General features: G+C 70.9%; 53 protein-coding genes (2 of these 53 cut by a window edge). 13 read left to right on the forward strand and 40 right to left on the reverse strand.

The window, feature by feature from the left end; all coding sequences use genetic code 11:
• The 3 genes in view from OG698_RS06925 to OG698_RS06935 are tightly spaced (each overlapping or abutting the next) and all read right to left on the reverse strand, a layout consistent with a single transcriptional unit that may run on beyond the window.
• A protein-coding gene (locus tag OG698_RS06925) for an ABC transporter permease (protein WP_399979266.1) crosses the window boundary here: on the reverse strand, nt 1–826 show its 5' portion. It extends 209 nt beyond the left edge of the window; 826 of the gene's 1,035 nt are visible here — the first part of the coding sequence; the start codon lies at nt 824–826; its stop codon lies beyond the left edge, outside the window.
• Nucleotides 819–2,348, reverse strand: coding sequence for a sugar ABC transporter ATP-binding protein (locus OG698_RS06930; protein ID WP_406102074.1), 1,530 nt, complete (start codon nt 2,346–2,348; stop codon nt 819–821). The genes OG698_RS06925 and OG698_RS06930 overlap by 8 nt, the downstream gene beginning before the upstream one ends.
• A complete protein-coding gene (locus OG698_RS06935) occupies nt 2,345–3,421 on the reverse strand; it encodes a sugar ABC transporter substrate-binding protein (protein ID WP_100592964.1) in 1,077 nt (358 codons plus the stop codon). The genes OG698_RS06930 and OG698_RS06935 overlap by 4 nt, the downstream gene beginning before the upstream one ends.
• 179 nt (nt 3,422–3,600) lie before the next feature.
• Between OG698_RS06935 and OG698_RS06940 the strand changes: the two genes are divergently transcribed.
• Nucleotides 3,601–4,311 carry a FadR/GntR family transcriptional regulator gene (locus OG698_RS06940; protein ID WP_399979260.1) on the forward strand — a complete coding sequence of 237 codons (711 nt, stop codon included), beginning with the start codon at nt 3,601–3,603 and terminating at the stop codon, nt 4,309–4,311.
• A 22-nt stretch (nt 4,312–4,333) separates the two neighbouring features.
• Here the strand turns inward: OG698_RS06940 and OG698_RS06945 are convergent, their stop codons facing one another.
• The gene (locus OG698_RS06945) at nt 4,334–5,026 is read right to left on the reverse strand and encodes a TetR/AcrR family transcriptional regulator (protein ID WP_406102075.1); all 693 of its coding nucleotides are present in this window, start codon (nt 5,024–5,026) and stop codon (nt 4,334–4,336) included.
• Nucleotides 5,027–5,144: 118 nt separating this feature from the next.
• On the opposite strand from OG698_RS06945, the gene OG698_RS06950 reads away from it, so the two are divergent.
• On the forward strand, nt 5,145–6,623 hold the full coding sequence (locus OG698_RS06950; RefSeq protein ID WP_406102076.1) for an APC family permease: 1,479 nt from the start codon (nt 5,145–5,147) through the stop codon (nt 6,621–6,623).
• 38 nt (nt 6,624–6,661) lie between these two features.
• Complete coding sequence (locus OG698_RS06955) at nt 6,662–8,314, forward strand: amidohydrolase (RefSeq protein ID WP_406102077.1); 1,653 nt, start codon at nt 6,662–6,664, stop codon at nt 8,312–8,314.
• Between the two features lie 7 nt (nt 8,315–8,321).
• On the opposite strand, the gene OG698_RS06960 is transcribed toward OG698_RS06955, so the two are convergent.
• The 10 genes from OG698_RS06960 to OG698_RS07005 form a co-directional block, all read right to left on the reverse strand.
• Nucleotides 8,322–9,275: a formylglycine-generating enzyme family protein gene (locus tag OG698_RS06960; protein WP_406102078.1), complete on the reverse strand. Its 954-nt coding sequence runs from the start codon at nt 9,273–9,275 to the stop codon at nt 8,322–8,324.
• Nucleotides 9,276–9,373: 98 nt separating this feature from the next.
• Nucleotides 9,374–10,939, reverse strand: coding sequence for an alpha-L-fucosidase (locus OG698_RS06965; RefSeq protein WP_406102079.1), 1,566 nt, complete (start codon nt 10,937–10,939; stop codon nt 9,374–9,376).
• Nucleotides 10,940–10,972: 33 nt separating this feature from the next.
• Nucleotides 10,973–12,859, reverse strand: a complete 1,887-nt coding sequence (locus tag OG698_RS06970) for a family 20 glycosylhydrolase (protein ID WP_406102080.1) — start codon at nt 12,857–12,859, stop codon at nt 10,973–10,975.
• 179 nt (nt 12,860–13,038) lie between these two features.
• Nucleotides 13,039–15,402, reverse strand: coding sequence for an alpha-L-fucosidase (locus OG698_RS06975; RefSeq protein WP_406102081.1), 2,364 nt, complete (start codon nt 15,400–15,402; stop codon nt 13,039–13,041).
• A gap of 247 nt (nt 15,403–15,649) precedes the next feature.
• Nucleotides 15,650–16,129: a GNAT family N-acetyltransferase gene (locus tag OG698_RS06980; protein WP_406102082.1), complete on the reverse strand. Its 480-nt coding sequence runs from the start codon at nt 16,127–16,129 to the stop codon at nt 15,650–15,652.
• Nucleotides 16,130–16,182: 53 nt separating this feature from the next.
• The gene (locus OG698_RS06985; RefSeq protein WP_406102083.1) at nt 16,183–16,356 is read right to left on the reverse strand and encodes a hypothetical protein; all 174 of its coding nucleotides are present in this window, start codon (nt 16,354–16,356) and stop codon (nt 16,183–16,185) included.
• A gap of 320 nt (nt 16,357–16,676) precedes the next feature.
• A complete protein-coding gene (locus tag OG698_RS06990) occupies nt 16,677–17,453 on the reverse strand; it encodes a DUF4142 domain-containing protein (RefSeq protein ID WP_406102085.1) in 777 nt (258 codons plus the stop codon).
• Nucleotides 17,454–17,562: 109 nt separating this feature from the next.
• Nucleotides 17,563–17,943, reverse strand: a complete 381-nt coding sequence (gene crcB, locus OG698_RS06995; protein ID WP_406102086.1) for a fluoride efflux transporter CrcB — start codon at nt 17,941–17,943, stop codon at nt 17,563–17,565.
• Entirely contained in the window at nt 17,940–18,296 is a 357-nt protein-coding gene (locus OG698_RS07000) for a DUF190 domain-containing protein (RefSeq protein ID WP_406102087.1), read from the reverse strand. Before OG698_RS07000 ends, crcB begins: the two co-directional genes overlap by 4 nt.
• Nucleotides 18,293–18,778, reverse strand: a complete 486-nt coding sequence (locus OG698_RS07005) for a fluoride efflux transporter FluC (protein ID WP_406102089.1) — start codon at nt 18,776–18,778, stop codon at nt 18,293–18,295. The genes OG698_RS07000 and OG698_RS07005 overlap by 4 nt, the downstream gene beginning before the upstream one ends.
• 170 nt (nt 18,779–18,948) lie before the next feature.
• On the opposite strand from OG698_RS07005, the gene OG698_RS07010 reads away from it, so the two are divergent.
• The gene (locus tag OG698_RS07010) at nt 18,949–19,530 is read left to right on the forward strand and encodes a metal-dependent phosphohydrolase (RefSeq protein ID WP_406102090.1); all 582 of its coding nucleotides are present in this window, start codon (nt 18,949–18,951) and stop codon (nt 19,528–19,530) included.
• Nucleotides 19,531–19,569: 39 nt separating this feature from the next.
• Nucleotides 19,570–20,391 (forward strand): SDR family oxidoreductase, encoded by an 822-nt coding sequence (locus tag OG698_RS07015; RefSeq protein WP_406102092.1) that lies wholly within the window; start codon nt 19,570–19,572, stop codon nt 20,389–20,391.
• 4 nt (nt 20,392–20,395) lie between these two features.
• Here OG698_RS07015 and OG698_RS07020 read toward each other — a convergent pair whose 3' ends face one another.
• The 6 genes from OG698_RS07020 to OG698_RS07045 form a co-directional block, all read right to left on the reverse strand.
• A complete protein-coding gene (locus OG698_RS07020) occupies nt 20,396–21,907 on the reverse strand; it encodes an SDR family NAD(P)-dependent oxidoreductase (RefSeq protein ID WP_399979224.1) in 1,512 nt (503 codons plus the stop codon).
• 218 nt (nt 21,908–22,125) lie between these two features.
• Nucleotides 22,126–23,532 (reverse strand): wax ester/triacylglycerol synthase family O-acyltransferase, encoded by a 1,407-nt coding sequence (locus tag OG698_RS07025; RefSeq protein WP_406102094.1) that lies wholly within the window; start codon nt 23,530–23,532, stop codon nt 22,126–22,128.
• 158 nt (nt 23,533–23,690) lie between these two features.
• Nucleotides 23,691–26,033, reverse strand: coding sequence for a GH92 family glycosyl hydrolase (locus OG698_RS07030; RefSeq protein WP_406102095.1), 2,343 nt, complete (start codon nt 26,031–26,033; stop codon nt 23,691–23,693).
• Between the two features lie 153 nt (nt 26,034–26,186).
• The gene (glgC, locus tag OG698_RS07035) at nt 26,187–27,407 is read right to left on the reverse strand and encodes a glucose-1-phosphate adenylyltransferase (protein ID WP_406102096.1); all 1,221 of its coding nucleotides are present in this window, start codon (nt 27,405–27,407) and stop codon (nt 26,187–26,189) included.
• Between the two features lie 66 nt (nt 27,408–27,473).
• The gene (gene glgA, locus OG698_RS07040; RefSeq protein ID WP_406102097.1) at nt 27,474–28,655 is read right to left on the reverse strand and encodes a glycogen synthase; all 1,182 of its coding nucleotides are present in this window, start codon (nt 28,653–28,655) and stop codon (nt 27,474–27,476) included.
• Between the two features lie 47 nt (nt 28,656–28,702).
• Complete coding sequence (locus OG698_RS07045; RefSeq protein WP_406102098.1) at nt 28,703–29,434, reverse strand: (2Fe-2S)-binding protein; 732 nt, start codon at nt 29,432–29,434, stop codon at nt 28,703–28,705.
• A gap of 221 nt (nt 29,435–29,655) precedes the next feature.
• On the opposite strand from OG698_RS07045, the gene OG698_RS07050 reads away from it, so the two are divergent.
• Nucleotides 29,656–30,690 carry a DMT family transporter gene (locus OG698_RS07050; protein WP_406102100.1) on the forward strand — a complete coding sequence of 345 codons (1,035 nt, stop codon included), beginning with the start codon at nt 29,656–29,658 and terminating at the stop codon, nt 30,688–30,690.
• Here OG698_RS07050 and OG698_RS07055 read toward each other — a convergent pair.
• The gene (locus tag OG698_RS07055) at nt 30,680–31,891 is read right to left on the reverse strand and encodes a transglycosylase family protein (RefSeq protein WP_406102101.1); all 1,212 of its coding nucleotides are present in this window, start codon (nt 31,889–31,891) and stop codon (nt 30,680–30,682) included. The genes OG698_RS07050 and OG698_RS07055 overlap by 11 nt on opposite strands.
• Before the next feature lie 131 nt (nt 31,892–32,022).
• Nucleotides 32,023–32,994 carry an acetylxylan esterase gene (locus tag OG698_RS07060; RefSeq protein ID WP_406102102.1) on the reverse strand — a complete coding sequence of 324 codons (972 nt, stop codon included), beginning with the start codon at nt 32,992–32,994 and terminating at the stop codon, nt 32,023–32,025.
• A 146-nt stretch (nt 32,995–33,140) separates the two neighbouring features.
• Here OG698_RS07060 and gndA point away from each other — a divergent pair, with 146 nt between their 5' ends.
• On the forward strand, nt 33,141–34,580 hold the full coding sequence (gndA, locus tag OG698_RS07065; RefSeq protein WP_406102103.1) for an NADP-dependent phosphogluconate dehydrogenase: 1,440 nt from the start codon (nt 33,141–33,143) through the stop codon (nt 34,578–34,580).
• A gap of 334 nt (nt 34,581–34,914) precedes the next feature.
• Here gndA and OG698_RS07070 read toward each other — a convergent pair whose 3' ends face one another.
• From OG698_RS07070 to OG698_RS07090, 5 genes are all read right to left on the reverse strand, one after another.
• Nucleotides 34,915–35,373, reverse strand: coding sequence for a nitroreductase family deazaflavin-dependent oxidoreductase (locus OG698_RS07070; RefSeq protein ID WP_406102104.1), 459 nt, complete (start codon nt 35,371–35,373; stop codon nt 34,915–34,917).
• A 48-nt stretch (nt 35,374–35,421) separates the two neighbouring features.
• Nucleotides 35,422–36,072, reverse strand: coding sequence for an aspartate/glutamate racemase family protein (locus OG698_RS07075; protein ID WP_406102106.1), 651 nt, complete (start codon nt 36,070–36,072; stop codon nt 35,422–35,424).
• Nucleotides 36,073–36,076: 4 nt separating this feature from the next.
• Nucleotides 36,077–36,433, reverse strand: a complete 357-nt coding sequence (locus OG698_RS07080) for a GNAT family N-acetyltransferase (RefSeq protein ID WP_406102108.1) — start codon at nt 36,431–36,433, stop codon at nt 36,077–36,079.
• Between the two features lie 30 nt (nt 36,434–36,463).
• Nucleotides 36,464–36,892, reverse strand: a complete 429-nt coding sequence (gene panD, locus OG698_RS07085) for an aspartate 1-decarboxylase (RefSeq protein WP_406102110.1) — start codon at nt 36,890–36,892, stop codon at nt 36,464–36,466.
• A 440-nt stretch (nt 36,893–37,332) separates the two neighbouring features.
• On the reverse strand, nt 37,333–39,105 hold the full coding sequence (locus OG698_RS07090) for an ABC transporter ATP-binding protein (RefSeq protein ID WP_406102111.1): 1,773 nt from the start codon (nt 39,103–39,105) through the stop codon (nt 37,333–37,335).
• A 520-nt stretch (nt 39,106–39,625) separates the two neighbouring features.
• Here OG698_RS07090 and OG698_RS07095 point away from each other — a divergent pair.
• The 3 genes from OG698_RS07095 (at nt 39,626) to OG698_RS07105 (ending at nt 40,968) form a co-directional block, all read left to right on the forward strand.
• Nucleotides 39,626–39,946, forward strand: coding sequence for a hypothetical protein (locus OG698_RS07095; RefSeq protein ID WP_399979192.1), 321 nt, complete (start codon nt 39,626–39,628; stop codon nt 39,944–39,946).
• A gap of 201 nt (nt 39,947–40,147) precedes the next feature.
• Nucleotides 40,148–40,618: a hypothetical protein gene (locus OG698_RS07100; RefSeq protein WP_406102112.1), complete on the forward strand. Its 471-nt coding sequence runs from the start codon at nt 40,148–40,150 to the stop codon at nt 40,616–40,618.
• Nucleotides 40,615–40,968 carry a transcriptional regulator gene (locus OG698_RS07105; RefSeq protein ID WP_406102113.1) on the forward strand — a complete coding sequence of 118 codons (354 nt, stop codon included), beginning with the start codon at nt 40,615–40,617 and terminating at the stop codon, nt 40,966–40,968. Before OG698_RS07100 ends, OG698_RS07105 begins: the two co-directional genes overlap by 4 nt.
• 71 nt (nt 40,969–41,039) lie before the next feature.
• On the opposite strand, the gene OG698_RS07110 is transcribed toward OG698_RS07105, so the two are convergent.
• The 5 genes from OG698_RS07110 to lxmK all read right to left on the reverse strand — a co-directional run bounded on the left by OG698_RS07110 (nt 41,040) and on the right by lxmK (nt 44,452).
• Complete coding sequence (locus OG698_RS07110) at nt 41,040–41,240, reverse strand: LxmA leader domain family RiPP (RefSeq protein ID WP_406102114.1); 201 nt, start codon at nt 41,238–41,240, stop codon at nt 41,040–41,042.
• 285 nt (nt 41,241–41,525) lie between these two features.
• The gene (locus OG698_RS07115; protein WP_406102115.1) at nt 41,526–41,714 is read right to left on the reverse strand and encodes an LxmA leader domain family RiPP; all 189 of its coding nucleotides are present in this window, start codon (nt 41,712–41,714) and stop codon (nt 41,526–41,528) included.
• Nucleotides 41,715–41,984: 270 nt separating this feature from the next.
• Nucleotides 41,985–42,320, reverse strand: coding sequence for a transposase (locus tag OG698_RS07120; RefSeq protein WP_406102116.1), 336 nt, complete (start codon nt 42,318–42,320; stop codon nt 41,985–41,987).
• 18 nt (nt 42,321–42,338) lie between these two features.
• Nucleotides 42,339–43,319: a T3SS effector HopA1 family protein gene (locus OG698_RS07125; protein ID WP_406102117.1), complete on the reverse strand. Its 981-nt coding sequence runs from the start codon at nt 43,317–43,319 to the stop codon at nt 42,339–42,341.
• Nucleotides 43,316–44,452: a class V lanthionine synthetase subunit LxmK gene (lxmK, locus tag OG698_RS07130; protein WP_406102118.1), complete on the reverse strand. Its 1,137-nt coding sequence runs from the start codon at nt 44,450–44,452 to the stop codon at nt 43,316–43,318. The genes OG698_RS07125 and lxmK overlap by 4 nt, the downstream gene beginning before the upstream one ends.
• Nucleotides 44,453–44,645: 193 nt before the next feature.
• On the opposite strand from lxmK, the gene OG698_RS07135 reads away from it, so the two are divergent.
• The 3 genes from OG698_RS07135 to OG698_RS07145 all read left to right on the forward strand — a co-directional run bounded on the left by OG698_RS07135 (nt 44,646) and on the right by OG698_RS07145 (nt 48,384).
• Complete coding sequence (locus tag OG698_RS07135) at nt 44,646–45,959, forward strand: M16 family metallopeptidase (protein WP_406102119.1); 1,314 nt, start codon at nt 44,646–44,648, stop codon at nt 45,957–45,959.
• A 3-nt stretch (nt 45,960–45,962) separates the two neighbouring features.
• Nucleotides 45,963–47,399, forward strand: coding sequence for a M16 family metallopeptidase (locus OG698_RS07140; protein ID WP_406102120.1), 1,437 nt, complete (start codon nt 45,963–45,965; stop codon nt 47,397–47,399).
• A 601-nt stretch (nt 47,400–48,000) separates the two neighbouring features.
• Nucleotides 48,001–48,384, forward strand: coding sequence for a transposase (locus tag OG698_RS07145; protein ID WP_406102121.1), 384 nt, complete (start codon nt 48,001–48,003; stop codon nt 48,382–48,384).
• 130 nt (nt 48,385–48,514) lie between these two features.
• Here the strand turns inward: OG698_RS07145 and OG698_RS07150 are convergent, their stop codons facing one another.
• The 8 genes from OG698_RS07150 to OG698_RS07185 all read right to left on the reverse strand — a co-directional run.
• Nucleotides 48,515–49,444 (reverse strand): hypothetical protein, encoded by a 930-nt coding sequence (locus OG698_RS07150; protein WP_406102122.1) that lies wholly within the window; start codon nt 49,442–49,444, stop codon nt 48,515–48,517.
• Nucleotides 49,441–50,076 (reverse strand): flavoprotein, encoded by a 636-nt coding sequence (locus OG698_RS07155; RefSeq protein ID WP_406102124.1) that lies wholly within the window; start codon nt 50,074–50,076, stop codon nt 49,441–49,443. Before OG698_RS07155 ends, OG698_RS07150 begins: the two co-directional genes overlap by 4 nt.
• Nucleotides 50,069–51,049 carry an LLM class flavin-dependent oxidoreductase gene (locus OG698_RS07160; RefSeq protein ID WP_406102126.1) on the reverse strand — a complete coding sequence of 327 codons (981 nt, stop codon included), beginning with the start codon at nt 51,047–51,049 and terminating at the stop codon, nt 50,069–50,071. The genes OG698_RS07155 and OG698_RS07160 overlap by 8 nt, the downstream gene beginning before the upstream one ends.
• A gap of 11 nt (nt 51,050–51,060) precedes the next feature.
• Nucleotides 51,061–51,909, reverse strand: a complete 849-nt coding sequence (locus OG698_RS07165) for an ABC transporter permease (protein WP_406102127.1) — start codon at nt 51,907–51,909, stop codon at nt 51,061–51,063.
• Nucleotides 51,906–52,805, reverse strand: a complete 900-nt coding sequence (locus OG698_RS07170) for an ABC transporter ATP-binding protein (RefSeq protein ID WP_406102128.1) — start codon at nt 52,803–52,805, stop codon at nt 51,906–51,908. Before OG698_RS07170 ends, OG698_RS07165 begins: the two co-directional genes overlap by 4 nt.
• Nucleotides 52,806–54,033: 1,228 nt before the next feature.
• Nucleotides 54,034–54,447, reverse strand: a complete 414-nt coding sequence (locus OG698_RS07175) for a hypothetical protein (protein WP_406102129.1) — start codon at nt 54,445–54,447, stop codon at nt 54,034–54,036.
• 46 nt (nt 54,448–54,493) lie between these two features.
• Complete coding sequence (locus OG698_RS07180) at nt 54,494–55,024, reverse strand: protease inhibitor I42 family protein (RefSeq protein ID WP_406102130.1); 531 nt, start codon at nt 55,022–55,024, stop codon at nt 54,494–54,496.
• Nucleotides 54,996–56,352: the 3' portion of a peptidoglycan-binding protein gene (locus OG698_RS07185; protein ID WP_406102131.1), read on the reverse strand. 227 nt of this gene lie beyond the right edge of the window; only the last 1,357 of its 1,584 coding nucleotides appear in the window; the start codon falls outside the window, past its right edge; the stop codon is at nt 54,996–54,998. Before OG698_RS07185 ends, OG698_RS07180 begins: the two co-directional genes overlap by 29 nt.

Genomic DNA, 56,352 nt, shown 5'->3' on the forward strand with positions numbered 1-56,352 from the left:
AAACGGTGAAGATCATGTTGTTGCCCTGGTTGGCGCTGATCGCGCCGACGTAGCCGGTCTGCATGATCCCGCCGACCGAGGCGAGGACGCCCGCGATGACGAACACGCCGAGCATCACACGCTCGACGCGGATTCCCGCCGCGCGGGCGGCGTCGGCGTTGCCGCCGATCGCGTACAGGGCGCGTCCGATCCGGTGGTACTTCAGGATGAGACCCACCACACCGAAGGCGACGGCGGCCAGCCACACCGACATCGGGATCCGCAGGAACGTCGTGGTCGCGAGGGAGAAGAACGCGTCGGGCATCCCGAACAGCGTCTTGCCCTTGGTCGCGCCGACGAGCAGTCCGCGCAGGACGATCAGCATCGCCAGCGTCACGATGAAGGCGTTGAGCTTGAACTTCACGACGAGGATGCCGTTGAAGGCCCCGATCGCCGCGCCCACGACGAGGATCGCGAGCAGCGCGAGCACGGTAGGGAACTCGGTGCCGAATCCTGACTGGGAGACCGGCAGGACGAGCAGGGCGCCGACGGCGGGCGCGATGCCGACCACCGACTCCAGGGAGAGGTCGAACTTGCCCGTGATCAGGACGAGCGATTCGGCGAGCACCACCATCGCGAGGGCCGCGGAGGCCCCGAGGATGGAGATGAGGTTGCGCTCGGTGAGGAACGAGTCGTTGACGACCGCTCCGAGCACCATGAGCAGCAACAGGGCCGGGACCAGGGCCAGTTCGCGAGCCCGACGCAGCAGTACGGCCTTGGCGGGCCCCTTTCCGGGCGCTCCGATCTTTGTCGTGGTCAAGGCCGACGGGGCCTTCGTGTCAGCCATGGTCCACTCCTTCGATGGAGGCGATCAGCTCGTGGTCGTTCCAGCCGGCCGCGTGCTCGGCGACGACCTTCCCGTGGAAGAGGACGAGGACCCGGTCGCAGCGGCGCAGGTCGTCGAGCTCGTCGGAGACGACGAGGACCGCGGTGCCGTCCTCGCGGGCGCTGTCCATGCGGGACAGCAGGGACTCCTTGGACTTCACGTCGACGCCCGCGGTGGGGTTGATGAGGACGAGAAGGCGGGGGTCGGAGGCGAGGGCGCGGGCCATGACGACCTTCTGTGCGTTGCCGCCGGAGAGGTCGGACACCGCCTGGTCGGAGCCCTCCGCGTGGATGTCGAGGCGGTCGATCAGGTCGGCGGCGAAGCGGCGCTTGCGGTCGGTGCCGACGAAGCCGTAGCGGCCGAGGCGCCCGAGAACACTCATCGTGGCGTTGTCGCCGATGGTCATGCCGGTGACGAGCCCCTGCTCGTGCCGGTCGCGCGGCACGCAGCCGACGCCCGCGGCGAGCGCCGCACTCACATCGCCGAACGGCAGCTTCTTGCCGTCCAGTTCGGCCGTTCCGGCGGTCGGCGAGTGCAGTCCGGCGAACGCCTCGGCGAGCTGGATCTTGCCGCTGCCGCTGGATCCGGCGAGTCCGACGACCTCACCGCTGCGGATGGTCAGGTCGACGTCGTCGTACGCCTCCGAGGTGAGCCCGCGCGCGTCGAGGAGGACGGTGGCGTCGGGCTCGTGCTCCACGGCGGCCCGGGCGGCCGCGCGCTCCTCGGCGATGACCTCGCCGGCCATCGCCTCCACCAGTGCGGCGCGCGGCAGTTCCGCGACGGGCGCCGTGGTGATCCAGCGTGCGTCGCGCAGCACGGTGACCGTCTGGCAGACCTCGTACACCTCCTGGAGGTGGTGCGAGATGAACAGGAACGTGACGCCGGACTCCTGGAGGGCCCGCATGCGCGTGAAGAGGCGCTCGATCTCGCGGTTGTCGAGCTGGGCGGTGGGCTCGTCGAGGACGATGAAGCGGGCGCCGCCGCTCAACGCCCTGGCGATCTCCACCATTTGGCGGTCCTCGACCTTGAGGTCGGCGGTGCGGGCGTCGGGGTCGACGTGGATGTCCCAGGTGTCGAGGACCTGCGCGGCCTCCTCCTGGAGCGTGCGCCAGGAGAAGAAGCCGCGGCGGCTGCCGGGCTGCCGGTTGATGAAGAGGTTCTCGGCGACCGTCAGTTCGGGCACGACGGTCGGCTTCTGGTATACGCAGGCGACCTTCGCGCGCCAGGCGTCGCGGTCGCTGAGCGGGGGCGCGGGCTCGCCGTCGAACAGGAGGGTGCCCGCGTCCGGTGCCTGGAGGCCGGTGAGGACCGTGACCAGGGTGGACTTGCCGGCGCCGTTGCGGCCCACGAGGGCGTGGGACTCGCCTGGCAGGACGGTCAGGCGACCGTCCTGCAGGGCGACCGTGGGACCGTACCGCTTGGCGATGCCCGACGCCTCGACCAGCGGCCTGACCGCCGGTGTGGTTGTCGTCGAGGTGCTCATTTGACCGTGTTTCCCCAGAGCTTCGGGTCGTCGACGTTGTCCTTGGTGACGAGCGGCGCGGGCAGCTGGTCCTCGAGGATGCCGCTGGGCAGCTTGACGATCTCCGAGTCGTGGTCGGTGGGACCGGGCTTGAACGTCTTCCCCTGCATCGCCGCCTTGATGTAGTACATGCCGTACTTGGCGTAGGCGTCGGCGGGCTGGGAGACGGTCGCGTCGATCTGGCCCTTGCGGATCGCGGCGAACTCCTGCGGGATGCCGTCGTTCGAGACGATCGTGATGTGGCCCTTCTCGCCGGTCTTCTTCAGCAGGCCCTTGGACTTGAGGGTCTGCAGGGTGGGCGCGAGGTAGACGCCGCCCGCCTGCATGTAGATGCCCTTGATGTCGGGGTTGGCGTTGAGGAGGGTGTCCAGCTTGGACGCGGCGGTGTCGGACTCCCACTTGGCGGGGATCTCCAGGACCTTGAGGTCCGGGTACTTCTTCTTGACGCAGTCGCGGAAGGCCTGCGAGCGCTCGCGGCCGTTCACGGAGGCGAGGTCACCCATGATCTGGACGACCTTGCCGGTCTTGACCTGCTGACCGAGGTACTCGCAGGCCTTCTCGCCGTACGCGACGTTGTTGGCGCGTACGACCATGGCGACCTTGCCCTTCTCGGGCGCGACGTCCACGGCGACGACGGGGACGCCCTTGCGTTCGGCCTGGTCGAGGCCGGCGGAGATCGCGGCGCTGTCGAGGGGCGCGACGACGAGGCCCTTGACGCCCTGGTTGAGCTGGTTGTTGATGTCCGTGATCTGCTGCGAGGGGTCACTGTTGGAGTTGACGGTCTTGAGCGCGTCCACGCTCTCGGACTTCGCCATCTTCGGCACGTAGTCGTTGTACGACTGCCAGAACGGCGAGGTGAGCAGCGGCAGGATGACCCCGACCTTGCCCTTTCCGTCGCCGCCGCCCTTGCCGCCGGAGGCGACGTCGTCCTTCGTGCTGCCGCACGCGGTGAGCACCAGGGCGGCGCAAGCGGCGACCGCCGCCGCGCCGACGATCCGCGACCTGTTCCGCTTGCGCACTGTTCTGCCGGCCATCTGACGGCTCCTCATCGAGCGAGATCGAGCGACTTCTGGTACCTGATGGCGGAAATATTTATCAGACCACTTGGCGGCCACAACACCCCTCGGCGCCAACTTTTCCGTGTTTCAGGCCGTAGTGGTCGGACCACATCTCTGGCTAGACTGCGGCGGACCCGGCAAATTGAGGAGCGTCCGTGGAACAGACCGCCCCGCAGAAGGGCACCGTGACGCAGCGGGCCATCGAGCAGATCAAGGCGATGATCGGCGAGGGACTGCTCGAGCCGGGCCAGCGGCTGCCGACGGAGCGGGACCTGGCAACCCAGCTCGGCATCTCGCGCAGCTCCATGCGTGAGGCGATCAGGGCGCTCACGGTCCTCGGCGTCCTGGAGGCGCGGCACGGATCGGGCATCTACGTCACGCAGTTGAACGCCGGGGACCTCCTGGAGACGTTCGGCGTCGTCGCCGATCTCTCGCGCGGCGCCCGTCTTGTGGAGCTGATGGAGGTGCGCCGCGTGCTCGAGTCGACCGCGACCGCGCTGGCGGCCGCGCGCATCACACCGGAGCAACTCGCCGAGGTGGAACTGCACTTGGCGGCGATGGCAGCGACGGACGACCCCGAGGAGATCCTCTCCCACGACCTCGCGTTCCACCGGGTGATCGCCACGGCCGCGGGCAACGACACGATGGCCGCAATCCTGGACGGACTGTCGTCACGGACGTTCCGGGCCCGCGTGTGGCGCGGCTACCAGGAGGAAGGCGCCTTCGAGCGCACAGGCCGCGAGCACGCCCGTATCCACCGCGCGCTCGTCGACCGCGACCCGGAGGCGGCGCGCGCCGCGGCGGCGGCCCATGTGGGCGAGGTCGAGGCCTGGATGCGCAGCCAGCTCGACGCCGAGCCGGCCTGACCACGCCCCGCCGGAAGGACGGTCAGCGTGGCGCCTGCGCCGCGAGCGCCGAGAGCAGCAGTTCCAGGGCCGTCTCGAAGGAGCTCTGCGCCATGAGGGGCAAGTGCTCGCGTACAGCGGCCAGTTGGGGGTGCGTGTCCGGCGGGAGCGACTGGTACGTGTCCGTCCAGGCGCTGTGGTCCTGGGCGCGCCGCTCGGGCGGCAGCGCCAGATGGGAGGCGTCCAGGGCCGCGTGCCCGAGCGCCGTGTCGACGAAGGCGGCGTAGTACCGCACCGCCGTGGCGTCGTCGAAGCCCGCGCTCAGCAGCAGTCCGATGCCGGTCTCCACGGCCCTGACCTCGTTGATCCGGCGCGTGACCCGGAACGCGGCCATGGCGGCGATCCGCGGGTGCTCGCTGTAGGCGCGGTGGATCCGGCGCCCCATGCTCCGCAGGTCCTCGACCCAGTCGTCACCTGGCGTGAAGCCGGCCATGCTCTCGCCGATGATGCGGTCGGCGACGGCGAGGAGCAGGTCGTCCGTGTTGTGGAAGTAGCGGTAGACCGCGCTCGGGTCGCAGCCGAGCGCGGCGCCCAGCCTGCGCACGCTCAGCGCGTCGGGCCCGTGCTGCCCGACCAGGCGCAGGGCGCAGTCGACGATCAGCTCACCGGAGAGCAGCACCCCCGACTTGGTCGGCTTGCGGCGCCGCCGCTCCACCGGAATCCGCCCGTCGGTCATCCCGAATCTCCTTCCGTCGCGCCGCCCGTTCCCCTTATGTCAACACCATTGACGCAACATTGACAAGGCCTGTTTGATCGCACCCTCCCTCCCCTCCTCCGGTTTCAGGAGTGTCCGAATGAGCAGCGAACCCCCTGGCCTGCGCCGTTCCCTCGGTGTCGTCGACGGCGTCGCCATCGCCGCGTCCAGCACCGCGGCCACCACCAGCATCGGGATCGGCATGGGCGCGCTCGCCGCGACGGTGGGCCTCCAGGCCCCGGCGATCCTGCTCGTGGCGTTCCTGCCGATCCTCGGCATCGCCTCCGCGTACGCCCGCCTCAACCGCTCCGAGCCGAACATGGGCAGCGGCTATGTGTGGGTCGGCAAGACTCTGGGCCCGTGGCCCGGCTTCATCACGGGCTGGGTCACCCTGGTCGGCACGGTGATCTTCATGGCGTACACGAGCGCCGTCACCGGGTCGGTCTTCCTCCAGTTCGCGAACAAGGCCGGCTGGCACCACGCCCTCGGCCTCACGCTCGACCCGAACTCGACCGCTCTGAGCACGGTGGTCGGCCTCGTGGTCCTGGCCGTCGTGACGTACACGGCGATCACCGGGGTCCGCAAGGCCACCCGGCTGCAGACGTGGCTGCTCGTCTTCGAGTACGCGGTCCTGCTCGCGTTCTGCGGCTGGGCCCTCATCTCGGGCGACCACGCCTTCCAGTGGTCGTGGCTGAACCCCTTCGCGATCCACGACGGCACGGCATTCGCGCAGGGCCTCGTCCTCGCGGTGTTCTTCTTCTGGGGCTGGGACGCCGCGTTCAGCGTCACCGAGGAGACGAAGAACGTGCGGGACGCCGGCCGGGGCGGCTTCATCGCGCTGCTCACGATGCTCGCGATGTTCCTCTACGGGGCCGTGGCCTTCCAGCGCGAGATGAGCCTGCCGGAGCTGATCGCCCAGGGCCCGCAGGGCCTGACTTATCTGGGCGCGAAGCTCGCCGACGAGCCGTGGGCGACGCTGCCGCTGCTCGCGCTGATGTTCTCCGCGGTGGCCTCGCTCCAGTCGAGCGTCATCCCGACGGCCCGCGGCCTCCTCGCCATGGGCCGCGACCGCACGATGGGCCAGGTATGGACCCGCGTCAGCCCGCGTTACGGGTCCCCGGCCCTGGGCACCGTCCTCATCATGTCGATCTCCGCCGGCGTCTCCGTACTCGCACTGGCCATCCCCAAGCTGAACGAGATGATCCTCGCCGCCGTCAACTCCATCGGCCTGGTCGTCGCCCTGTACTACGGCCTGACGGCGCTCGCCTGCGCGGTCCGCTTCCGCGCCGCCCTGCGCGGTCCGCTGTCCGGTGCGCTGCGCGCGGTCGTGGCGCCCACGGTCAGCGGCGTCGCGCTCCTCGGCATCGGCGCCTACCTCGCCCGCTCGTACGTGACGATGAGCGACCACTTCGAACTCAGCCCGGACAACGGGTGGTTCATGCTGTCGGTACCGCTCGCCATCGTCGCGTCCGGTCTGGTGATGGCCGCGTACGCCAAGTACGTGCGCCGCTCCCCGTACTTCACCAAGGGCGGTGTCACCACTCCCGAGACGGTCCCCCTGACCGCCGAAGCTTCCTGACCGGCCCTCCACCCCCACACCCCAAGGAGTCACGTCCCATGCCCGACACCGCCCCCGCCGATCTGGTCTTCACCGGCGGCCCGGTCCACACCCTCTCCCCCGCCCGGTCGCGAGCGACCTCGGTGGCCGTCCGCGGCGAACGGATCGTCGCCGTGGGCCACGACGAGGTACGCGAACTCATCGGCCCGGCCACCGAAGTGGTGGACCTGAAGGGCAAGTTGCTCATCCCCGGGTTCCAGGACGCGCACGCTCATCCCGTCGGCGGCGGCATGGAGCTCGGCCAGTGCGACCTGAGCGGCGCGACGACCCTCGACGAGTACCGGCGCCGCATCTCCGCGTACGCGCAGGCGCACCCCGACACCGAGTGGATCACCGGCGGCGGCTGGTCGATGGAGGCGTTTCCCGGCGGTCTGCCCACGGCCGCCGAGCTCGACGCCCTCGTGCCCGACCGCCCGGCCTACCTGGTCAACCGCGACCACCACGGCGCCTGGGTCAACTCCCGCGCCCTGCAAGCCGCCGGGATCGACGCCCGCATGCCCGACCCGTCCGACGGCCGCATCGAGCGCGACGCCGACGGGGCGCCGACCGGCATGCTCCAGGAGGGCGCGGCGAACCTGATCGGACGGCTGCTGCCGCCCGTCACCCTGGAGCAGAAGATCACGGGCCTGCTGCGCGCCCAGGAGCTGATGCACTCCCTCGGCGTCACCGCGTGGCAGGACGCCCTCCTCGGCGAGCACGCCAACCTCACCGACCCCACGGACGCGTATCTCGCGACCGCCGGGGACGGGCGCCTCACCGCGCGGGTCGTCGGCTCGCTGTGGTGGGACCGTTCGCGCGGCACCGAGCAGATCGACGAGCTCGTGGCGCGGCGCGCGGCGGGCACGCGCGGGAGGCTGCGCTGCACGACGGTGAAGATCATGCAGGACGGTGTGGCCGAGAACGGCACCGCGGCCCTCCTCGGTCCCTACCTGGACGGCTGCGGCTGCGCCTCCGACAACAGCGGCATCAGCTTCGTCCCGCCGCTCGACCTGCAGAAGTACGTGACCGAGCTGGACGCGCGCGGCTTCCAGGTGCACTTCCACGCCCTCGGCGACCGGGCCGTGCGCGAGGCGCTCGACGCCGTCGAGGCGGCGCGGCGCGCCAACGGCCGCACCGACACCCGCCCGCACCTCGCCCATCTCCAGGTGGTGCACCCCGACGACATCGGCCGGTTCAGGGAGCTGGGCGCGACGGCGAACATGCAGGCGCTGTGGGCGGCCCACGAGCCGCAGATGGACGAGCTGACGATCCCGTTCCTCGGTCCCGAGCGCAGCGCGTGGCAGTACCCGTTCGGTGATCTTCAGCGTGCGGGGGCGACGCTCGCGGCGGGCAGCGACTGGCCGGTGAGCAGCCCGGACCCGATCGAGGCCATCCATGTCGCGGTCAACCGCGTCCTGCCCGACGCGACGCCCGGCACCCCGGTGTTCCTGCCGGAGCAGCGGATCGGCCTGGACGCGGCCCTCACGGCGTACACGGCGGGCAGCGCATACGTGAACCACCTGGACGACGTGACCGGCTCGATCACGCCGGGGCGCCTCGCCGACCTGGTGGTCCTCGACCGCGACCCGTTCGCGGCGCCCACTCAGGAGATCGGAGCGACGCGCGTCCTGGAGACGTTCGTCGGGGGCGAGCGGGTGTACGCCGCCGGGTGACGCGCCGCTACACGTCCGCCGCGCACCGGAATCCGCAGTTCCCGCTGCTGGAGTCCGGTGTGTTGGCGGTGCGCGCGGCCACGCGGTAGCGGTTGCAGTACGAGTCGTGGCACATGTAGGAGCCGCCGCGCATCACGCGGGTGTCGCCCTCGGCGGGGCCGCGCGGATCGGTGAGCGGGGCCGCCGGGTGGTCGGTGGTGAACCGGTCGGCGACCCACTCCCACACGTTGCCGACGGTGTTGTGGAGGCCGTACGCGTTGGGCCGGTAGGCGTCGACGGGCGCCGTGCCGGTGTGCCCGTCCTCGCCGGTGTTCACGACGGGGAACTCGCCCTGCCAGATGTTGCAGCGCCAGTGGCCGCGCGGGGTCAGCTCGTCGCCCCACGGGTAGCGGGCCTGGTCGAGGCCGCCCCGGGCCGCGTACTCCCACTCGGCCTCGGTGGGCAGCCGCTTGCCGGCCCAGGCGGCGTAGGCGCTCGCGTCGTCCCAGCTGACGTGGATCACGGGGTGCCGCGACCGGTCCCCGATCCCGGACCCGGGGCCCTCCGGGGTGCGCCAGGTCGCCCCCTCGATGCCCCGCCACCAGGGGGTGCCGGCGGGGGCGGGCGTCGCGCGGGCGAGGCGGGGGTCGAGGAACCCGGCGAAGACGTACGACCAGCCGAACTGCTCGGCGGCGGTGACGAAGCCGGTGTCCTTGACGAAGGTGGCGAACTGGGCGTTGGTGACGGCGTGTTCGTCGATCCGGAAGGGGCCGACGGTGACCTCGCGTACCGGTCCCTCACCGTCGCCGGGGTTGGCCCGGTCGTCCTCGTTGCCCATGCGGAACGTGCCGCCGGGCAGGGTCGCCATGCCCTTTCCCGAGGCGCGACGGGCCGTCGGGGCGAGGCGCACGGGCTGCGGCTCGCCGCCGCCTTCACGGCGCGCGGCGCAGCAGGCCTTCGGGGTCACGTCTTCCGCAGTCATTGTTCCGCCTCGTACACACGCTGGACCGATTGCGGCCGATCCTCGCACGCGTGGGGTGGCCCGCGCCCGGCGGGCCACCTCACGCCCCGTCTCCCGGCTCAGACCCGGGAGCGGTACAGCCCGAACCGTGCGATGTGCGGGGCGGTGCGGGTCTGCGTGATCCGCAGGCGCCACTCGCGGGCCGTCACCGGCGCCGGCAGGACCAGGACGCGGCTGGCGCCGATCGTGCCTGCCCGCGCCACCTCGGTCCAGGCGCCGCCGGACTTCGCCTCCACGACGAACTGCTCCACCTGCTGCCCGTGCCGGGTGTCCTCGGCGAGCCGGATCCGGTCGACCTCCCTGGCCGTGCGCAGATCGACGGTACGGATGCCCTCGCCGTCGTCGCGCACGCGGGCGCCGTCCGCCAGGTCCTCGGGCAGTTCGCGGTCGATACGCTCGCGGAACTCCTTGAGCCGCGCCACGTCCGCCGCGGGCAGCAGGCCGTCCTTGTCCGGCGGGATGTTGAGCAGCAGCACGGAGTTGCGGCCCACGGACCGGAACCAGATGTCGGCCAACTGGTCGACGCTCTTGGGCTGTTGGTCCGCGTGGTAGAACCATCCGGGCCTGATGGAGACGTCGCACTCGGCGGGCCACCACTGGAGATACTGGGCCACGGAGCGCGACTGCGCGAGCGCGTCACGGCTGCCCTGGTCCGGCGCGTCGTACCGCAGGGCGTAGTCGACGCTTCCGTTGCCCGAGTCCTTGACCGGCACGACGCTCCACTCGTCCTCGCGCGCCAGTCCGCCTTCGTTGCCCACCCAGCGCACGTCGGGTCCGCGCACGGCCATGGTGGCGCCGGGGGCGAGCGCGCGGATCACCGCGTACCAGCTGTCCCAGTCGTACGTCTCGACCTTCTCCGGCGGGATGCGGCCCTGCGCGCCGTCGAACCACACCTCGTCGACGGGCCCGTACTCGGTGAGCACCTCGTAGAGCTGGTTGAGCATGTGGGCGCCGTAGTCGGTCGCGTCGAGCGTGAACGTGCGCGGGCTGTCACCGGCCCGGTCGTCGCCGTCGACGAGCGTGGGGATGGTGCGGGCGGAGCGCTTGCTGCCGTTGGCGTAGACGCCGTCGAGGTACTGGTTCTCGTCCGCGGGCGAGATGTAGACGCCGACCTTGATCCCGTACTTGCGCATGGAATCGGCGAAGGAGCGCAGCACGTCGCCCTGTCCTCCGCGCCAACTGCTCGACGTGACACTGTGTTTGGTGTAGCGGGACGGGTAGAGGACGAAGCCGTCGTGGTGCTTGACCGTGAGGATGGCGAGCTTGAATCCGCCGTCGCGCAGGGCGCGTGCCCACTGGTCGGTGTCGAGCCCGGTCGGCTGGAAGACGTTGGGGTCCTCGTCACCGGTGCCCCATTCGAGGCCGGTGAAGGTGTTCACGCCGAAGTGCAGGAAGGCGGTCTTCTCCAGGCTCTGCCAGGCGACCTGACGGTTCGTCGGGCGGACCCGGGAGGCCTTGGCGACCAGTTCCTCCGGGGAGTCCGCGGTGCTGATGGGGATGCGGTAGTGGGGTTCTTCCGCCGTGGTGCGGGTCGCTGCCGGGGCGGCCAGGGCGAGGGAGTTGCTCGACGCGGCCACGGCCGTGGTCACGGAGGCGGCCATGAAGAGTCGTCTGCTGACGGTCATCTGCGGGTGAAATCCCTTCGGGACAGCGCCGGTTCAGCGCTGGGTCAGCGTCCAGATGGTCGGGGTCTGCTGGTCGGGCGGGTTCTGCACGAGACGCCCGTCGGACGTCGCGTCGAGGGTCATGCGCGTGATGGCGTTGGTGAGCACGTAGCCACCGCCGGCGCGGGACACCTGCCAGCGCTGAAGGGTGCTCTTCGCGTCGCAGGTCTCCTGTGTGACCGCCGAGCCGGGCTGCAGCGGCACGTTGAGGGTGAGCCTTCCGCTGCGGGTCTCCAGACAGCTCCCGGTCGCGGTGGACTTGAGGGTGAGATAGCCGTCCGGGGTCCGGGTGAGCTCGAAGCCGGCCGCCTGAGTGTGGTGGCGAGTGTCGGCGAGGGTGTACGTGCCGTCGGCGACGGGCGGCCGTGTCAGGTCGCGCTGTCCCGGTGCCCGGCCGACGGCCTCGGCCCGTGCGGTGAAGCCGGTGTACGTCGCGTCGGGGTGCGGGTCGCTCCACGTCGCCTGCGCGATGTGGCTCAGGGGCAGCCGGGCCGCACCGGCGACCTCGTTCTCCGTCTCGCCCCGCCCGTTGTCGGGCCACAGGCTGATCTTGGCGCCGGTGATGCCGTCGCGGGAGGCGAGCTTCTCGCCCTCGAAGCTGCGCGGATCCCACTGCTCGTCGTAGAGCTTCCGCGTGTCGGTGTGGAAGCCGCCGCGCACGAGGTAGAGGGCGTAGGCGGCGTTCATCACGGGGTAGCCCTGTGCGATCAGCTCACTGGGCTTCACCTTGACGCCGAGCCAGTGCTCGACGGTCGTGCCGGCCGTCACCGGGACGGTGTTGGCGCCGGTCAGGCCGTCGTTCCAGATGCGCAGCCGCTTGCCCTTGCTCGCGGCGTACTCATCGACACGGTTGACGAAGTCGATGAACGCGTCCTGGGGCGTGGCGTTCTCGCCGTACTTCTTCTTCGCGTACGCGTCGATCTGCGGGTACTTGGCGAAGTCCGAACCGAGCATGTACTCGTCGGCGCCCATGTGCCACCACTTGGCGGGGAACACCTCGCCGTACTCGTCGATGAGGCTCTTGTAGTAGTCGAAGGCCGCGGGTGCGGTGATGTCGAGGCGGGACGGCTGCGGCTTCCCGTCGGAGTCGGTGAGCTGCAGGTCGGGGCGGTTCTCGATCCAGGGGTCCATGTGACCCGGGGAGTTGATCTCCGGAACGATGGTGACGTGGTACTTCTCGCCGAGCGCGACGAGGCGGCGGATCTCACTCTTGGTGTAGTAGCCCCAGGTGTTGGCCTCGGGGTGCCGGTCGCTCTTCACCTTCAGCTCGACGAGCAGTTGGTTGAGCTTGTGGTACGCCATGTCGCGCACCAGGTTCTCCATCCAGTCCGTGGAGATGTGCACGTAGCAGGCGCAGACGCCGACGCCGCGTTCCTTGTACCGGGGCACGTCGACGGTGCGTCCGGCCGGCACCCGGTCGCCCTGGGCGAGAAGCTGGAGGAGGGTGCGGGTGCCGTAGAGGGCTCCGGCCTCGGCCGCTCCGGTGATCTCGAGCCGCTGTGCGGCGCGGAGTTCGTAGCCTTCGGCGCCCAGGGATCCGCTCCGTGACGGCTCGACGTCGACCACAATGTCGCCGGCACGGGACGGACCGCCGGTGACCGGCACGGTGCCCTTGCCCGCGGCGTGCAGGTCATCGGCGAGGGTGGCGGCGACGCGGCGCGAGGCGGCATCGTGCGCGACCAGGCGGGCGCCGGGACCGTAGGAGTAAGTACCTTGTCCTGGCGTCCAGTTGGTGAGGCTCGGCAGGGTCCGGGGCATGGGGTCCTGGGGTGCCGCCCGCGCGAGGGGGGCCGGTGCCGCAAGCAGAAGGAACGCCGCTACGGTGCCGATCAGTCGGTGTCTGCGTCGCCTGGGCGTGATCTTGGAGCTCGGATCCGTCATGAGGTCCGATGATTCAAGCCCTGCGGAGGGAGTGTCAATGGATCGTTCCTTGCAATCACTTGGACATCTCGCAAAACTCATCGGATGAATCAGAGGACTGAGCTACCGAACGCACGGCGGGCGGCGGACGGACCGCCACCGCCCGCCGCCGCTCGCTCACAGGTTCACCCCGTCACGTCTCAGCCGCTCCACTCCACCTTGAACACCCACACGTGTTCGCCCGCCGCGCGTGCCGCCGCCGGCACGTCCACGACGAACGACCCGCCCGTGGTGCGCCAGTTCAGCGGACGGTCGTAGCCGAGCATCATGACCTTGTCCCCGGCCCTGACCGGCACAGCGGCCTCAACCGTGAGTGTCGCGCCCGGCTCGGCGAGCGAGTGGATGTAGAACGCCTTGTTCGGCCTGACCGTGAACCGCAGGTCCTCGCCGAGCTGCGCCATCCGCGACCAGTACGTGGTGTCGTAGATGGCCTCGCCGTTGGTCTTGAGCCAGTGGCCCGTCTCGCGCAGCCGGGTCTGCATGATCTCCGGGATGGTGCCGTCGGCGCGCGGCCCGATGTCGAGGAGGAAGTTGCCGTTCTTCGACACGATGTCGACGAGGCTGTGCACGACCTCCTCGGTCGTCATGTAGCGGTCGTCGGGCGTCTCGGCGTTGTAGCCGTAGCTGTACGGGTCAAGGCCGCGGCTCGACTCCCACTTGGCGACGACCGTGTTGTCGTACGTCGTGTACTCGGGCGTCGTGAAGTCGTGGAAGCCGATCCCGGAGCGGTTGTTGACGGCGACCTCGTACGGCTTCGGGCGGTTCTTGCCGTGGTTGAAGAACTCGGCGAGGACGTTGTGCGAGTCGTTGACGCCGCCGATGTCGCACCACAGGAGCTGCGGGTCGTAGTCGTGGATCAGTTCCAGCATCTGCGGGGCCTGGAAGCCCTTCACGTAGTCCTTGCCGGACGTGTAGCCGGTGTAGGGGACGGGCTCCAGGGTGTACGGGTTGCGCGGGGCGTGCCCCATCCACGGGTTGTCCGGGTTGAACCACTCGGGCATCGAGAAGTACAGCCCGCGGTGCAGCTCGGGGGTGTAGCGGCGGGACGCGTCGAAGAGCTCCTTGATGATGTCCCGCTTGGGGCCCATCTTCACGGAGTTGCGGTCCGACAGCTTGGTGTCCCAGAGGGCGAAGCCCTCGTGGTGCTTGGACGTGAGGACGTGGTACTGGGCGCCCGCGTCCCGGAACAGCTCGACCCACGCGCGCGGGTCCCACTTCTTCGCGGTGAACATCGGGATGAAGTCGTCGTACGCGAAGTCCTCGCCGTACGTGGCCTTGTGATGTGCGTACGTCGGGTTGTTCGGGTCCTGCATCTGGTCCCAGTACCACTCGGCGTACTGCTTGCCGACCGGCGCCCACGCGGGCACGGAGTAGACGCCCCAGTGGATGAAGATGCCGAACTTCGCGGAGTGGAACCAGTACGGGGCCTGGTGTCCGGAGAGCGACGCGTCGGTCGGCTGGTAGTCGGGGACGCCGAGCGTGAGTTTCCTGGTGCTGGCGGCGGCCTGGTGTCCGCGCCCGGTGGCGACGACCTTGCCGTCCTGGACGGTGCCGGGCGCTGTGCCCGCGCGGTTGCGGATACCGACGCGGACGCGGGCCTGCTCACCGGGGGCGAGGCGGGTGACGCGGGCGGGCTCGACGGTGCGCGCGCCGGGCACGTCGACGCTGACGGTGAGGGCGTCGGCGGTGACGATGCCGACGGTGCCCGCGTTCACGACGGTCGCCTCGACGCTCTGCGCGCCGGTGGACTCAAGGAGCGAGAACGTGGAGTGCGCGTCGCGCAGCGCCAGCGCCCGGCCCTGCGCGGCCGGCTGGAGCGAGAGCGCGAAGACGTGGAGGGCGGTCTTGTTCGCCTCGGCCGGGTTCAGCTTCGGCAGCGTGATGGCGACGGCCTCGCGCTGCGCGTCGAGGGGGATCTCGCTGGTGCCTATGCCTACGCGGCTGGTGTCCTTGGTGCCGTCCGGCTTGTAGCGGTAGGCGGCGGAGAGCGGGCCGCCGGCCGCGTACCAGTCGGCGCCGCCGAGTCCGGCGCTCGCGGTGGAGCCGTCGGCATAGTGGACGGTCGCACTGCCGGACGCGTTGCCGTAGCTGCCCGCGGTGAGGAACAGGGCGGACAGATAGCGGCCCTTGGGCAACTCGACGCGCTGGCCCATGGCCACGACGTTGTTCTTCGCGCCCACCGCCGACGACGGGAAGACGTAGGCGATCCCGTCGACTTGGACAGGCCCCGCGGGGAGTTCCTCGCCGGGGAAGGTGTAGCCGCTGCCGTCGAAGTCGCCTCCGCGGGCGTCCGCGGTGTCGACGCCGTCGTTGTCGAAGAGGGCGTCGAGCGGAACGGGCACCGGGTCGGGGACGGGCTCCCAGACGGCGTCCGTGGACGCGGTCCGGGCGGTGGCCGTCGCGTCGGACGCGGCGGCCGGTCCGGCGGCGGCGAGCGGTACCGCGGCCGCGGCTGCTACGGCCGCGGCCGTCCCGAGGACCTGGCGTCTTGGGTACGAACTCATACTCAGCACTCCCTGATGCGGCTCAAGGCTGGGCATTCATCGGAGGTCTGATGATGGTAGGGGTCCGTGGGCGCGTCAATGGGCCGCGCAGAGGCGGGAGTTGAGAGAGTGATCCGATGACCGCTCATCCACGGCGGGCCGTCAGCGGACATCCGCAATGAATGTCCGAAAACGGCCGTCTGTCAGTGGGGGCGAAGAAGGCGCGAAACCGGTCTCCGGGGACCTGTCGCCGTCGGGGGCCGGCGCGTCACAGCGCGCGGTACATGATGTGCAGCCCCACTCGGCCGTGCCGCGCGTGTTCGTACGCGTCCGGGACCGTGCCCAGGATCGTGAAACCGAGGGAGGTCCAGAGGCCGACGGCGGGGTTGGTCTCGACGACCGCGTTGAACACCATGGCACGGTAGCCGTCGGCCTTCGCGCGCTCCAGTACGTGCTCGGCGAGGGCGCGCCCGATGCCGCGGCCGCCCTGGGCGGGGTCGACCATGAAGCCCGCGTTCGCGATGCCGACGGCGGGACCGCCGTAGTTCGGCGCGACGTAGGCCGAGCCGACGACTACGCCGTCCGCCTCGGCCACGTACACGCGCTTACCCGGACCCATCCACAGGGTCCGGGCCTGCGCCTCGGAGGTGTCCGGGTCCCAGGCGTACGTCTCGCGGGATCCGACGATCTGCCGCCAGAACGGCCAGATCTGCGCCCAGTCCTTGTCCTCTGCGTCCCTGATCAGCATGTACGTGAGTCTGGCACGCGGCCGGTCAGGGGCGGTTACGGGGCCGGGGTCGGTCAGTCCACGCTCGGCAGGATGTGGGGCTCCGCGAGGTCGTCCTCGTAGCCCGCGAGCCTGATCGGGGCCGAGCGGGCCCACACGTCGAGGCTGCCCAGCTTCTCGGGCCGCCGCCCCACGCGCTCCGTGCGTTCTCGGGGGCGCTGCTCGCGATTCGTCTTCTCTGGTGTCACCGCGCACTCCTTGTGTGTCGGGTAACCCTGTCCGGCGCGCCACGCCCGGCGTTCCCGTCGGGCGTCCGGCGCCCGGTCGGGCTGGTTTCGATACCGGTTCGGGCGCGGTGGCGCCGGTTTCCTGCTTGGGCGGCCCGGGATCGGGCCGTCCCGCGACGGACCACGGGTGCTGGTAGGACCACGTTTCGCTGTCCGTCGGCTACAGACAGAGTAACCATATGAGCAGGACCCCGCTCGATGGGGCCGAAACCAGGGAGACGGCTGGGGGTCGCCGGGGATTCATTCGGCCACCGGCGACCTCACACGCGACTGGGTGACGACTACGTGGGGTCCGGCCGGTCCGTGTTGATCGATCGCCCCGGATCGTCGGTCGGCTCGGCCGACGGCTGGGACGTCACATACGGCGAACCGGACGGCTCGGCGGGGGGCGGAGCGGGCGGCAGCACGCCTCCCGGGGGCGGCGGTCCGGTGGGGCTGGCGGTGGCGGTGCCCGCGGCCTCGTTCGCGATGGCGTCGAAGTCCACGTCGCCCGTGTTCTCCAGCATGGTGATGTGGTCGAGGACGGTCTGGTTGGCGTCGGTGGCGAGCTCGCGGACGAGGGTGTTGCGGGTGGTGTGGCGGACCTGGGCGATCAGCGCGAAGACCTTTCCGTGGGAGTCGCGCAGCAGGTTGGCGAACTTGTTCTCGTAGTCCTTGCCGCTCGCAGCGCTCAGCTGGTCGAGCCAGCCCTGCTGCTGCGGGTTGGGCTGGTTCGGCAGCTCGACGCCGAGCCGGCCCGCGACCGAGCGGACGCGCTTGTCGAGGTCGGTGTGGCCGACGACGAGGTGGTCGCCCGCCATCCTGATCGCCTGCGTCGGCGCCCGCTCCATGGCCTGCTGGCCGGCCGGTATCTCCCAGAGCCCGGCGAGCCGCACCTTGACCAGGAAGTCCCGGTCGGTGGCCGACAGGGGACCCCATTGGGTGGCCACGCTGCCCGCGTTCAGATTGGCCGCCCCGGTGCCCGAGCGGTCGGCGTACGACCAGATCGGAAAGGCGAGCGCGCCCAGGGTGGCGACCAGGGCGGCGAAGATGAGCGCGGTCCCGTTGATGCGTCGCAAGCAATCCTCCCGATACCGGCGTCAACTCGCCGCGGGGGCGAGCTACTTGTTGGTACGGGAGGGTACGGACGTGACAGGCGTGGCGTTCAGGGTTTCGCGCCCCCTTTTTTTAGCCCGGTCCCCAGAGGGCGTCGGCGAGCGCGACCCCCGCGAAGGCGGCGCCGAGGCCGACGGCGACACTCGCGACCACGTTGGCCACGGCGAAGAGCCGCGCCCCGTCCTCCCCGAGCCGGAGCGTCTCGTACGAGAACGTCGAGTACGTCGTCAGGGCCCCGCACAGGCCCGTGCCGATGAGCAGCTGCACCTGCGACGAGGCGGCGCCCGCGGCAACGGCGCCGGTGAGCAGGCCGAGCACGAGGCAGCCGCAGGCGTTCACCGTGAACGTCCCCCACGGGAAGACGCTGTCGTGGCGGGTCTGCACGGCCCGGTCGGTGAGATAGCGCAGCGGTGCGCCGACCATCGCGCCGGCGATCACGAGGAGCCAGTTCACGCCCTCGTTCCGCCGTTCTCCCGGCCCACGTACCGGATGACCTCACAGTCGTCGAGGACGACCAGGCCCTGTGACACCAGCTCGTCCAGCTCCGGCAGGAACGCCCTGACCCGTTCCTCGGTGTCGACGATCACGACGGCCATGGGCAGGTCCTCGCTGAGCGAGAGCAGCCGCGAGGTGTGGATCAGGGACGATGCCCCGAACCCCTCGATGCCGCGGAAGACGCTCGCCCCCGCGAGGCCCGCCTTGTGCGCCCGGTGCACGATCTCGCTGTACAGGGGCTTGCGGTGCCAGGTGTGGTTCTCACCGACGAAGACCGTCAGTCGCAGGGCACGGCCGGTCAGTCGCGTCATCGCTTCCTCCACACCAGTACGCAGCGCGTCAGCGCCACCCCGAGCCCGACCGCGGCGAGCGCCGCCAGGAGCGTCGCCGCGAGGTAGATCAGGCCCGTAGAGGCCCGGCCCGCGTCCACCAGCTGCTGGATGTCCACCGCGTACGTGGAGAACGTGGTGAAGCCGCCCAGGACGCCGGTGCCGAAGAACGGCCGCACCAGGCGGTGCGCCGTCCACACATCGGTGATGATCACCATGAACACGCCGATCACGAAACAGCCGAGCGCGTTCACCCACATCGTCGTCCACGGGAAGGCGCCGGGCGAGGTGGGCCACAGGAGCGCGGCGCCGTAGCGGGCGCCGGCGCCGAGGGCGCCGCCGAGAGAGACGACGGCCACGACCGGGCCCTGCGCCCGCAGGGCCGCGCGCCGCCGGGCCGGCACGCGCAGGTCGAGGTCCGGATCACTGGGTTCGTCCGCCGCCGGGGACTGCCCGCCTGTCATCCGTGCCCGTCTCCTCCTCGGCCCAGTGCCGCGTCACCAGTGAAGATCACCGTCTGCGGTCAGCTTATAGCCGGTCCGGACTCGCCGTTAATGTCCCGTTGTCCCCGGCGAAAGCTGGCCATGGTGTCCTGCCGGAACACCGGCTTACGGGTCCCAGGGAGGAGTCACACATGACACGGGTCGAGCTGCGCAGCGTCGACGAGCTGATGGATCTTCTGCACGCCTGCCGCGGCGCGTGGGACACCCCCGACCGCAGCGGCGACCCCGTCGACCTGCACGACCACGCGCTGCAGACCGCCGCGCTGCTGCGCCGCGGCCACCCCAGCGACAAGGAGCTCCAGCTCGGGGGGCTCGTCCACGACATAGGCCACCTGCTGCGGCCGGGCGACGACGCGGGCCACGCCGACACGGCGGCGGCCGCCGTGCGGGGGTTGCTCGGGGAGCGGGTCGCCCGTCTTGTGCAGCTGCACGTCCCGGCCAAGCGCTACCTGGCGACATCGGATCCGGCGCGCGGCCTGTCGCCGCAGAGCGCGCTGACGCTGGAGACGCAGGGCGGGCCGATGACGCCCGAGGAGGCGGCGGCGTTCGCCCATGACCCGCTGGCCGACGACGCGGTGACGCTGCGTCAGGCGGACGACGCGGGCAAGGTCGTGGGGCTCGACGCGGGGGTCATGGAGGACTGGCGGCCCGTGGTGGAGCTGGTCGCGCAGGGGCTCCATTCCACCAACTTCACACCATCGCTACGTAGTTGACATGTCGGACTGACGCCCCGTCATGAGACCGTACGCCCCATGACTTCGGAGCTCTCGCTGGAAGGCAGGGTGGCCGTCGTGACCGGGGGGTCGCGGGGCATCGGCCGGGCCGTCGCCGTGGCGCTCGCGGCGGCCGGGGCGCGGGTGTGTGTGACGGCGCGCGATCCGGACGGGGTCCGCGAGACCGTCGCCGCGCTGACGAAGAGCGGCGCCGAGGCCACGGGACTGGCGGGGTCCGTCGCCGACCCCGCGCATCTGTGGGAGCTGACGGAGCGGGCCCTCGACACGTTCGGCCGGCTCGACATCCTGGTGAACAACGCTGCGACCAATGAGCCGTACGGGCCGCTGATGGAGGCGGATCCGGAGGTCTGGCGCGAGGCGTTCACGGTCAACGTGGAGGCGCCGCTGCGGCTTGTGCAGTGCGCCTGGCGGGCCTGGATGTCGGAGCACGGCGGGGCCGTGGTGAACATCTGCACCGAGGGCGCCGGACACGTCGGCCCGCGCGTCGGCGCCTACGGGACGAGCAAGGCGGCGCTGCTGCATCTGACACAGCAACTCGCGGGCGAACTGGCCCCGTTGGTGCGGGTCAACTCCGTATCGCCCGGGCTCGTGCGCACGGAGATGGCGCGCTTCGTGTGGGAGCACGCCGAGGAGTCCGTGGCGGCGGGGCTGCCACTGGGCCGGATCGGGGAGCCGCAGGACGTGGCCCGGGCGGTGCGCTGGCTGGTGTCGGACGAGGCGGCCTGGGTGACGGGCGCCGACCTGCTGGTGGACGGCGGAACCCGGGTCAGGGCCGCGTCGCCGGACCTGACCGATTCCGTCCACCAGCAGCTCCGCCACCGGCTGCCGGACACTCGCTAGGGCACTACCACTTGCCGGGCGCGTAGTCCTTCATGAAGACGCCGTACAGGTCCTCGCCCGCCTCGCCCCGGACGACCGGGTCGTAGACGCGGGCCGCGCCGTCGATCAGGTCGAGAGGAGCGTGGAAGCCCTCGTCGGCGAGGCGCAGCTTGTCGTAGTGCGGGCGCTCGTCGGTGATCCAGCCCGTGTCGACCGAGGTCATGAGGATGCCGTCGGTCTGGAACATCTCCTGGGCGCTGGTCCGCGTCACCATGTTCATGGCGGCCTTCGCGGCGTTCGTGTTCGGGTGCCCCGCGCCCTTGTAGCCGCGGCCGAAGACGCCCTCCATCGCCGAGACGTTCACGACGTACGCGCGTCCGCTGGACGCCTTCTTCGCGGCGTCGGCCATCGCCGGGCGCAGCGCACTGATCAGGATGAACGGCGCCGTGTAGTTGCAGAGCTGGGTCTCGAGGAGCTCCACCGGGGAGATCTGCTCGATCGTCTGCACCCACGTGTTGCTGTCGACGACGTCGGGGACGAGGCCGCCCGCGTCGATGGCGCTGCCGTCGCGGTGCCGGGCGACGCTGGCGTTGCCCGCGACCAGGGCGAGATCGGCGACCTTCTGGGCGTCGATGCCGGAGATACCGGCGGGCAGCGCGGTCAGGCCGTCGACCGCGCCGGAGTTGAACGCGCCGATGACGTGGTGGGCGGGGAGCTCACCCGCCGGCAGCGGGGCGCTCTCGCCCTCGACGAGGGCGGCGTACGCGGAGGGCAGCCGGCGTACGGTCTGCGTCGCGTTGTTGATGAGGATGTCCAGCGGGCCCTGCTCGGCGACCTGCTCGGCAAGCGCCACGGCCTGGGCCGGGTCCCGCAGGTCGATGCCGACGACCTCCAGGCGGTCCATCCAGTCCGCCGAGTCGTCCATCGCCTTGAAGCGGCGGATGGCGTCCTTGGGGAAGCGCGTCGTGATCGTCGTGTGCGCGCCGTCACGCAGCAGGCGCAGCGCGATGTACATGCCGATCTTGGCGCGGCCGCCGGTGAGCAGGGCGCGCTTGCCGGAGAGGTCGGCGCGGATGTCGCGCTTGGCGCGGTTCACGGCGGCGCACTCGGGACAGAGCTGGTGGTAGAAGTAGTCGACTTCCACGTACCGGGCCTTGCAGGTGTAGCAGGAGCGGGGACGCTGGAGTATCCCCGCCAGCTTGCCCTCCTCGACCTGCGAGGACGGCAGAAGGCCCTCGGTCTCGTCGTCGATGCGCTCGGCGGAGCCGGTCGCGGTCGCCTCGGTGACGGCCTTGTCGTGGGCGGTCTTCGCGGCGCGGCGCTCCTGGCGGCGGCGCTGCTTCACGGTCCGGTAGACACCGGCCGTGGCGCGCCTGACCCGGATCGCGTCGGGGTGGTCCACATCCAGTTTGTCGAGTTCGTCGAGCACGCTCAGGCAGACGGCCAGCCGCTCGGGGTCGATCCCGGGGCCGAACGACTCCTGCGACACCACCATCGCGTCGGTGGCGCCCGTCGGGCTGTCCTCTGTCATCGTCATCGCCGCTGCGTTCCTCGCGTCACTCGGACCGCGGCGTGCTGTGAGTGACCGCGGATACTCCCAAAAGGCGGAACCTTACAACCTGCTGTCGACATTCCGCCAAGTGGGCAGTTTATCCCGCTCCCGGGCCCTCCCGGGAACGCCGGTCCTTGACCTTGATCAGTTCCGGCCGTAGGACGCGGCCCGCCCCCTCCCCCGTCAGGACGGACCGCCCCCCGTCAGACCGTCCCCCGCACCGTCTCGCACACGCGCACCAGCGCCGCGAGTTCCTCGCGGATGCCGGTCGCGAGTACGTCCAGGTCGGGGACCGCGGCCGCGTCGGCGACCAGGCCGTAGTGGACACGCCCCCGGTACGTGGACACCGCGACCGCGAGGGACTGTCCCTGGGCCAGTGGCGCGAGGGGGTAGACCTCGGTGAGCGGGCAGCCGCCGAGCCGCAGGCCGAGGCTCGGCAGCGGCACGCTCGTGACGAGGATGTCGAACAGGAGCCGGGCCGCCTGGGCGACGACGGGCCCGCCGATCATGTGACCGAGCGGCGGCACATGGTCGGCGAGCAGGGCCACGGCGCCGGCGCCGCGCTGCGGGCCCGCGTCCTTGTTGTGGTCCATGGCCGTACGGACCGCGCGCAGCCGGGCGAGCGGGTCCCGCTCGTCGACCGGCAGCTTCACCAGGTAGCCGGAGAGCCGGTTGCCCTGGGGGTGGGCCGTGCGGGGCCGGCGCCGCGAGACGGGGATCAGGGCCCGCGGGCGTACCCCTTCGCTGCCGTTGCCGCGCTCGTCGAGCCAGCGCCGCAGGGCCCCGGCGACGACGGCGATGAGGACGTCGTTGACAGTGCCGCCGACCGTCTTGCGGACCCGGTGCACATCGTCGAGTTCGAGGACGACGCCCTCGGTGCTGCGAGTGCCCGTGGCGTTCGAGGAGAAGGCGGGCGAGGTGTGCACGTCCCAGGTGGCGCGGACGACGGAGGTGCCGATGTCGAGCGCCGTGACGGCACTGGAGGCGCCCTCCCGCAGGAGGCCGGGCAGCTTGCGCGGGTCGAGGTCGCCGAGCCGCAGGTCGCGCATGCCGGGGAACGGCAGCCGGAACCCGCGGGGAGCCGCGACGGCGGGCGCCGTACGCGAGACGGGCAGGTCCATCGGGTCCATCACCCCGGCGGCGAGCGTCAGCGCCCGCAGCCCGTCGGCCAGCGCGTGGTGGAACTTGAACAGGACAGCGAACGAGGTGCCGTCCGCGCCCGGCAGGACATGCGCCTCCCACGGGGGCCTCGCCCGGTCGAGCGGCCGCTCCATCAGGGCGCCGGCCGCGGCGTGGAAGTCCGCGGTGGGCTCGCCCAGCCGTACGTGGTCGAGCGGGTCGAAGTCGGGTACGGGCACGCGTGCCGCGCCGCCGACGGGGATCCGTACCCCCTGGATGCGCATGCGCAGGCCGGGGACCGCGGGGGCGCGGGCGGCGAGCAGCTCCACCGCGTGCTGGACGTCGCCCGGCGAGCCCGCGGCGAACACCCCCAACGCGCCCAGGTGCATCGGGTGTTCGGCGGACTCGATGTTCCAGAAGGCCAGGTCGAGTGGCGCGAGGAGGTCCGGGCTCGGCGCGGGCCGAGAGTGCTGGGACTGCTGAGAGTTCACTGAGGCCGCTCTCGCGTCGACGTCGGGGGAAAGCAGTCAACCGCTCTCCAGTGATTACGGTCAAGTACGATCAAGCTACACACAGTAAACAACAGATTAAGACCCGCCCCCTCGGTGAAGGGGCGGGTCTCGTGGTGCTGGTGGGGCGTGCGGTGCGGTTACTTCAGCGCCGGCGGCGCCGCTTCGGCGGAGGTTCCCCAGGTGGAGGGCTTGTCGCCGACCGTGAAGGACAGCTCCCGCAGCCCGCGGATGTCGTCCGTCGTCAGATACGTCTTCCCCAAAGCGGTCCCGTCGGTCTGCGCCGACTGGATGTACCGCGCCGAGTCCGACGTCCCCGGAGCCTTCACCGTGAGGCGGCCCTTCGGGTAGTAGCGCCGGTCGAGGGTCACGTCCACCCGCTCGAAGACCGGGGTCGACAGCCCCCAGGTGTCCGTGCCGGGCTGGACCGGGAAGATTCCGATCGACGACAGGACGTTCCAGGCGGACATCGTCCCGAGGTCGTCGTTTCCGGTCATGCCGGTCGGGGCGTCCGTGAAGAGCGTGAGCGCGGCGTGCACGACATCGGTCGTCTTCCAGGGCTGACCGGTCGAGAGGTACGTGTACGGCGCGATCAGGTCGGGCTCGTTCTGCGGGTTGTACTTGTCCGCGTTGTAGTAGTCGTACGGACCGTTCACCCACACCTCACGGGCGGTCTTCGCGGGGTCCTGCACCAGCTGGTCGTACGCGAAGAACGAGTCGAGGCGGTCGTTGGCCGGCTCGGTGCCGCCGATCAGGCCGACCATCCCGGGCAGGTCCTGCGGGACGAGCCACTGGTACTGCCAGGACGTGCCCTCGTGGAAGCCCTCGCTCTCGGCGGGGTCGGCCGGGCCCGTGAAGGTGCCCGCCGCGTCCCGCGCCCGGAAGAAGCCGGTCGAACTGTCGAAGATCTTCCGGTAGTTCTGCGCCCGCTGTGTGTACCGCGCCGCGTCGTCCTTGTGGCCCAGGTCCTTCGCCATCTGTCCGAGCATCGCGTCGGACAGCGCGTACTCCAGGGTCGCGGAGGCGCCGTGGTCGTAGTCGGAGTCGCCCGGCTTCACATGCGCGCGGTCCTTGATGTAGGGCGCGAAGCCGTCCGCGATGTACTCCTTGTTGGCCTCGCGGCCGACCGGCGCGGAGTCGGCGGGCGGGACCCCGTCGGCGTTCTTCTTCAGCGCGCGGTACGCCTGCTCTTCGTACCCCTTGAGCAGACCCTGCTGATAGGCGTTCGTGAGGAAGGGAGTGACCGGGTCACCCGTCATGATGTTCGTCTCGACCGTGCCGTACCCCCACTTGGGCAGCCAGCCGCTCTCCTCGTCGATCTTGATGACGGAGATCGCCATGTCGCGGGACTCGCGCGGCGCGAGCAGCGACAGGAGCTGCGCCTGCGTGCGGTAGGTGTCCCAGAGGGACCAGTTCTGGTAGTACGTGTAGCCCTTGGCGCGGTGGATCTTCTGGTCCCAGCCGGTGTAGCGGCCGTCGACGTCGCTGCCGATGTTCGGCGCGAGGAACGAGCGGTACAGGGACGAGTAGAAGGTGCGGCGGAGCGTGTCGCTGCCGCCCTGCGCCTTGACGTCGTCGAGCCGGTCCTCCCACGCGGCCTGCGCGGCGTGCTCGACACGGTCGTACGAACGGCCGCCCTCGGAACGGAGGTTGAGCGCCGCGCCCTTCGCGTCGACGTACGAGATCGCCGTGGTCGCCTCGACGCTGCGGTCCTTGGACGTGTCGAAGCGCACGAACGCGCCGCTGCGTTCGCCTCCGGCCGTCGACTCCTTGGAGCCCTCGGTGACGGCGTCGCCCTTCCAGGTGCCCGACGTGGTGAACGGCCGGTCGAAGCGGGTGATCGTGTACACCGTGTACGGCTTGGTGTCCTGGCAGAAGCCGCTGCCGGTGATGGCCGTGCGCACGGTGCGGTTGTCGAGTATCTCGACCTTGGTGTTCAGGGTCTTGTGCAGCGACTGGCCTGCGTTGATGAGGACGTTGGCCTTGTCGGTGGCGGGGAAGGTGTAGCGCTGCACGCCGGTCCGCTCGGTCGCGGTCAGCTCGGCCTCGATGCCCGTCTTCAGACCGACCTTGTACGAGCCGGGGCTCGCCTTCTCGTCGTCGTGGCTGAACTCGGCCGCGTACTTGGCGTAGTCGGTCGACGTGATGTCGCCGGTCGTGGGCAGCACGGGCAGATCGCCGCCGAGGCCGCAGCCGACACCGGACAGATGCACGGTGGAGAAGCCGCGGATGTGGTTCTCAGAGTAGTCGTAACCCGTGTTGTGGCCCGTGTCGGGCGAGAACTGCACCATGCCGAAGGGCACGGCGGCGCCCGGGTAGGTGTTGCCCTCGTTCTCGGTGCCGATGAACGGGTTGACCAGATCGGTGAGCCGGCCCTCGTCGGACGCGGCCGCCTGGGCCGACGGCACGGCGAGCGCACCGCCCAGGAGCGCGGCCGCCGCCACCGCCGTCCCCGCTCCGCGCAGCCGTTGGGTCCATCTCATGGCGAGACCGCCTCCTAGAGTCCTAGACAACGTTGTCAAAGCGCAGCGCGATCATTCTTCTGGCGCGTGCGTGTACTCGTCAAGGGACGCGACAGCGGGAGCCTTCGAACGAGACACGGCACTGGGCACCCGCCGACGAGGGGTCAGGACCGGTCAGACCACGACCTGCCGCCCCTTCCCCAGTGCGATCACCCCGCCCTTCGACACCGTGTACAGCTCGGCGTCCCGCTCCGGGTTGACGCCGATGGTCGCCCCCGGCGGGACGTCCACGTTCTTGTCGAGTACGGCTCCGCGCACCACGGCGCCCCTGCCGATCCGCACGTTGTCGTGCAGGACCGAGCCCTGGACGACGGCGCCCTCCTCGACGGTGACACCCGGAGAAAGGACGGAGCGGGTGACCTGGCCGCGGATGACGCAGCCCGGGCTGACGATCGACTGGCCCGCGATGCCACCCGCGCAGAACTTGGCGGGCGGCAGCTGCCCGGGGTGCGTGTAGATGGGCCAGCGCCGGTTGTCGAGGTTGAAGGCGGGCTTGTCCGAGAGGAGGTCGAGATGGGCCTCGTAGTACGCGTCGAGGGTGCCGACGTCGCGCCAGTAGCCGTGCTCGTGGGGCGTCTCGCCGGGGACATGGTTGCCGTCGAAGTCGTAGAGCTGGGCGACACCGCGTTCGGTGAGCATCGGCAGGATCGAACCACCCATGTCATGAACGGAGTCGGGCGTCTCGGAATCCTGCTGCAACGCGTCGATGAGGGTCTTCGTGGTGAAGACGTAGTTGCCCATGGAGGCGAAGACCTGGTGCGGGGAGCCGGGGATGCCGGGCGGGTCGGCCGGCTTCTCGAGGAAGCGGTCCACGCGCGTGCCGTCACCGGCCGGCGTGATGATCCCGAACGCCGAGGCGTCCGCGCGGGGTACGCGGATACCCGCGACCGTGACGCCCGCGCCGCTCTCGATGTGCTGCTGGAGCATCTGGCGCGGGTCCATGCGGTAGACGTGGTCGGCGCCGAACACCGCTATGTAGTCGGGCTGTTCGTCGTGGACCAGGTTCAGGGACTGGAGGATGGCGTCCGCGCTGCCGAGGTACCAGCGTGGGCCGAGGCGCTGCTGGGCCGGGACGGGCGTGACGTAGTTGCCGAGCAGGCTCGACATGCGCCAGGTCGTCGTGACGTGCCGGTCGAGCGAGTGCGACTTGTACTGGGTCAGGACGCAGATACGCAGGATGTCCGCGTTGACCAGGTTGGAGAGGACGAAGTCGACGAGGCGGTACGTGCCGCCGAAGGTGACCGCCGGTTTCGCCCGGTCGGCGGTGAGTGGCAGCAGGCGCTTGCCCTCCCCGCCCGCCAGTACGATCCCGAGCACCGAAGGTCCACCGCGCATCCCAGCCCCCAGCTTCACCTTGAGGATCTATTTCGCTTCGAGGAACTGCTCAGTCCTGCCCGTCTGTTACGCCTTCTTGACCGGCTGCGTCGTGTTGAGGATCTCGTCGTACACGTCGGCCGTGCGCCGGGCCACGGTGTCCCAGCCGAACTCGCGCTCCGAGCGTTCCCGGCCGGCGGCGCCCATGCGGGCCGCCTCGTCGGGGTCGGCCACCAGCCGGTTCAGGGCCTGCGCGAGCCCGCTCTCGAACGTCTGCGGGTCGCGCTCCTCGTAGGGCACGAGGAGGCCGGTCGTCCCGTCGGCGACGACCTCGGGGATGCCGCCGACGGCGGAGGCCACGACGGCGGTACCGCACGCCATCGCCTCCAGGTTCACGATGCCGAGGGGTTCGTACACCGACGGGCAGACGAACGCCCTTGCGTGGGTGAGGAGTTGGACCACTTCGGTACGGGGCAGCATCTGCGGAATCCAGTGGACGCCGTCCCGCAGCGCGCGCAACTCGTCCACGAGGGTGCGGAATTCACGCCCGATGGCCGGGGTGTCGGGCGCTCCGGCGCACAGGATCAGCTGCGCCGACGGGTCCAACTCCTTCGCCGCCCTGAGGAGATGGGGAACACCCTTCTGCCGTGTGATGCGTCCGACGAAGACGACGTACGGGCGGTCCTGGTCGATGCCGATGCGGGCGAGGACGTCCGTGGCGGGGTCGGGGCGGTAGAGGGCGGAGTCGATGCCGTTGTGGACGACGCGGACCTTCGCCGGGTCGATCGCCGGATAGCAGGCCAGGATGTCCTGGCGCATGGCTCCCGAAACCGCGATGACCGCGTCGGCCGCCTCGACGGCGGTGCGCTCGGCCCAGCCCGACAGGGCGTATCCGCCGCCGAGTTGCTCGGCCTTCCAGGGGCGCAGGGGTTCGAGCGAGTGCGCGGTCACGATGTGTGGGATGCCGTGGAGCAACTTGCCTATGTGGCCCGCCAGATTGGCGTACCAGGTGTGCGAGTGGACGAGTTCGCGGCCTTCGAGCGCGGCGGCGATGGACAGGTCCACGGAGAAGGTGCGCAGTGCGTCGTTCGCCCCGTCGAGCGCCTGCCACGCGCGGTGGCGCCGCAGCCCCTCGGCACCGCCCTCGCCCCACGTGTGGACGTCGAGGTCGACGAGGGGGCGTAACTCCCTTGCGAGGAACTCGACATGGACGCCCGCGCCGCCGTAGACGTCCGGCGGGTACTCCCGGGTCAGCAGCCCCACTCTCATGCAGAACCCCCGTCGTCCGTAGTGTGCCCGGCCGCGCACCTTCATGGTCACCCAGAAGCGGCCGGTGGGGAAGAGTGCTGCGGCGGCCGCTCGAAGCAGCAGTCGCCGCAGAGACCGCCGCCGGGGGCACGGTAGATGAGGCAGCAGCTCGTGCGGCGGAAAGCGGTGCCGGTGCGGGTGCCGGTCGCGGCGAGGCGAGGGTCCGCGAAGAGTTCCGTGGTCAGGAGGCGGGCGCGGGTGGCGACGTCGGGGCGCCCGGCGCGGCGCGCCCAGCGGTTGATCTCGCGGGCGGCGCCGGCGAGCGCGGACCCGGCGTTGCCGCGCAGCAGCGGGGCCGAGACGCGGTACCGGGCGCGCAGGGCGGCCGACAGAGGTTCCAGGTGGCGGTCGAGCACGAGCTCCGCGAGGTGCGCGCTGTCGGCGGGGAGCTGCCCCGTACCGGCGAGGAACAGGTCGTCGGGCGCACTGGCGTCGGGGTTCCAGTGCAGCAGCGTGGGGTCGAGGTCGGGGACGCGCCCGAAGAGGGCCGCGCTGCCGAGCGCCACCGACCAAAGGCGCGCAGCGAGGCCGAGTTGGGCGACGGACACCGCGACGCGCGGTTCGGGCACGGAGAGTGCTCGCGCGACCTTCTCGACGCGGTACTCGAGGGGGTCGCGGGCGGGTGCGTCGCCCTGGTACACACGCTCCAGCGTGAGGTGACTTTCCGCTTGCATTCGGTCACGCAGAGCGAAGAAGCCGCCGAGGGAACCGAGTTCGCGCAGGTCGATGTGGACTGTCACGCCCTCAGTACAGCAAGTAGGCGTCCGCAGGTCACGGGTGGGGTGCACTCCGTGTCCCCCACCGGGTGGAGGCCCTGGGGCGGGTCGTACTCCATCGGCAGTAGGACCCAATGCGTGCTCAGGTACGACGACGCGAGCGCCGGAAAGAGAGATCGTAGAGGTATGGAAACCGACCGTTCGCCGCACCACGGGATGCGCCGCCGCACAGTGAGGAGCGGCCGATGAGTGCACTCACGCTGGCTGTGCTGCTCTCCCTCGTCTCCGCGGTGGCGTACGCGGGCGGCGCGATCCTCCAGGAACGCGTCGCGGTGTCCACGCCCGAGCACGCTTACGCGCCGCTGCGCCGCCCGGTGTGGTGGTGCGCGGTCGCGCTCAACGGTCTGGGAGCCCTCCTGCACGTGGCCGCCCTGGCGTACGGGCCGCTCAGCCTCGTGCAGCCCCTCGGCGCGCTGACGATCGTGTTCGCGCTGCCGATGGCGGCGCTCTTCGTGCACCGCAAGGCCGGGGCCACCGCCTGGCGTGGCGCGATCATGGCCGCTGTGGGTCTCGCCGGTCTGCTCTCCCTCACGGGGTCGGCGTCCGAGCAGTCCCTCGAAGGCACGGAGCGGCTGATGGTCGCCCTCGCGACGGCCGGCACGGTCCTCGCCCTGATGACCCTCGCGCATGCCGTGCACCGTCACCCCGTGGTGCGCAGCGTCCTGCTCGCGGGCGCGGCGGGTGTCGCGTTCGGCATCGCGTCCGTGTTCACGAAGTCCGTGGCGGTCGAGTGGACGGAGGACGGGACGTTCGCCCAGTTCTCGAGCTTCCTGGTGATAGCGGCGCTCGCCACGTCCGGCATGCTCCTGTCCCAGGCCTCCTACCGCGGCGCGGGCCTCGCGGCTCCGCTCGCCACAGTGACCGTCGTGAACCCGGTGGTCGCGGCGGCAGTCGGTCTCACGCTCTTCGGCGAAACGTTCCGGTACGGCACGACGGGCACCGCCCTCGCCCTCGCGTGCGGTGTCGTCGCCGCGGGCGGCCTGATCCTGCTGACGACGGAGCGGATCAGCGGGGCACGCAGGACGGCCACCGAGCCGGTCGTCGCGACGATGCCCGCCCAGGCCGTGACCAGGTCACCGCGCGCGATCACCGACGGCGAGCCGCTGACGCGGCGCGTCGAGGCGCCCGCGCGGGACGCCGATTCACGTGGCCGCACCAAGGGCAAGGGCGGCCCCTACGACGAGTGGTACAGCCCCCGCGACGAGCGCATCAAATCCTGACGCCGTGCGCCCGCAGATACGCCAGCGGGTCGACGTCCGAACCGAAGCCGGGCCCCGTCCGCACCTCGAAGTGCAGATGCGGGCCCGTGCTGTTGCCCGTGGAACCGGAGCGCGCGATGCGCTGACCGGCCACGACCCGCTGCCCCGCCTTCACGCTGAGCGCCGAGAGATGGCCGTACTGGCTGTACTTGCCGTCGGCGTGCCGGATCACGACCTCGTACCCGTACGAGCCGCCCCAGCCCGCGGAGACGACATGGCCGGAGGCGATGGCCTTGACGGTCGTGCCGGTGGACACGGCGAAGTCGACGCCCGTGTGGTAGCCCTTCGACCAGGAAGAACCCGCCGCGCGGTACGGGGTGCTGAGACTCGCGGAGACGGGAGCGATGACGTCGTGTGACGGGGCGGGCTTCTCGGTCCGGGGCCGGGTGGCGGTGGCTGCGCCGGTCTTCTTGGCGGGGGCCGCCGTCTCCCGCTTCTGGTCGCTCTTGTCGTGCTTCTGGGCCGGCTTCTGGGCCGGCCGTTCGCGCTTCTGCTGGGGGGCCGGGTCGCGCGGCTTCGCCGACGGGTGCAGGGCGAGGCGCTGCCCGGGCAGGATGAAGTCGGGGTCCGAGCCGATGGTGCGGCGGTTCGCCTCGTACAACTTCCGCCAGCCGCCCGGCACTTCGCGGGCGTCGGCGATGCCGGAGAGGGTGTCGCCGCCGACCACCGTGTACATCTGGGCCGTGCCCGCCGTCGACTGGGGCGTGACCTCGGGCTTGACGTCCTTGACCGTCCGCTGGGGTTTCTGCCGGACGGTTTCGGTGTGCGGTCCTGGCGTGTCGCCGCCGCGGGTGAGGCCCGCGCGGGCCGAGCAGGCCGGCCAGGCGCCGGGCCCCTGCCCGTCGAGGACCTTCTCGGCGACGGCGATCTGCTGGCCCCTGGTGGCGCGGTCGGCGCGCGCGGCGTAGGCGGTGCCGCCGTAGGCCTCCCAGGTGGACTGCGTGAACTGGAGCCCGCCGAAGTAGCCGTTGCCGGAGTTGATGCTCCAGTTGCCGCTCGACTCGCAGGCCGCGACCTTGTTCCAGGTGTTCGCGTCGGCCGCGTGCGCCACGCCCGCGCCGATGAGAGGGATCGCCATACCCGCGCTGCCCGCGGTGACGGTGAGCGACGCCCGGTTGATCCGGTTCGGCTGATACCGGCGATGCCGACCGCGTACGGCCATGGAAGCCCCCTCAGACACACGTCAGAAGCGGCAAGTTAGCCGCTCCGGCACACTCATGACAAGACCCGCACAGGGGTGACACGAGCAGTCAAGAGGGGCCAAGAGGGCTTTCCCCAGGCGTAGTTCGCGTATCAGCCCCGCAACCGCACGGGCAACCAGTCGAGTTGCGCGGCCTGATGGAAGGGTCCGCCGCCCTCGTGGTCGTTGAAGGTGTACACCTTGATCGTCTTGTCCTGCCCGGCATAGGAGTTGAACGCCGCGAAGACCGTGGAGGGCGGGCAGGTCTCGTCCTCGAGCGCCACCGAGAAGAGGGCGGGCGCGGTGCCGCGGGCCGCGAAGTGCACGCCGTCGAAGTACGACAGCGTGCGGAAGACCTGCTCGTCGGCGCCGATGTGCGCCTTCAGATACAGGGCTATCTCGCGGTACGGGTGGCGTTCGGTGAGGGTGGCCGCGCGGGGGAACTGGCACAGGAACGGCACGTCGGGCGCGATGGCGACGAGGTCGGGCACCAGGCCGCCGACCGCGATCGTGATGCCGCCGCCCTGGCTGCCCCCGAGCGCGGCGACGCGCGACGTGTCGACGAGGGGGTGCGAACGTGCCGCCTCGACCGCGCGCACGGCGTCGGTGAAGACGCGCCGGTAGAAGTACTCGTGCGGGTCCTCGATGCCGCGCGTCATGAAGCCGGAGTGCGCGGGTCCGCTGCCGACCGGGTCGGGGGTGTCGCCCACCCTGCCGCCGGAGCCCTGGCCTCGCGTGTCCATGACGAAGTGCGCGAAGCCGGCCGCGGCCCACATCAGGTTCGTGTGGGGCAGGCCGCGCCCGCCTCCGTAGCCGATGTACTCGACGACGGCGGGCAGCGGCCCGGTCGTCCCCGCCGGCAGGACGAGCCAGCCCTTGACCGGATGCCCGCCGAACCCGGCGTACGTAACATCGAATACGTCGACCGTGGTCAGCGGCACGTCGACCGGGACGAACGTCGCGTCGAGGTCGTGCTCGCGCGCCTCGGCCAGGGTCTTCTCCCAGAACGCGTCGAAGTCCTCGGGCCGCGTCAACGTGGGCCGGTAGGCCTGAAGTTCCTCGAGCGGCAAATCGAAGTGAGGCACGGGCGGCTCCTTGTTCGTAGAGAGTTCCGTAGAGATCTCCGCAGCGAGTCCTGAGGGCTCGACGAGAGCGTCGCAGCGTCACGGTACGCCTCACCGCGCTACAAATGAACAAGAACGATCACCTCCCTACTTCAGGAGCGACAGGCATGAGCAACTCAGCCCAGATCGGTGTCACGGGGCTCGCTGTCATGGGACGCAACCTCGCGCGGAACTTCGCCAGGAACGGCTACACGGTCGCCCTGCACAACCGCACCGCGTCCCGCACGCACGACCTCGTGGCGGAGTTCGGCGGCGAGGGCGAGTTCGTCCCCACCGAGACCGCGGAGGAGTTCGTGGCCGCGCTGGAGAGGCCGCGCCGCCTGGTGATCATGGTCAAGGCCGGTGACCCCACGGACGCGGTGATCCAGGAGTTCGCGCCCCTCCTGGAGCCCGGCGACATGATCGTCGACGGCGGCAACGCGCACTTCGCGGACACCCGCCGCCGCGAGCGTGAACTGCGCGAGCGCGACATCCACTTCGTCGGCACGGGCGTCTCCGGCGGCGAAGAGGGCGCCCTGAACGGGCCGAGCATCATGCCGGGCGGCAGCCAGGAGTCGTACGCGGCGCTCGGCCCGATGCTGGAGAAGATCTCCGCGAAGGCCAAGGACGGCTCCCCGTGCGTGACGCACGTCGGCCCGGACGGCGCCGGCCACTTCGTGAAGATGGTCCACAACGGCATCGAGTACGCCGACATGCAGCTCATCGGCGAGGCCTACCAGCTCCTGCGCGACGTGGCGGGCTACTCCCCCGCGCAGATCGCCGACATCTTCCGCAAGTGGAACACCGGCCGGCTCGACTCGTATCTGATCGAGATCACGGCCGAGGTCCTGTCGCACGTGGACACGGCGACGGGCAAGCCCTTCGTGGACGTCGTCGTCGACGAAGCGGAGCAGAAGGGCACGGGGCGCTGGACCGTGCAGATCGCGCTCGACCTGGGCGTCCCGGTGTCGGGCATCGCCGAGGCCGTCTTCGCGCGCTCGCTGTCCGGCCACGCGGACCTGCGCGCGGCCTCGAAGGACCTGGCGGGCCCGACACCGACCGCGCTGAGCGAGCCGGAGGCCGCGGCGTTCGCCGACCGGGTCGAGCAGGCCCTGTACGCGTCGAAGATCGTGTCGTACACGCAGGGCTTCCACGAGATCACGGCGGGCAGCGAGGCGTACGGCTGGGACATCGACCTGGGCGCCGTCGCCTCGATCTGGCGCGGCGGCTGCATCATCCGGGCCGCGTTCCTCGACCGGATCACCGCCGCGTACGACGCCCGGCCCGACCTGCCGAGCCTCCTCGCGGACAAGACGTTCGCGCAGGAGATCGGCGCGGCGCAGGACGACTGGCGTGCCGTCCTGGTCGCCGCGACGGTCGAGGGCGTCCCGGCGCCCGGCTTCGCGGCGGCGCTCGCGTACTACGACGCGCTGCGGGCCGACCGCCTCCCGGCCGCGCTCACGCAGGGCCAGCGGGACTTCTTCGGCGCCCACACGTACCGCCGCACGGACCGCGAGGGCGCGTTCCACACGCTGTGGGGCGGCGACCGGTCAGAGGTGTCGGCGTAAGCGTTGCCGCTACATGGGTGAAGGCTCCGGCTCGGGCGGCGCCGGCTCCGGGTCGGGGTTCGGCGGGCCCGGGGACGGCGGCGGCGGCGGGGGCTGCGGCGTGGGTCCCGGGCGGGGCGACGGAGGCGTCGGGATCGGGGAGGGGAACGGCCCCGGATCGGGAACGTCGGGCCCCGGTGTCGGCGGGGTGACGGGGTCGGGCATGGGATGCGTCATCGATTCCTCCAGGAGGGGTCGGAGGCCGGCCGCGCTCCGGCGGGGTGCGGCCGGTCCCTGCCACTGTCTCCCGGCACGCGTGCCCACGCCCGCCGTGTCCACACACCGCCCCCGCCGCTCAGCCCTTGATACGGGTGAGGCGTACGACGGGAATGTCCCGCTCGGTCTTCTTCTGGTAGTCCGCGTACGGGGCGAAGATCTCCACGAGATGGGGCCACACCCTGGCCTTGTCCTCCGGGGAGAGGGTCTCGGCGCGGGCGGCGAACCGCTCGGTCTCGACGCGTAGCCGCACGTCCGGGTTGGCCTCCAGGTTCAGGTACCACTCGGGGTGCTGGTCGGCGCCGCCCTTCGAGGCGACGATCAGGTAGTCGTCGCCGTCGCGGTCGTAGATCAGCACCGTGCGGCGCCACTTACCGGAGTGACGCCCCTGGTAGTCGAGCAGCAGACAGGGCGCGCTCATCGGGCCGGGGATCGTGGCGCCCTCGGTGCCGCCGGACTCCTCGTAGAGGCGGGCCTGCTCGGCGACCCAGCCCGTGGGGCTGATCACGACGTCGGTGCCGGTCTCGTCCTGGGCCATCTGGCTCTCCTCGTTCAGCTCAAGCCGGTCGCATTCGGTTCAACGCGTTCAACTCGGCTCAGCGTAGGCCGTGTTGCCCGCCGCAGCGCGCAGGCCGGGGCGGGGGCTGGAGAGGACGGGGACCGTCGTGGTGGCCCGGTCGGCTGCGGGCGCCATGGAGGCCTGGGCGAGCACGACGACGTCGACATCGGTGAGGGCGTCCACGGCGGCGGCCACGAGGTCCCGGTACCCGTCCCGGTCACCGGCCTCGAAACGCTCCCAGGCCCCTGCCACCAGCACCGTGCGTACGTCGACGGGCCGGCCGGCGCGGGCGGCCTCCTCCTCGACGAGGGCGACAGTCGGGTCGAGGGTGCTCTCCAGGGCGGCGACCACGGCGACGGCCCGCCCGGCTTCGACCGCGGCGGCGGCCATCGGCCGGTCCACGCGCAGGACGGGCACGCCGACGGCGGCGGACTGGGCCTCGGCGACGCCGCCGATGGTCGAGCAGGTGCAGAGCACGGCGCTCGCCCCGTCGGCCACGGCGGTTTCGAGCAGCGCGCGCACGTCGTCCGCGACGGCGTCGGGCCCGGTGGCCCTGGCCCGTTCGAGCAGGCTCTCGTCCACGAGGTGACGCAGGGCGAGACCGGGATGGTCGGTGTCGCGCAGGGCGTCGAAGACGGGGACGTGGACCGGGGAGGTGTGCAGGAGTGCGAGGTTCACGTGGTCACCACTTGGACGGGTCGTCGGCGAGAGCGCGCTGCGCGGCGTCGATCAGCTCGGGCGGGGCGACGGGGGCCTCTCCCGGGTGGCGCGCGGCCCACTGCACGACGAACGGGCACAGAGGCGCGACGGCGATGCTCTCGCGGGCGGCGATGGCGTACAGCTCGCGGGCCAGTGATCCCGCGATGCCCCGGCCCTCGTGCTCGGGCCCCACGACGGTGTGCACCGGCACGAGGGCCCTCTCGGGCGCGTCGAGGACGAAGTACTGGATGTACCCGAGGGTGGGCCCGTCGGGCTCTCCCGCCGCGCGGGCCACGAGGAGGCCCCTGTCGCGTTCGTCGTGGATCTCGATGTCGCTCATGGGGGTCTCCTCGCGTCTGCGGCGGGACGGTCAGCCGCTGGTGGCCGCCACCGCCTGAGGGCTGCGCTCCGTGTCCCCGCCGGGAACCGGCTCGGACGGGTCGGCGCCCAGGGCCACGATCCGGTTCTCCCGGTCCACGTGCACGACCCGGGGCCGCAGCGCGCGCGCCTCGGCGTCGTCGACCTGAGCGTAACTGATGATGATCACGAGGTCCCCGGGATGCACGAGGTGGGCCGCGGCCCCGTTGATCCCGATGACACCGCTCCCCCGCTCCCCCTCGATGACGTACGTCTCCAGGCGGGCGCCGTTGTCGATGTCGACGATGTGGACCAGCTCGCCGGGCAGCAGGTCCGCGGCATCGAGGAGATCGCGGTCGATGGTGACGGATCCGACGTAGTGCAGGTCGGCCTGGGTGACGGTGGCGCGGTGGATCTTGGACTTGAACAGAGTACGCAGCACTTTGGACTCCTGGAAGACGGCTCCCTGCCTGCTTTCTGCAGGTCAAGGGCTTTCGTCACTGTACCTCGGCACGCCGCCTTCGACTCGAAGACCTCATAGAACATCGTGCGCCACGGCGAGCAGGCTTCTCGCCTGCGCGATTTGCGCCATTCAAGCTGTCACAAAGCCGTCGGCCAGGGGCACGTACGGAAAGCCGTCTCGGTCTGAGGCTGATTGGATGCCGACTTCCCTGATGGGTCATCAGGCCAGTCGAGGGGCTCAGAGCAAGTTACTTACCAGCGTCAGCGGCGGTGAACCAAGGGACCAGGGCCGACCCGTGCGCTTCCCCCACCACACGACCGAGCGCTTCCGTGTCACTTGGCCCTCTCCGCCACGCCCAGGGCGCGGTCCCAGGCGTTCATCGGTACATCGTGGATCACGACCATGGACTGCTCGTCGCACTAGGCGGGGACGCCCTGCGGGACGGTGTGTGCTTCCGCCGACCACTGCTGGTTGCGGACCAGGTCCTGGTACTGCGGGCAGCGTGCGAGCAGTTCCGGGTGCGTTCCGGCGTCCAGAGCGCGGCCCGACTCCATGACGAGGACGTGGTCGGCGTGCTGGACGGTGGAGAGCCGGTGGGCGACGACCACCACGGCTCGGTCCTGGGCGAGTCGGGTGACCAGATCGCGCAGCCGCTGCTCGTTGATGCTGTCCAGTTGCGACGTCGGTTCGTCCAGCAGGACCACGTCGGCGTCGGTGAGGAGGGCGCGGGCCAGGGCGAGGCGCTGGCGCTGGCCGCCGGAGAGGTCGGTGGCGCGTCCGAGGACGGTGCCGAGGCCGTTCGGGAGCCGCAGGACCTCGTCGCGCAGGGCCACGGCATCGAGGGCGTCCAGCAGGGCGTCGTCGCCGAGGAGGGTGTCGCTGCCGAGCAGCAGGTTGTCGCGGACGGTGCCTTCGAGCAGGGTGAAGGTCTGGTCGACGTAGGCCACCCGGCGTCGCAGGTCGTCCAGCGGCCAGCCGTCCACGTCGTGGCCCAGGACGCGGATCGTGCCCTGGTCGGGGTGCATGAAGCGCTCGACCAGAGTCAGGACGGTGGACTTACCGGCGCCGGAGTGCCCGACGAGGGCGGTGAGACCGCGTCGGGGGGCGGAGAAGGTCAGGTCTTTCAGGATGGGTTCGCCGTCGTGGGCGAAGGCCACGTCGGCGAACTCGACGCCGGGGGCGCCCTGAACGGGGACCGGGCTGGTGGTGGCCGTGCCGGCGGCCTCCTGCGGCAGGGAGAGCAGGTCGTCGAAGCGTGAGCGTGCGGCGAGGCCGGCCTGGAGTTGGCTGATGCTGGAGGCGACGACAGCAACCGGGGCGACGAGTTGGAGCAGGAAGAGGAGGAAGGCGATGAAGTCCGGCATGGTCAGGTCGCCCGAGGCCATGCGGGCACCGCCGCCGAGGATGATGCTGACCAGGGCGATCTGCTGCCCCAGGCCCATCACCGGGCCGATGAGGGACTGCAGGCGGGCGCTGTGGAGCGTGGAGTCGGTCAGGTCGGAGGCGTCCTGGGCCAGGCCCTGGGTGGTGCGGGCCTCCGCGCGGTAGGCCTTGATCGTGGGCAGGGACGCGAGCGTGGCGGTGAAGCGCTGGGCGAGTTCGCCCAAGGCGGTCTGCTGGGCGTTGATGCTGCGGCGCACCCGGACGATGACCAGGCCGATGACAGCGCCCGCCAGCGCGAAGGACCCCACGGTGATCAGCACGAGGACCCAGTCCAGGATGCTCATGACGATCAGGGTGGCTATCACGGTGATGACGGACAGCGGCAGTTGGATCGCCCCGACGTCGATGACGGAGCGGAGCATCATGGCGTCGGAGGTGACGCGTGCGACGAGGTTGCCGGGGCCCTGCGTACGCACTTCGCGCAGCGGAAGGCGCATGGTGTGCTCCATGACGCGGGAGCGCAGGCGCAGGATCATCTTCTCGCCGACCCGGGCGAGCAGGTAACCCGAGACGGTGGCGGCCAGGGCGCCGGCGAGAGCGACGGCGGTCATCAACGTGACCGGCCGGACGAGCCCGCCGGTGCCGGAAAGGGCTTCGACGAGGTCTCTGACCATCAGAGGCACGACCAGTGTCGCGGCAGCGGATATCAGCGCCAGCAGGGCTGCGACGGTCAATGGGAGGCGGGCGCCGCTGATGAGGTCGGCGCCCAGTCTCAGGCCGGGGGCGGTTTTGTCGCGGGCGACTGACATGCGCTTTTTCCACCTCGTGTGAGAAGAGATCGTGTTCAGCGGTGCGGTGCCCTGGAGTTCGCCGTCCCGGACATATGACGGAGAACCAGAGACAGCGGGAGGGGCGCTTTCACTGCCATGACCGAGATACCGGAAACAGTGGCGGCCGCGAGTAGGGCACCGTCCTTCCAGAACGGTGCTGTATGCGGCCGGAGGCCGTTCTCGTGATGCACGAATTCCTCTGCGGTGTCATGACGAGGACGCGTTTCCGTAGTTCGCGCTCGAGCCTGATTCAGTCCACCACACGCTCGCGCGGCAAAGTAACTCCTATCCTTGGTCCGCCGGGGCCAACTGCCGTACTCCGTCGGCCCTCCAATAGTTTGGCGCAGATGGCGGCGCCGCAAAGTTGGTGCCGAAGAAGGGATTCCTCTGCGCGGCGCAGGGTGCGCCCGGGGCAGCCTGTAGCGTGGCCGGGAGTTCATCCGTCCGGCATTTGTCCGGGCGGCGATCGCGGACGGCCGGCGAGAGAGAAGGAACGGGAATGTTCAGCAAGAAGGAAGTGCACCTGATTGCGCTCAGCGATCTCGGCGACGCGCGGGACGCGGTGCACCAGGCCCTGTCGGACGCTCCCGCGGACGAGGCTCCCGGGCTGCGCCGGGCCGCGCGGATCCTGGACGAGCTGGCGGAGCGGGGCGGGGAGCCGCGGGTGCGGTGGGCCCGGGGGATCCTGGAGCGCGACGGCGTGGACCCCGTCGCCCACGAGGTCGCGGCGATACGGGCCCTGCGCCAGGAACTGCCGGGGCTGAGCCTGGTGGCCGCCACGGAGCTGGCGCGGGAGGCGAAGCTCGCCCAGCAGGCGTGACGTCCGCCTGTCGCGGGTGACGCGTGCTCAGGGTCGGCGTTCACCCGCGCACTTGCGCTGACGAGAGCCCCGCCGGGATCCGTTCCCGGCGGGGCTCTCGCATGCCCGGACACGCCGAGACGGAAATTACTTGCCACACTGGAAAGTAGATGCCAGTCTGGCATCTGTAAGCGCACCCGTCGTACGGAAGCCGGAGCACCCATGAACAACTCAGGAGCAATGCGGCCCAGTGCCGAGTCCGCCGCCTCGGCGCTGCGCACCGCGCGGGCCGCCGAGAACGCGGCACGGCAGTCGGCGCGGTCGGTGCCGGCCTGGTATCCCGCCACCCACGGCCTGCTGCTCGCCGCGGCCATGAGCGGCTTCGGCCTGGCGCGGGCATGGTCCCGGTGGGAGGGCTGGATCCTCGCAGCCGCACTGCTCTGCGCGGTCGCCTTCCTCGTGGTGACCTGGAGGGTGCAGCACGCCTCCGGAGTCGCACCGTGGTTCGCCCGGCGCGAGCGCGGGACCGCGTGGGGCGCGTGGGTCCTGCCCTTGATCCCCTTCGCCGCGGGCCTGGCGGGGGCCCTCCTCTTCGGTACGGCCGGAGCGTTCACCGGATTCGGCATCGTGGCCGGCGCGCTGTCCTGGCTGCAGGCCGCCCGCGGGCGCGCCGGTGCCCGGGAGGCGTCGTGACCGACGCGGGCCCGCCCGGCCTGGACAAGGAGATCCACCACCCCACCCGGCTGACGGTGGCCGCGTTCCTCTCCAGTTGCGCCGAGGCCGAGTTCAGCACGGTGCGGGACTACTGCGGGGTCAGCGATTCCGTACTGAGCAAGACGGTCGCCGCGCTGGAGAAGGCCGGCTACGTGAGCGTCCGCAAGGGCTACTTCGGCAAGCGGCCCCGCACCTGGGTCGCTCTCACCCTGACCGGCCGCCAGGCGCTCACCGCGCACCTGGCCGCCCTGGAGGCGCTGGCCGGAGCCGCCCGCCGGGCCGGAGCCGAGGCGCAGGGCGCCGATGGTGCCGACGGGGAACGGACATAGAAATGCCGCTGGGCGCCTGAAGGGACACAGGCGCCCAGCGGTGGTGCACTGCCTGCGAGCAGGCAGGTGGTTCAGCAGCCCCAGTGCGCCGTGGCGGAGACACCGGCACCGGAGATGGCGCTGACAGCCGCGCCACAGCCGCCGCTGGAACCACCGATGAAGCTGAGGACGCTCGGGGTGGTGGCGGGGGCGTCGGCCGAGGCGCTGGCGCCGAACTCCTCGGCGTCGGTGTAGGCGGTGTAGCCGGCGAGGAGCTGGTCTGCGGTGTTCATGAAATTCCTTCACTGAATCCAACGAGATGGGCCGGATCTTTCCTGCCCGAGATCCATTCGACCATATTCCCGGTGGCGCGACCACGGAAATCTTATGCTTATTTGGCAATGACGGCTCCGTGACCTGCGCTTTCCGAAGCGGAACCCAATCTCGTTGCGCACATATCGCGGCGGGAAAGTTGGGTCCGCGCCTCCCCGGCGGCAGATCACCCGGTTTCGCACAACGCAGAAGTGGGCGTCCGCCTGTTACGGCGGACACCCACTTGGTCAATCGGTGATGCTGGGTCAGCAGCCCCACGCCTTGGTGCTGGCGATGCTGCCCGCGGAGGCACCGAGGGAGAAGTAGACGCACTCGGGCGAGGAAACGGTGACGGTGGGCGTCGTCGCCGGGGCCTCGGCCTCCGCGCTGGCGCCGAACTCCTGGGCGTTGGTGTAGGCGGTGTAGCCGGTCAGGAGCTGGTCTGCGGTGTTCATGACGTTCCTTCGATGAGTGAGGTGTGGAGCGGGGGCTTTACCGCTCTGAACCCATTCGACCGCACATTCCGTCGTCCGCGCTACGAGAAAATTATCGGAGACTTTGCCAGGATCCACGCGACCTGCGAAATTCCCGCCCGACCCACAGGAATTGGCTCACACTTCCACCTTTTCAAAATTGGGGACGGCCCATCCAGGGAAACCCCACCGGGAACGCGAAAACCCCCACCGCGGAGTGGGGGTTTTCGGACCGGGGTGTGCGGACGGCGGTCATCCGGGCTCCGGACGGCGCCGCGGGTAGGTCCTGAGGGCCTGCCACACGTTCAGTTCGAGGCAGACCTCGCCCAGTGCGCTCTTCAGCTCGGCCGCCTCGGCCTCGAGAAGGCTTTCGCGCGGCGGCGGCCGGTGGGCCGCGCTCCCCTGGAGTTCGCGCAGCCCGCCTTCGACGAACGCATCACGCCAGTCCAGCAGGGACCGTTCGGAGAGGTGGGCGTGCCGCCCGGCGGCTTCCGCGACGGTCTCGCGGCCGGACAGCACGCTCAGGACGATGCCGGCCTTGTCCTCGGCCGTCAGCGCGGGCGGGACGGGGTGCGGGGTGTGGTTCATCGGCTCACCGACCCGTGGTCATGCCAGGCCGATTCCCGGCAGTACGGGAGAGTCGAGATTCCGGGCGGGCATGAGCGGGTCCACGCCGGCGTTGAGGTACGCCTCGGCGATGAGGGCCTCACGGGAACCGCCGTCGGCTCGCACGGCATGTCGCACCAGTGCCTCGGCCAGTACCTGGCAGCGATGTTCCCCGAAGCTGAGTCTGCCCTTGCCCGAACGCGGGTCGTCCGGCTCCCAGGCTGCGCCCACTCCGTCGGCGATCCGGTGGACGAACGGCGAGGTGGCGTCGCCCAGTCCGGGCAGGCCCCGGACGGACGCGGTGATGTCGGCGGCCGCGTGCCAGGCGTCAGAGCCGAGGTACACCACCAGCGCGTCACGGCGCGGGAAGTGCTTCAGCGACGAGGTGACCTTGGCCCGGTAACGCAGCCGCAGCACCTCCAGTCGGGACAGCACCGTGCCCCAGGCCTCGGGTGCCGCCTCGGCGTGGGTCAGGTGGAAGTACAGGCGCAGCATCGGGGAGCCGCCGACGCGTCCGCGGGAGCCGTCGGTCAGGAAGAACCCGGTCGACAGAGAGGGGCGCGGTGCAGGGATGCGCAGGGTGACCTGCGCGGAAGCGGCGTCCGGCCGGTGGTCGGTGATGCTGTCGCGTGAGACCTGGACGCGCAGGCCGTCGAGTTGGACGATCACGGTGTCCGGCCGGGAGCCGTCGCCGAGCACGGTGGCCGGGACGAGGCTGGTGCGGTGCGGCATCGCGGCGAAGAGCTGCTGGTCGAACGCGTCGTCGCGCAGGCTGCGCTGCCGGGCGGTGTCGTCCTGGTCCTCCATCCCGGCGTGCAGGTCCTGGTAGAAGAGGTCACCGAGCTGCTTGGCGAGGGCGCCGGGGGTCTCGGCGTCCAGTTCCTTCTCGCCGACGGCGGCGGTCAGGCCGCCTGCGGCGACCTCGGTCCTGGCCAGTGCTGTCGAGATCACAGGGGCGATGAGGCCCAGGGCGGTCATCATGAGGTGCCTTCCAGACCGAGTACGGAGGTGAAGTTCTGCGGGGCCAGCAGGACGGTCCGTCCGATGCCGGCGGCCGCGCGGTCGCCGGCCGACAGCCGGGTGCCGAACTTGGCGCCGGCGAGCATGCGGTCGATCATGTGCCAGCCGGTGAAGGCGGCGACACGGGTGGTGAAGCCGTCGTCCAGGGTGGAGCGCGTCTCGCGGTACCCCGCCCAGAAGGCTTCGATGCGCGGGCGCAGGCGGTCGATCTCGCGCGCGCCGTGGGCAAGGATGTCCTCGTGCGTCGCTTCGCGGCCGAAGGTGTGGCCGGGGTCCTCGCTGATGGACTTCGGGATGCCCTGGATCACCCGGTAGAGCCACTCGCCGGCGAATCCGCCGATGTCGCGGGCGGCGTCGCCGGAGCGCAGTTCCTCCCAGTCGGTCAGGTAGAGGTCGTCGGCGGCCAGGAGGTACTGGTCGAGGCGGATGTCGCCGTGCGTGGGCACCTGGGGCGCGGCGGTTTCGCGGCGGCGCAGCTCGTGCAGGGCGGCGGCCAGCTCGGCGTCCGGCTGGAGCAGGGACCACGATTCGATCTCGGCGAAGGCCGAGTGGATGAAGACGGGCAGCGACAGAGCGTCGAAGTGGTCCATCGACGGGGACGGGTGGGGGTCGTCGTCCAAGGTGCCGGGTTCGAGCGGCAGCGTGTGCAGGATGCCGAGGATGCGGCCGGCCCGGCGGCACAGGGCATCGTCGAAGGCGTCGTCGGTCGAGAGCTCGAAACCCGACTGTGCGTCGTCCAGACGTGTGAAGGCCACCAGACGGTGTTCCTCGTCGGAGCCGAGGAGTTCAGGACCCCGCAGTTCGCTGCCGCTCAGGCGTGACGCGACCATTTCGAAGGCCAGGATGCGGTGGTAGCGCCGCAGGACGTCGGCCGGGTCGCCGCCGCCAACCCGCTTGACGAAGACCTTGGCGCCGGTGGTGGTGGTGCCGGCCCAGTTGTCGTTGCGGCCGATGTGGGCGACGACGGTGTCCGCGTCGAAGGAACCCAGTCCGAGCCGGCCGAGGAACGCCTCCACTTCGGGAGCCTTGTCCAGGTGGACCGGATCGAAGCGGACGCGGGTCGGGAGGGACTTCGATTCTTGATCTGTAGTCACGATCATGGAGCGTAGGAAGCGTCCGCGGGCGCCGACAACAGATGGCTCACTATCGCGTCATTCTTGGGTGGGGGCGGACCGGGACACCGGGGAGACGCACCGTCAGCAGCGGTGCGGGCGGGGCTTTCCGGACCAAAGTAACCGGTTATCTGCGGCCTTCTTGGCATCGCCCCGGTCCCCTAAGGTACCGGCCATGCCCCCTGCGAACCTGCACCGTTTCACGCTGCCCAACGGCCTGCGGGTCGTCCTGTACTCGATATCCGGCGTTCCGGCGGTGGGCGTCAGCGTGCATTACGACGTCGGTTTCCGGTCCGAGCCCCGCGGGCGTTCCGGCTTCGCCCATCTCTTCGAGCATCTGATGTTCCAGGGCAGCGAGAGCGTGGCCAGGACCGAGCACTTCGGTCATGTGCAGGCGGCCGGCGGTACCGCCAATGGATCGACGCACCAGGACTACACGGATTTCTACCAGGTGGTTCCGTCCGCCGCACTGGAGCGCGTTCTCTTCCTGGAAGCCGACCGGATGCGTGCCCCGAAACTCACGGAGGACAACCTGCGGACCCAGGTGAACGTGGTCAAGGAGGAGATCCGCCTCAACGTCATGAACAAACCCTACGGCGGCTTTCCCTGGACCGTGCTGCCCGGACTGCTCTTCAGCACCTATCCCAACGCACACAACGGCTACGGCGATTTCACCGACCTGGAACAGGCCACGGTCGAGGAATGCGCCGCGTTCTTCGACCGCTACTACGCGCCGGGCAACGCGGTGCTGACCGTCGCGGGCGACATCGACCCGGGCCGGGCGGCCGAGCTGGTCCACCGGCACTTCCACGACGTCCCCGTACGGCGCCCGCCGGTTCCGGTCGACCTGAGCGAGCGGGCACCCGAGCGCGAACTGCGGGGCGACCACGCCGACCCGCACGCGCCGATGCCGGCCACCGCGGTCGGCTACCGCATGCCGGATCCGAACAGCGACCTGGACGCCTACCTGGCGCACATGGTGCTGTGCGTGGTGCTCACCGGTGCGGGCGAGTCGTCGAGGCTCCGGCGGCGGATGATCCACGGCCCCTCGCCCCTGGTGACCGATGTGAGCACCGGCTGCGGGCTGTTCGGCGCGCTGGAGGCCCGGAATCCCGAGACGTTCCTGTGCGTGGCGACGCATCCGCGGGAAACCGCGACGGACCAGTTGCTGGAGGTGCTGGACCAGGAGCTCGCGGCGCTGGCGACGCACGGCCCCACCGAGGAGGAGCTGGCGCGGGCCACGGCCCTCAGCAGCGTGGGAACGCACCGCAAGTACGACATGCTGCTGGCTCGTACCCGCGCCCTGGGGGCGCAGGAGGTGCTCTTCGGCAAGGCCGAGCTCGTCGGTGAACTGCCCGGCCGGCTCGCCCGCGTGAGCGCGCGGGACCTGGCGCAGGCCGCCGCGTCCCTGCGGCCGGACGCGCGCGCCGTGCTGAGTCTGCACCCCGCCGCGTCACCGTCCCTCCACCCCATCCCGTCAGGAAGCTGACTCGTGACCGCCACCTCGTTGGTCCCCTCCCCCGCCGGGGAGCCCGCCCGTGCCCATCGCAGCGCCGCGGAGATCGGCCGCACCGCGGCCGGAGCGCGCGCGCTGCCGCCGCTGGAGGCCCGCCGCGGCCTCCGCCTGCCACCGATGGCCGACACCGTGCTGCCCAACGGCCTGCGGGTGATCGCGGCCCGGCAGCCCTCCACCCCGATGGTCGAACTGCGGATGTCGGTGCCCTTCGCCGGCGCCACCTTCGCGCACGCGGCCACGGCCGAAGTCCTGGCCACCGTCCTGTTCCGACGCGGGCGCGGCAAGGGGGCGGGCCGGAACGCCGAAATGGCCCGGCACGGCGTCACGCTGGCCGCCCACCGCTCCTCGCGGTGGCTGCAGGTGTCGGGGTCCGCGCCCGGCCACGCGCTCGACACACTGGTGGGCGCGCTGGCCGACGCGGTCACCGAGGGGAGCGCGGACGAGGCGGAGATCGAGCCGGTACGCGAGCGGATGGTGCGGCAGATCGCGTTGATCCGCGCGCAACCGCAGGTGGTCGCGCAGGAGGCCCTGGTGGCGCACTGCTACGGCGAACTGCCCGCGCTGCAGGAGGTGCCCTTTCCCGCACCGGTCGCCGCGGTCACCGGCGCGGCGGTGTCGGCCCTGCACCACGAGCGGCTGCGCCCGCGGGACACGGTGCTGGTGATGGTGGGGGATCTCGATCCGGAGGGGGCGGTGGAGTCCGTGGCCGCGGCCACCAGCTCCTGGGGCGCGGGCAGGCCGTTGCCGGCGCCCTTGCCGCTGCCACCGCTGCGCGCCGGGCGCGTCGCTTTGGTGCCACGGGCCGACGCGGTGCAGTCGCAGATCAAGCTCGTGCGACCGGCGGTCGCACGCACCGATGACCGCTTTGCGGCCTTGAGTCTGGCCACGTTGGTGTTCGGGGGGTATTTCTCCTCCCGGCTGGTGACCAACATCCGGGAGGACAAGGGGCTGGCTTACCGTGCGGAGGCGGGGTTCGAGGACCACTTGGACCGCCTCATGCTCACCGCCGACGCCGACACCGCCACGCAGGCGACGGCGACGGCCTACCAGGAGATCCGGGCCGAGCTGGGGCGCCTGGCGACCGTGACGCCGTCGGCGGCGGAGGTGGACGCGGCGCGCGAGTACACCGTCGGCATGACGATGCTCACCCTGGCGTCCCAGGCCGGTTTCGCCGGCAGTGTGGCCACCGCGGTGTGCCTGGGGCACGAGCCGGAGCGGGTGACGGCCTTCCCCGACCTGCTGCGGGGCGTCACCCGCGACCAAGTCGCCCAGGTGGCCCGGGAGTTCTTCGATCCCGACGCGTTCAGCGGCGTCATCGTCGGGGACGCGGGCCGTCTGGCTTCCGGGCTGCGCGCGGTCGGCGGAGTCGAGATCGCGGACGCCGAGGTCGCGGATGGTGCGGCGGAGGCGTGACCGGTTGCGGCCGGGCGGCCGGCCGGTAAACGCCCAGCTCCGGTGGGCCGGCCGTTTCCAGCCACCCGTCTACGACGGACATCACATGCGCTACGTTCCGATATGTCCGCAATACGCAACCTCAAATACGGCCCAAGTTTGTTGTCCTACACAATGAGCCAGGGATATGATCTTTTTATCGCAAGACATTCACCGGACTGCGGACAATCTTTCACAGCCCGGTCGCGACGCCTCACCACTGCCGCAAATCGGCAGGACAGACGCGAGTTCACAAGAAAGACCTGACCCGTCTTTCCCAGGGGGAAACAAATGGAGCCACCAGAAGTCAGATCGGCATGCGCCCGGACGGACACCGTCCGTCGCAGGCATTCGGATTCCCACACATCTTCGTGAACTGCCACAGCCCTGTTTGAGTCAGGTCTTCAGGCCGCCGGCCTGGACCTTGACGCACAGGCGCTGCAATTCACGCGGGGACAGGCCGACGGAACGGAATGACCGCCGCTCCACCTGAAACCCCGCCAGATCTACCGCGGGACGCGCACCCCATAGCGCCCCGCGCGTTATGAATTGGAGACGAGAGGCGATGTCACGCCCTCCGGTAATGCCAGCTGCGGAAAAACTGAAGATCGTCCTCGAGGTGTTGTCAGGATCCCGGACGATCGCCGAGGCCGCCCGCCGCGCGGGCGTATCCGAGCAGTCCATCGGAAACTGGAAACGACAGTTTCTCGACGGCGGACGCGTCGGCCTCGAAGGAGGAATGTCCCGCAATGCCCAGCGAGAACGTGATCTCCTTTCCGAGATCACGGAACTGAAGACCGCACTCGGAGAAGCCTACGTCCAGCTGCGCGTACGGCGTAAATCGGGTGAGTACCGCACGGTCCCTTTTCAGACCTCGAGGCCATCAGGGAGGACGCCAGGATCAACGTCTCGAGGTACTGCCAGATCCTGGGAATCCCTCGGCGCACCTACACGCGCTGGAAGATGAACCACATCCCCGCCCGGCCGGCCCGCCCCGACACGGGTGAGGCCGGTCCGGCCCGCGGATGAACTGTGCCCCCCGGAGGCGGTCGCCACCGGGGGGCACATCGTCGTACGGACGCCGGGCGGCACCACGGTCAGGGCAGGGCCTGGGCGCCCTCGTCGTCGATCAACTCGGCGATCTTCACGGTGTACTCGAGCAGTTCGGGATGCCACCCCATGTACGCGGCGAAGTCATGGGCATGGGTGAACACCCGCAGCACCGCGGCCCGCCCGGCCGCCACCGGATCGGCCGGCGCACCATAGCCATGGGCCAGGGCGTCCAGAGCGGTGTGGAAGTCGTCCGGATCCAGGTCCAGACCCGGCGTCCGGCGCAGCAGCGTCATCCGCCATTCGACGAACTCCCCCAGCAGCCAGCCGAAATCGAAGTCGGCGGGACCGCGGGCCACATCCTCACCGGAGAGCAGGCAACCGCCGTCCGGCGCGTCCCCCACGACGACCGAGCCCAGGCTGGGCGCACCGTGCAGGAAGACCCCGCCGCTCAGGTCGGTGGCCAGGGCGTGGCACCACTCCCGCACCAGATTCCACCGGGCGGTGCCGAGTTGGCGGCGGACGATGGTGTGGAAGGCCGGCGCGGCTCGCGGCCCTGTGCCCTCGTGCATCCAGGACGCCAGCCGGGCAGGGCCCGGCGGTCCGGAGACGGCCAGGGACGCCGGAACCGCGGTGTGCAGCAGGCGCAGCGCCGCGCCGGTCCCGGACAGGGCTCCGGCCACCCGCCCGGGAGGAAGACCGACGTCGCGGCTCACGCAGAGTTTCGCCACCGGGACCGGGCCTGGCACCTGGTAGTGCAGGGCGTCGCCGACCGCCTCCGGGAGCGCGAGTCGCAGACCGGCCGGGCGCAGCGCGGTGAGCGCGGCGCGCACCGGCGCGTCGGGCGCGCTCAGCGGGACGGGGCGGTCGTCGCCCGGGCGGCGGATCCACACGTATCCCGGGCCGCAGGGGTGGATGGCGGTGCGCAGGAAACCGGTGGCGAACTCCTGCACGGCGGACACGGCCGGCTGCGTCATCGTCCCTCCTCCTCTCCAGGTGAAGGGGCGGCCGCCAGACGGGCCCTGAGCCGTTCCAGGGCTGGGATGACGGCGGGCAGCGGCGTGGCCACGGTGGCGCCCGGGCGGCCGGTCGTCACGCTGTAGCCCGGCTGCGGGGGCACCACGGTCACGTTGGGACGCTCCGCCAGTGCCGCGACGTGCCGGCGGTAGCCATACGACTCCGCGCCGCCCGGAGGCAGCGCGGGAGCAACGGCGACGGGTGCCCGGGTGCACTGCAGGGCCAGCAGCAGGGGGGTGTCGGCGGCGCCCAGGGCCAGCCGGCCGACGAAGTTGTAGGTCGCCGGGTGGACGACGATCGCGTCAGGCCACTGGGCGAGCTCGACGTGGGTGGCGCCTTCCTCCGGCTCGTCCGGCCAGACGTCCTGCAGGACCGTTCCGCCCGCGAACGCGGTCAGTGCGTCACGGGTGACGAACCGTTGCGCGGACCGGGTGAGCATGGTGCGTACTTCGATGTCCGGGTACGCGGTCCGCAGCCAGTTGAGCCACATCGGCATGAACATCACCCCGAGGGAGCCGGTGCCCGCGAAGAGCACCCTGCGGGCGCCGAAGTCCGGTGCCGGTCCTTCGGGCGGGGGCGCGTTCTCAGCCATGGAGGCGGTCCAGGGCGGCGAGGATGTCCTGGAGGTCGGTCATGACGGCGCCCAGACCCTCAATGTGCATGACGCCCGCCGGGTTGAGCACGACCTCGTCGACGCCGCTCTCCCGGTAGCGCTGGAGTTCGGCGGCGATCTCGTCGGGCGTTCCGGCGACGAACACCCCTGCCTCGACCAGGGCGTCCGCGCCGGCGTCCGGGTCGTGCGCGTAGGCGGGGACGCCGGCGCGGCGCAGCATGTCGGTGTAGTGGGCGGCGCTGAGGTGGGCGCCGGCGCCGCGGCGGGCCGCCAGGCGGATGTCGCGGCCGGGGCGGGCGACGGCGACATGGATCACGGTCGCCACCCGCGGCGCGGCACGGTCCGCCGCCGCGGCGCCCTTGGCCAGGGCGGGCACGAGAGTGTCGGCGATGTAGTCCGCCGGGGTCATCCAGGTGACGGCGACGTCGGCGACCGCCCCGGCCATCGTGGCCATCCGCGGGCGCAGCACCCCCAGGCCGAGTTCGACCGGCGGGGCGTCCAGGGCGATGAGCTGGGCGTCGATGGAGTGGTACGCGCCGTCGCGGCGCGCGAGTCCGCCGTCCAGCAACTCGCGCATGGACGTCATGTACTCCCGCATCGCGGTGAGCGGCTTGGCGTAGCGCTCGGGAAGCAGGGAGTCCTGGAACTCCGGTGCGGCCGGGCCGATGCCGGCCACGTAGGGGGCGCCGCTGAGCGCGGCCACCGAACGCGCCTGCACGGCGGCGTCGTACGGGTGGCGCAGCGGCGCGAGGGTCACCCCGCTGCCCATCGGGATGCGGTACCCCATGCCGGCCAGCGTCGCGAAGAGCTGGTGGGTGTCCAGCCGGAGGGACTGGCCCAGCCACAGCCGGCCCGCGCCGCGGCGCTGCAACAGCCGGGCGAAGGGCAGGATCTGCCCGGTGTTGGAGGGCTGGATCGGGTACATGATGCTGGTGTTGTGCGTGGAGGTCACGGGATCACCTCTCAGTAGGAACGTTGGCCGACGAGTTCACGGCGCGCCGCCAGGCGGCTGCCGGACTCCCGGCGTGAGGACTTCAGCAGGAGCCGCGGAGCGAGCAGCAGCCCCAGCAGGGTCCACGCTCCGAGCACGCCGAAGGTCTGCCAGTGCTGCCAGCTCCGGCCGGTCTCTGCCACCAGCGCGCTGTCGGGCAGGAGGGCGGAACGGATGCCCTGGGCGATCCACTTCAGGGGGAAGACCTCACCGGTGATCTGCAGCCACCGCGGCATGCTCGTGACCGGGAAGAAGATCCCCGAGATGAAGAGGAGTCCGAGCATGGGGATCATCACCCAGGCCAGGGCCTGGCGTGGGTTGGGCAGCATCGCGCCGACCGCGGCGCCGAGCAGGGAGAGCGCGACCAGACCCAGCGTGGTCACCCACAGCAGGGTGCCCCACTGATCCGCGCTCCGGGGGAAACCGGAGTCGGTGGTGAGCGCTCCTCCGGCCAGCAGCAGCGCGGTACTCAGGCAGGCGATCGCGAGGACCATCACCGTCTTGCCCACGAGGTAGGCGGCCATGCCGCCGGGCGTGCCGCGCAGGCGCAGCAGCGTGCCGTCCTCGCGCTCGGTGGCCAGTTGCTGCGGCAGCCACACCATCGCGATCATGGCGAGGAGCGCGGCGACGCTTCCGGCGATCACCATGCGCGAGGAAGGCACCGGGCTGCCGGGAATGGTGCCGGTCTGGAACGACGCGGTGAGCAGGAACATCGCCGGATTGGTCAGATGGCCCAGGTACTCGCGCGGGGTGCGCGCGGCCTGCCGCAGTTCGGTCCTCCCCCGGTGCAGCCCAACGGCAAGGGACTGTCGGCTGATCACGCTTCCTCCTGGTGGAGCATGCCCAGATAGGTGTCCTCCAGCGTGGGCCGGCGCACCTCCAGGTCAGGGATGGGGCCGCCGAGCCGGGTGTGGAGGTCCCACACCAGAGCGGAGGGGTCCTTGGTGTGCTGCCGACACCGCCGGCCGTCCTCGGACCAGCGCACGTCGGCGTCGGCCTGGATCTGCGCGGCCAGTTCGTCGATGGACCCCGCGGCGACGAGCCGGCCGGCGACGAGCACCGCGATGCGGTCGGCCAGCCGCTCGGCCTCGGCGAGGTCGTGGGTGGTGAGCAGGACCGTCATGCCTTCGACCGCGCTCAGCCGCTCCACCAATGTGTGGAAGTCGCGCCGCGCCTCCGGGTCGAACCCGGTGGTCGGTTCGTCGAGGAAGAGCAGCTCGGGCCGGCCGATGATGCCCAGCGCGACGTCCAGACGCCGCCGCTGGCCTCCGGAGAGCTTCTGGCGCTCCTGGCCGGCCTGCTCCGACAGCCCGACGGTCTCCAGCAGCTCGCCCGCGTCGCGCGGGTCGGGGTAGTACCGCGCGAAGTGCTCGACCAACTCCCCGACCCGCCACCGGGCGTGGTCGCGCCAGGACTGCATGACGATCCCCAGCCGTGCCCGCCAGGCGTCGTCGGCGTGCTCGGGATCGGTGCCCAGCACGCTGACGTCACCGCCGGAGCGCCGCCGGAAACCCTCCAGGATCTCGATGGTGGTGCTCTTACCGGCCCCGTTGGGCCCCAGCAGCGCCAGCACCTCCCCCTGCTGCACCTCCAGATCCACTCCGTGGAGCACATCGCGTGCGCCGTAGCGCATCCGCAGGTTCCGGATGACGATCGCGGGAGGGACGGGTTCGGAAGCCGCTGCCGTCACCGGCGGCGCTGCTGAGGGAAGGGCCATATCGCTGGACCCTAACGACGGAATGATCTTCGCCGGCACTCCCGGGGCAAGTTGGCCCAGCCCCGAGGTGTCCTCCCCCGGCCGTCGCGTATAGGCCCTGACCAGCTACAACGCGTCTTCCAGCCGCCGGTTTCCCAAGTAATGGACCCGCGCAGTTTCTTGGCAGCCAAACCCGCCCCCCGGCCCAAGGGAGGGAACCCAGGGATTTCCCGGAAGTGCCAGAGGGTGCGCCGGCCATGGCTCGCGTGTGTTGCCGGGCCTCCTCGCCGCCAGCGGCCAAAGGAACCAGGCCGGCCGCTTCCCACGGGAGCCGCGGCAGCACCGCCACCGCCCGCGAGAGCTCGTAGCGACCGCTGCGCCCGGTGAGAGTGCGGAGATGCTGCCCGCTCGCGAGGAGCCGGAAGAAGACCGACGCGTACGCCTCGACGCTGTCCACCACGCGCGCCCGGCGCCGGGTGGCGTGCTGCAAGGCCACAGGGAGGCCGACCGCCGCTGATCGCGCCCAGTGCCCCGGCCGCGATCAGCCGAAAGGCGGGCGGGAGCGCGGACGTCGCGGGCCCCAGGGCGGCGAAGGCGGTGACGGTGAGTACGGCCGCACGCCCCACCGGCACGGGGCGTGGCAGCTCGCGGCCGGCGATGGTCCAGATGTATGCGGGAGCCCTATGCCCCCACCCTGTCCGGCATTTACCCAGCCAGCCGCTGCTCTGCGACCTGCCTCCAGAAGACGTGCCGCGTGCCGCTCAGGACGGGGTGGGTCCACCGACACCGCGAACACCCTTGCGGCGGGCACAGCGACAGTCGGGGCGACGCTCACGGTCTCCTGGCCCACGGTCTGCACGCTCAGGTCGTTCCCCGCGCCATCAGTACACCCAGGCCGATGCCGCCCGCCCGTGCTCCGCCCCTCGGGTGGAACACGCCCGCGATCGTGCCGGCGTCGTGAGCGGGACGGCGTACTGCGCCACGGCGACCAGGATGCCGCCGAAGTGCGGGGTACGGACGCCGTCCGGCAGGTGGAGCAGGAGACGGCGAACCGCGGCCCGAGCACGCCGACGAAGGCGCCGGTGAGCTGGAGCAGGACCGCGAGGCGGCCGGCCCCACCCACTCGGCGGGGGTGCGCTCGTGGCCGACGCCGGGTTCGAGGGCGGGACGGGTCTTGTCCGTAAAGCCCACGGCAGTCAGCCGCCCGGTGGCCCCACACCCGCCGCCGTATTCGGATCGGCTGCTCGGATCACGTACTCCGGCCCCGCGCCCGGGTCAGCTGCTTCAGTTCGATGATGGTCGCGACGGCGCGCAGCCAACTGGCCGCGGTGTCGTCGGCGGCGATCCCGCCCACGAGTTCGGTGCCGGCCTGCAGCCACTCCCGTACGAGGACGGCCGCCTCCCGGCGGGGCAGGGGCTCGGGCAGCTCCGCGGCGCGGGCGAGTCCGCCGGCGCGCACGGTGTCGGCGAGGAAGGCGACCGAGCGCGGCTCGGTGCCGAGGCGGTCGAGGACGACTGCTGCGGCCGCGGCGCCGTCGCCGAACAGGGCGGTGCGCCGGGTGCCGGGCGCGGCGGTGAGGCCGTAACGCAGCAGGACGGTGATGTCGAGCCGGGCCAGCTCGTCGTCCGTGCGGTCCGGCGGGTACGGGGCGTCGTCGTTCATGGCGGGGCCTCGGGTGTCTCGTCTCATCTGACTGGTCCGCTGCGGCTCAGTCGACGGTGACGGTGTAGGTGATGCGCTCGGGGGCCGGGGAGGGGGTGGCCGCCCCCGTGGTCGGGGTGGCGGAGGGTCCGGTCGTCTCGGGGGGCCGGCTGGAGGTGTTGCCCTGGCAGGTGGTGAACGTGCAGTGCAGCAGCGTGAACCGCGTGCTCCCCTTGCCCTTGGCCTCGAAGGTGAAGGTGAGCCGGCGGCCGGCACCGGGCACCGGCGTGTCGCCGGAGTCCGACGCATAGTCCTGGCCGCGGCTGACGAGCACCGCAGTGTCGGGCTCGGGGCCGACCAGGTACCAGTACTCGCGGGTGGAGGCGTTCTGGTCGACGGTGAGCGTGAAGCGCTCGCCCGGCTCGGCGGTGATGCTGGTGTCCTTCACCGGGTGGCTCGTCGGGCGGCCCACGGTGCTCGTGGAGCCGTCGGCCGGTTCGTCGGTGCCCGAGCCGCAGCCCGTGGCGAGAGCGAGGAGTGCGGCCGCCGCGATCGCGGCACCGCCCCTGCTACCGCGGAAGATAGACGCTGTACGCATTGGGGAGATCACTGCTGGATGCCTTGCCCATGTGGCCGTTGATGAAGTCGTCCTCGCTGACCCAGGTCGTGGAGCCCCAGGGGTTGTACACCTGAAGCTTGTCACCCTCCTGGGCGATGATGGTCATCGCGTGGGCGCCGTCCTTGCCCGAGACGTCGACAGGCACCGGCCGCCCCTCCGCCACCGACTTCTCGACTTCGGTGAGGACCGCCCTGCGGTCGCCGGCGCTGTTCAGGTCCTGGCGCTGGTAGTCACTGCCGGTGGCGCTGCCGACGGCGGTGTCGTTGATCCGTTCCTGCCCCTCCTGCCCCATGCCGCCCCAGTTCTTGCCGCCGTCGCCTTCGGTGTGCAGCCGGTGCTGTTCGGCCACCAGGCGCTGCTTGAAGGCCTCGGGGTCGTCCTGCTGCCCGTCGGGGCCGCCGGTGAGGTCGAGCGCGTACATCGGGTCGACCATGGCGCGGGAGGTGACGGTGGACGAGGCCACGCAGGTGCCCTCGGAGCCGTCGCCGCCCTGGATCCACAGCTGGCCGTCGAACGTGGCGTAGTCCTTGTTGTTGTTCGACCCGTCCGACGCCAGGCCCTCGTCGTCCATGCTGTCCGTGGCGGTGACCACCGGAGTGAGGTGCCGGCGCATCCAGTCGGGGTCCTTGCCGTGGATCTTGTCCTGGAACTTCCCTATGTCGGCGACACTGTGGCCGGCGGCCAGGGCCTTCATCAGGTAGGCGCGCTCCTGCGGGGTGTCCGACTTCGCCAGCATCCGCTCCATGGCCGTCTCGTCGTCGAGACTCAGCAGGTCCATACGCGTCGACGCGCGCGCCAGGTCGCCGGGCGTGAGGACCTCGTTCAGCTCGGTGTCGGCGCCCGCAACGCCGGTGTCGGCGAGCATCAGCTTGTCGACGGCGGTGAGTTCGCTGGTCTCCATCTTCCCGGCCCGTGCCTCGGCGGCCCACTTGTTCAGGTCCCGGGCCGCGACACGGGTGGCCTCCTGCGCGTCGGAGACGGCGGCATGCATCAGGTCGACCGCGTAGGAGCCGAAGTGGGCGGCGTTCTTGCGGTCCCACTCCTCCTCGTCGTTCTCGTGCAGGTCGTCGAAGAAACCGTCCTTGCCGCCGAGCGTCTTCTTCTGCTCCAGCAGCTGACCGCGGCCCTGCTCGTCCTTGCGCTGCGCGGCGCCGATCGCGTCGGCCAGCGTCAGCAGCACCGTCGCGCAACCCTGGAACGCCTCGCTCATCTGGGTCGCGGACCGCCCGGCGGCGTTCACCACGTCGGAGGCGAGGACGCTCGTGTCGCCGACCCACACCTCCGGAAGACCCTTGCGGCCCACCCGG

This window comes from Streptomyces sp. NBC_01003 (genome assembly GCF_045162695.1).
In the GTDB taxonomy this organism is placed as follows: domain Bacteria; phylum Actinomycetota; class Actinomycetes; order Streptomycetales; family Streptomycetaceae; genus Streptomyces.

Excerpts from the sequence above, each read along its gene's own strand:
- OG698_RS06930 (WP_406102074.1), bottom strand. The coding sequence starts at position 2,348 with ATGAGCACCTCGACGACAACCACACCGGCGGTCAGGCCGCTGGTCGAG.
- OG698_RS06935 (WP_100592964.1), bottom strand. The coding sequence starts at position 3,421 with ATGGCCGGCAGAACAGTGCGCAAGCGGAACAGGTCGCGGATCGTCGGC.
- OG698_RS06945 (WP_406102075.1), bottom strand. The coding sequence starts at position 5,026 with ATGACCGACGGGCGGATTCCGGTGGAGCGGCGGCGCCGCAAGCCGACC.
- OG698_RS06950 (WP_406102076.1), top strand. The coding sequence starts at position 5,145 with ATGAGCAGCGAACCCCCTGGCCTGCGCCGTTCCCTCGGTGTCGTCGAC.
- OG698_RS06955 (WP_406102077.1), top strand. The coding sequence starts at position 6,662 with ATGCCCGACACCGCCCCCGCCGATCTGGTCTTCACCGGCGGCCCGGTC.
- OG698_RS06960 (WP_406102078.1), bottom strand. The coding sequence starts at position 9,275 with ATGACTGCGGAAGACGTGACCCCGAAGGCCTGCTGCGCCGCGCGCCGT.
- OG698_RS06965 (WP_406102079.1), bottom strand. The coding sequence starts at position 10,939 with ATGACCGTCAGCAGACGACTCTTCATGGCCGCCTCCGTGACCACGGCC.
- OG698_RS06970 (WP_406102080.1), bottom strand. The coding sequence starts at position 12,859 with ATGACGGATCCGAGCTCCAAGATCACGCCCAGGCGACGCAGACACCGA.
- OG698_RS06975 (WP_406102081.1), bottom strand. The coding sequence starts at position 15,402 with ATGAGTTCGTACCCAAGACGCCAGGTCCTCGGGACGGCCGCGGCCGTA.
- OG698_RS06980 (WP_406102082.1), bottom strand. The coding sequence starts at position 16,129 with ATGCTGATCAGGGACGCAGAGGACAAGGACTGGGCGCAGATCTGGCCG.
- OG698_RS07000 (WP_406102087.1), bottom strand. The coding sequence starts at position 18,296 with ATGACGCGACTGACCGGCCGTGCCCTGCGACTGACGGTCTTCGTCGGT.
- OG698_RS07005 (WP_406102089.1), bottom strand. The coding sequence starts at position 18,778 with ATGACAGGCGGGCAGTCCCCGGCGGCGGACGAACCCAGTGATCCGGAC.
- OG698_RS07010 (WP_406102090.1), top strand. The coding sequence starts at position 18,949 with ATGACACGGGTCGAGCTGCGCAGCGTCGACGAGCTGATGGATCTTCTG.
- OG698_RS07015 (WP_406102092.1), top strand. The coding sequence starts at position 19,570 with ATGACTTCGGAGCTCTCGCTGGAAGGCAGGGTGGCCGTCGTGACCGGG.
- OG698_RS07020 (WP_399979224.1), bottom strand. The coding sequence starts at position 21,907 with ATGACGATGACAGAGGACAGCCCGACGGGCGCCACCGACGCGATGGTG.
- OG698_RS07030 (WP_406102095.1), bottom strand. The coding sequence starts at position 26,033 with ATGAGATGGACCCAACGGCTGCGCGGAGCGGGGACGGCGGTGGCGGCG.
- glgC (WP_406102096.1), bottom strand. The coding sequence starts at position 27,407 with ATGCGCGGTGGACCTTCGGTGCTCGGGATCGTACTGGCGGGCGGGGAG.
- glgA (WP_406102097.1), bottom strand. The coding sequence starts at position 28,655 with ATGAGAGTGGGGCTGCTGACCCGGGAGTACCCGCCGGACGTCTACGGC.
- OG698_RS07050 (WP_406102100.1), top strand. The coding sequence starts at position 29,656 with ATGAGTGCACTCACGCTGGCTGTGCTGCTCTCCCTCGTCTCCGCGGTG.
- OG698_RS07055 (WP_406102101.1), bottom strand. The coding sequence starts at position 31,891 with ATGGCCGTACGCGGTCGGCATCGCCGGTATCAGCCGAACCGGATCAAC.
- gndA (WP_406102103.1), top strand. The coding sequence starts at position 33,141 with ATGAGCAACTCAGCCCAGATCGGTGTCACGGGGCTCGCTGTCATGGGA.
- OG698_RS07070 (WP_406102104.1), bottom strand. The coding sequence starts at position 35,373 with ATGGCCCAGGACGAGACCGGCACCGACGTCGTGATCAGCCCCACGGGC.
- OG698_RS07080 (WP_406102108.1), bottom strand. The coding sequence starts at position 36,433 with ATGAGCGACATCGAGATCCACGACGAACGCGACAGGGGCCTCCTCGTG.
- OG698_RS07090 (WP_406102111.1), bottom strand. The coding sequence starts at position 39,105 with ATGTCAGTCGCCCGCGACAAAACCGCCCCCGGCCTGAGACTGGGCGCC.
- OG698_RS07095 (WP_399979192.1), top strand. The coding sequence starts at position 39,626 with ATGTTCAGCAAGAAGGAAGTGCACCTGATTGCGCTCAGCGATCTCGGC.
- OG698_RS07100 (WP_406102112.1), top strand. The coding sequence starts at position 40,148 with ATGAACAACTCAGGAGCAATGCGGCCCAGTGCCGAGTCCGCCGCCTCG.
- OG698_RS07110 (WP_406102114.1), bottom strand. The coding sequence starts at position 41,240 with ATGAACACCGCAGACCAGCTCCTCGCCGGCTACACCGCCTACACCGAC.
- OG698_RS07115 (WP_406102115.1), bottom strand. The coding sequence starts at position 41,714 with ATGAACACCGCAGACCAGCTCCTGACCGGCTACACCGCCTACACCAAC.
- OG698_RS07120 (WP_406102116.1), bottom strand. The coding sequence starts at position 42,320 with ATGAACCACACCCCGCACCCCGTCCCGCCCGCGCTGACGGCCGAGGAC.
- OG698_RS07125 (WP_406102117.1), bottom strand. The coding sequence starts at position 43,319 with ATGATGACCGCCCTGGGCCTCATCGCCCCTGTGATCTCGACAGCACTG.
- OG698_RS07135 (WP_406102119.1), top strand. The coding sequence starts at position 44,646 with ATGCCCCCTGCGAACCTGCACCGTTTCACGCTGCCCAACGGCCTGCGG.
- OG698_RS07145 (WP_406102121.1), top strand. The coding sequence starts at position 48,001 with ATGCCAGCTGCGGAAAAACTGAAGATCGTCCTCGAGGTGTTGTCAGGA.
- OG698_RS07150 (WP_406102122.1), bottom strand. The coding sequence starts at position 49,444 with ATGACGCAGCCGGCCGTGTCCGCCGTGCAGGAGTTCGCCACCGGTTTC.
- OG698_RS07155 (WP_406102124.1), bottom strand. The coding sequence starts at position 50,076 with ATGGCTGAGAACGCGCCCCCGCCCGAAGGACCGGCACCGGACTTCGGC.
- OG698_RS07170 (WP_406102128.1), bottom strand. The coding sequence starts at position 52,805 with ATGGCCCTTCCCTCAGCAGCGCCGCCGGTGACGGCAGCGGCTTCCGAA.
- OG698_RS07175 (WP_406102129.1), bottom strand. The coding sequence starts at position 54,447 with ATGAACGACGACGCCCCGTACCCGCCGGACCGCACGGACGACGAGCTG.
- OG698_RS07180 (WP_406102130.1), bottom strand. The coding sequence starts at position 55,024 with ATGCGTACAGCGTCTATCTTCCGCGGTAGCAGGGGCGGTGCCGCGATC.